This window comes from Streptomyces sp. NPDC033229, assembly GCF_055576875.1.
This window is the reverse complement of sequence record NZ_JBVIQR010000009.1, coordinates 1-55,177: the sequence shown is the minus strand read 5'-3', so window position 1 is coordinate 55,177 and position 55,177 is coordinate 1. Positions and strand designations below refer to the sequence as shown.

General features: G+C 72.9%; 52 protein-coding genes and 1 riboswitch (1 of these 53 cut by a window edge). Of the genes, 24 read left to right on the top strand and 28 right to left on the bottom strand.

Annotation, left to right across the window (positions count from 1 at the left end):
- From ACZ53N_RS10870 to ACZ53N_RS10860, 3 genes are all read right to left on the bottom strand, one after another.
- Positions 1-929, bottom strand: partial view of a phosphotransferase family protein gene (locus ACZ53N_RS10870; protein WP_469140576.1) — the 5' portion only. 94 nt of this gene lie to the left of the window's left edge; 929 of the gene's 1,023 nt are visible here — the first part of the coding sequence; the start codon lies at positions 927-929; its stop codon lies beyond the left edge, outside the window.
- 168 nt (positions 930-1,097) lie between these two features.
- Complete coding sequence (locus tag ACZ53N_RS10865) at positions 1,098-2,039, bottom strand: MBL fold metallo-hydrolase (RefSeq protein ID WP_469140575.1); 942 nt, start codon at positions 2,037-2,039, stop codon at positions 1,098-1,100.
- Positions 2,040-2,124: 85 nt separating this feature from the next.
- Positions 2,125-2,562 (bottom strand): MarR family winged helix-turn-helix transcriptional regulator, encoded by a 438-nt coding sequence (locus ACZ53N_RS10860; protein ID WP_130881281.1) that lies wholly within the window; start codon positions 2,560-2,562, stop codon positions 2,125-2,127.
- Positions 2,563-2,701: 139 nt separating this feature from the next.
- On the opposite strand from ACZ53N_RS10860, the gene ACZ53N_RS10855 reads away from it, so the two are divergent.
- Positions 2,702-4,231 (top strand): MFS transporter, encoded by a 1,530-nt coding sequence (locus ACZ53N_RS10855; protein WP_469140574.1) that lies wholly within the window; start codon positions 2,702-2,704, stop codon positions 4,229-4,231.
- Positions 4,232-4,242: 11 nt separating this feature from the next.
- On the top strand, positions 4,243-5,163 hold the full coding sequence (locus ACZ53N_RS10850; RefSeq protein ID WP_469140573.1) for an NADP-dependent oxidoreductase: 921 nt from the start codon (positions 4,243-4,245) through the stop codon (positions 5,161-5,163).
- A 181-nt stretch (positions 5,164-5,344) separates the two neighbouring features.
- Here the strand turns inward: ACZ53N_RS10850 and ACZ53N_RS10845 are convergent, their stop codons facing one another.
- Entirely contained in the window at positions 5,345-5,869 is a 525-nt protein-coding gene (locus ACZ53N_RS10845) for an NUDIX hydrolase (RefSeq protein ID WP_365375598.1), read from the bottom strand.
- A 34-nt stretch (positions 5,870-5,903) separates the two neighbouring features.
- Positions 5,904-6,791 carry a DMT family transporter gene (locus tag ACZ53N_RS10840; RefSeq protein WP_469140572.1) on the bottom strand — a complete coding sequence of 296 codons (888 nt, stop codon included), beginning with the start codon at positions 6,789-6,791 and terminating at the stop codon, positions 5,904-5,906.
- A gap of 346 nt (positions 6,792-7,137) precedes the next feature.
- Between ACZ53N_RS10840 and ACZ53N_RS10835 the strand changes: the two genes are divergently transcribed.
- The gene (locus ACZ53N_RS10835; protein WP_356457002.1) at positions 7,138-8,103 is read left to right on the top strand and encodes a hypothetical protein; all 966 of its coding nucleotides are present in this window, start codon (positions 7,138-7,140) and stop codon (positions 8,101-8,103) included.
- 50 nt (positions 8,104-8,153) lie between these two features.
- Positions 8,154-9,770, top strand: coding sequence for an APC family permease (locus ACZ53N_RS10830; protein ID WP_469140571.1), 1,617 nt, complete (start codon positions 8,154-8,156; stop codon positions 9,768-9,770).
- Here ACZ53N_RS10830 and ACZ53N_RS10825 read toward each other — a convergent pair.
- Positions 9,721-10,131: a (2Fe-2S) ferredoxin domain-containing protein gene (locus tag ACZ53N_RS10825; protein ID WP_469140684.1), complete on the bottom strand. Its 411-nt coding sequence runs from the start codon at positions 10,129-10,131 to the stop codon at positions 9,721-9,723. The genes ACZ53N_RS10830 and ACZ53N_RS10825 overlap by 50 nt on opposite strands.
- Before the next feature lie 58 nt (positions 10,132-10,189).
- Between ACZ53N_RS10825 and ddaH the strand changes: the two genes are divergently transcribed.
- The 4 genes from ddaH to ACZ53N_RS10805 all read left to right on the top strand — a co-directional run bounded on the left by ddaH (position 10,190) and on the right by ACZ53N_RS10805 (position 15,332).
- On the top strand, positions 10,190-10,963 hold the full coding sequence (gene ddaH / locus ACZ53N_RS10820; RefSeq protein ID WP_469140570.1) for a dimethylargininase: 774 nt from the start codon (positions 10,190-10,192) through the stop codon (positions 10,961-10,963).
- Between the two features lie 449 nt (positions 10,964-11,412).
- On the top strand, positions 11,413-12,066 hold the full coding sequence (locus ACZ53N_RS10815; protein ID WP_469140569.1) for a DUF4360 domain-containing protein: 654 nt from the start codon (positions 11,413-11,415) through the stop codon (positions 12,064-12,066).
- Positions 12,067-12,554: 488 nt separating this feature from the next.
- Positions 12,555-13,001, top strand: a complete 447-nt coding sequence (locus ACZ53N_RS10810) for an ATP-binding protein (RefSeq protein ID WP_469140568.1) — start codon at positions 12,555-12,557, stop codon at positions 12,999-13,001.
- A gap of 192 nt (positions 13,002-13,193) precedes the next feature.
- On the top strand, positions 13,194-15,332 hold the full coding sequence (locus ACZ53N_RS10805; protein ID WP_469140567.1) for a SpoIIE family protein phosphatase: 2,139 nt from the start codon (positions 13,194-13,196) through the stop codon (positions 15,330-15,332).
- Here the strand turns inward: ACZ53N_RS10805 and ACZ53N_RS10800 are convergent.
- The 4 genes from ACZ53N_RS10800 to ACZ53N_RS10785 form a co-directional block, all read right to left on the bottom strand.
- On the bottom strand, positions 15,256-16,533 hold the full coding sequence (locus ACZ53N_RS10800; RefSeq protein ID WP_469140566.1) for a cytochrome P450 family protein: 1,278 nt from the start codon (positions 16,531-16,533) through the stop codon (positions 15,256-15,258). The genes ACZ53N_RS10805 and ACZ53N_RS10800 overlap by 77 nt on opposite strands.
- On the bottom strand, positions 16,530-17,735 hold the full coding sequence (locus ACZ53N_RS10795; protein WP_469140565.1) for an MAB_1171c family putative transporter: 1,206 nt from the start codon (positions 17,733-17,735) through the stop codon (positions 16,530-16,532). Before ACZ53N_RS10795 ends, ACZ53N_RS10800 begins: the two co-directional genes overlap by 4 nt.
- Positions 17,732-18,205 (bottom strand): ImmA/IrrE family metallo-endopeptidase, encoded by a 474-nt coding sequence (locus ACZ53N_RS10790; RefSeq protein ID WP_469140564.1) that lies wholly within the window; start codon positions 18,203-18,205, stop codon positions 17,732-17,734. Before ACZ53N_RS10790 ends, ACZ53N_RS10795 begins: the two co-directional genes overlap by 4 nt.
- Before the next feature lie 104 nt (positions 18,206-18,309).
- The gene (locus tag ACZ53N_RS10785; protein WP_469140563.1) at positions 18,310-18,828 is read right to left on the bottom strand and encodes a helix-turn-helix domain-containing protein; all 519 of its coding nucleotides are present in this window, start codon (positions 18,826-18,828) and stop codon (positions 18,310-18,312) included.
- Between the two features lie 397 nt (positions 18,829-19,225).
- Here ACZ53N_RS10785 and panD point away from each other — a divergent pair, with 397 nt between their 5' ends.
- On the top strand, positions 19,226-19,642 hold the full coding sequence (gene panD, locus ACZ53N_RS10780; RefSeq protein WP_469140562.1) for an aspartate 1-decarboxylase: 417 nt from the start codon (positions 19,226-19,228) through the stop codon (positions 19,640-19,642).
- A 66-nt stretch (positions 19,643-19,708) separates the two neighbouring features.
- Here the strand turns inward: panD and ACZ53N_RS10775 are convergent, their stop codons facing one another.
- The 4 genes from ACZ53N_RS10775 to ACZ53N_RS10760 all read right to left on the bottom strand — a co-directional run bounded on the left by ACZ53N_RS10775 (position 19,709) and on the right by ACZ53N_RS10760 (position 22,786).
- The gene (locus ACZ53N_RS10775) at positions 19,709-20,440 is read right to left on the bottom strand and encodes an alpha/beta hydrolase (RefSeq protein ID WP_469140561.1); all 732 of its coding nucleotides are present in this window, start codon (positions 20,438-20,440) and stop codon (positions 19,709-19,711) included.
- A 47-nt stretch (positions 20,441-20,487) separates the two neighbouring features.
- Positions 20,488-21,738, bottom strand: a complete 1,251-nt coding sequence (locus ACZ53N_RS10770; RefSeq protein ID WP_469140560.1) for an MAB_1171c family putative transporter — start codon at positions 21,736-21,738, stop codon at positions 20,488-20,490.
- Positions 21,735-22,265 (bottom strand): ImmA/IrrE family metallo-endopeptidase, encoded by a 531-nt coding sequence (locus tag ACZ53N_RS10765; RefSeq protein WP_469140559.1) that lies wholly within the window; start codon positions 22,263-22,265, stop codon positions 21,735-21,737. Before ACZ53N_RS10765 ends, ACZ53N_RS10770 begins: the two co-directional genes overlap by 4 nt.
- A gap of 77 nt (positions 22,266-22,342) precedes the next feature.
- The gene (locus ACZ53N_RS10760) at positions 22,343-22,786 is read right to left on the bottom strand and encodes a helix-turn-helix domain-containing protein (protein WP_356457029.1); all 444 of its coding nucleotides are present in this window, start codon (positions 22,784-22,786) and stop codon (positions 22,343-22,345) included.
- 285 nt (positions 22,787-23,071) lie between these two features.
- Between ACZ53N_RS10760 and ACZ53N_RS10755 the strand changes: the two genes are divergently transcribed.
- Positions 23,072-24,082, top strand: a complete 1,011-nt coding sequence (locus ACZ53N_RS10755; protein WP_469140558.1) for a ParB/RepB/Spo0J family partition protein — start codon at positions 23,072-23,074, stop codon at positions 24,080-24,082.
- Positions 24,083-24,127: 45 nt separating this feature from the next.
- Here ACZ53N_RS10755 and ACZ53N_RS10750 read toward each other — a convergent pair whose 3' ends face one another.
- From ACZ53N_RS10750 to ACZ53N_RS10740, 3 genes are all read right to left on the bottom strand, one after another.
- A complete protein-coding gene (locus tag ACZ53N_RS10750; RefSeq protein ID WP_469140557.1) occupies positions 24,128-24,640 on the bottom strand; it encodes a hypothetical protein in 513 nt (170 codons plus the stop codon).
- 183 nt (positions 24,641-24,823) lie between these two features.
- The gene (locus ACZ53N_RS10745; RefSeq protein WP_469140683.1) at positions 24,824-25,780 is read right to left on the bottom strand and encodes a ribokinase; all 957 of its coding nucleotides are present in this window, start codon (positions 25,778-25,780) and stop codon (positions 24,824-24,826) included.
- Positions 25,781-25,925: 145 nt separating this feature from the next.
- Positions 25,926-28,331 carry a phosphoketolase family protein gene (locus ACZ53N_RS10740; RefSeq protein WP_469140556.1) on the bottom strand — a complete coding sequence of 802 codons (2,406 nt, stop codon included), beginning with the start codon at positions 28,329-28,331 and terminating at the stop codon, positions 25,926-25,928.
- A 300-nt stretch (positions 28,332-28,631) separates the two neighbouring features.
- Here ACZ53N_RS10740 and ACZ53N_RS10735 point away from each other — a divergent pair, with 300 nt between their 5' ends.
- The 3 genes from ACZ53N_RS10735 (at position 28,632) to ACZ53N_RS10725 (ending at position 29,991) form a co-directional block, all read left to right on the top strand.
- Positions 28,632-29,414, top strand: coding sequence for a sigma-70 family RNA polymerase sigma factor (locus tag ACZ53N_RS10735; RefSeq protein WP_469140555.1), 783 nt, complete (start codon positions 28,632-28,634; stop codon positions 29,412-29,414).
- A gap of 95 nt (positions 29,415-29,509) precedes the next feature.
- Entirely contained in the window at positions 29,510-29,734 is a 225-nt protein-coding gene (locus tag ACZ53N_RS10730; protein ID WP_469140554.1) for a DUF5133 domain-containing protein, read from the top strand.
- An 86-nt stretch (positions 29,735-29,820) separates the two neighbouring features.
- Positions 29,821-29,991 (top strand): hypothetical protein, encoded by a 171-nt coding sequence (locus tag ACZ53N_RS10725; RefSeq protein WP_469140553.1) that lies wholly within the window; start codon positions 29,821-29,823, stop codon positions 29,989-29,991.
- Positions 29,992-30,210: 219 nt separating this feature from the next.
- Here ACZ53N_RS10725 and ACZ53N_RS10720 read toward each other — a convergent pair whose 3' ends face one another.
- Positions 30,211-30,519, bottom strand: a complete 309-nt coding sequence (locus tag ACZ53N_RS10720; RefSeq protein WP_469140552.1) for a chaplin — start codon at positions 30,517-30,519, stop codon at positions 30,211-30,213.
- Between the two features lie 445 nt (positions 30,520-30,964).
- On the opposite strand from ACZ53N_RS10720, the gene ACZ53N_RS10715 reads away from it, so the two are divergent.
- Both ACZ53N_RS10715 and ACZ53N_RS10710 read left to right on the top strand, forming a co-directional pair.
- Complete coding sequence (locus ACZ53N_RS10715; RefSeq protein ID WP_469140551.1) at positions 30,965-32,446, top strand: SDR family NAD(P)-dependent oxidoreductase; 1,482 nt, start codon at positions 30,965-30,967, stop codon at positions 32,444-32,446.
- Positions 32,447-32,543: 97 nt separating this feature from the next.
- Entirely contained in the window at positions 32,544-34,085 is a 1,542-nt protein-coding gene (locus ACZ53N_RS10710; protein ID WP_469140550.1) for an SDR family oxidoreductase, read from the top strand.
- Positions 34,086-34,332: 247 nt separating this feature from the next.
- Here the strand turns inward: ACZ53N_RS10710 and tsaD are convergent, their stop codons facing one another.
- Positions 34,333-35,394 (bottom strand): tRNA (adenosine(37)-N6)-threonylcarbamoyltransferase complex transferase subunit TsaD, encoded by a 1,062-nt coding sequence (gene tsaD, locus ACZ53N_RS10705; protein ID WP_469140549.1) that lies wholly within the window; start codon positions 35,392-35,394, stop codon positions 34,333-34,335.
- Between the two features lie 139 nt (positions 35,395-35,533).
- On the opposite strand from tsaD, the gene cbiE reads away from it, so the two are divergent.
- Both cbiE and cobM read left to right on the top strand, forming a co-directional pair.
- On the top strand, positions 35,534-36,787 hold the full coding sequence (gene cbiE, locus ACZ53N_RS10700) for a precorrin-6y C5,15-methyltransferase (decarboxylating) subunit CbiE (protein WP_469140548.1): 1,254 nt from the start codon (positions 35,534-35,536) through the stop codon (positions 36,785-36,787).
- On the top strand, positions 36,784-37,533 hold the full coding sequence (gene cobM, locus ACZ53N_RS10695; RefSeq protein ID WP_469140547.1) for a precorrin-4 C(11)-methyltransferase: 750 nt from the start codon (positions 36,784-36,786) through the stop codon (positions 37,531-37,533). The genes cbiE and cobM overlap by 4 nt, the downstream gene beginning before the upstream one ends.
- 24 nt (positions 37,534-37,557) lie before the next feature.
- Here cobM and ACZ53N_RS10690 read toward each other — a convergent pair whose 3' ends face one another.
- Complete coding sequence (locus tag ACZ53N_RS10690; RefSeq protein WP_469140546.1) at positions 37,558-38,211, bottom strand: class I SAM-dependent methyltransferase; 654 nt, start codon at positions 38,209-38,211, stop codon at positions 37,558-37,560.
- A gap of 298 nt (positions 38,212-38,509) precedes the next feature.
- Entirely contained in the window at positions 38,510-39,748 is a 1,239-nt protein-coding gene (locus tag ACZ53N_RS10685) for a hypothetical protein (RefSeq protein WP_469140545.1), read from the bottom strand.
- A gap of 168 nt (positions 39,749-39,916) precedes the next feature.
- Here ACZ53N_RS10685 and ACZ53N_RS10680 point away from each other — a divergent pair, with 168 nt between their 5' ends.
- Positions 39,917-40,453, top strand: a complete 537-nt coding sequence (locus ACZ53N_RS10680) for a hypothetical protein (protein ID WP_469140544.1) — start codon at positions 39,917-39,919, stop codon at positions 40,451-40,453.
- Positions 40,454-40,642: 189 nt separating this feature from the next.
- On the opposite strand, the gene ACZ53N_RS10675 is transcribed toward ACZ53N_RS10680, so the two are convergent.
- Positions 40,643-41,398 (bottom strand): dienelactone hydrolase family protein, encoded by a 756-nt coding sequence (locus ACZ53N_RS10675; RefSeq protein ID WP_469140543.1) that lies wholly within the window; start codon positions 41,396-41,398, stop codon positions 40,643-40,645.
- Positions 41,399-41,494: 96 nt separating this feature from the next.
- On the bottom strand, positions 41,495-42,127 hold the full coding sequence (locus tag ACZ53N_RS10670) for a type III effector protein (protein ID WP_469140542.1): 633 nt from the start codon (positions 42,125-42,127) through the stop codon (positions 41,495-41,497).
- A gap of 127 nt (positions 42,128-42,254) precedes the next feature.
- Here ACZ53N_RS10670 and ACZ53N_RS10665 point away from each other — a divergent pair, with 127 nt between their 5' ends.
- From ACZ53N_RS10665 to ACZ53N_RS10650, 4 genes are all read left to right on the top strand, one after another.
- The gene (locus ACZ53N_RS10665) at positions 42,255-42,686 is read left to right on the top strand and encodes an Hsp20/alpha crystallin family protein (protein WP_469140541.1); all 432 of its coding nucleotides are present in this window, start codon (positions 42,255-42,257) and stop codon (positions 42,684-42,686) included.
- Between the two features lie 102 nt (positions 42,687-42,788).
- Positions 42,789-43,184, top strand: a complete 396-nt coding sequence (locus ACZ53N_RS10660; RefSeq protein ID WP_469140540.1) for a DUF2267 domain-containing protein — start codon at positions 42,789-42,791, stop codon at positions 43,182-43,184.
- Between the two features lie 69 nt (positions 43,185-43,253).
- Entirely contained in the window at positions 43,254-43,697 is a 444-nt protein-coding gene (locus tag ACZ53N_RS10655) for a DUF2267 domain-containing protein (RefSeq protein WP_469140539.1), read from the top strand.
- Between the two features lie 395 nt (positions 43,698-44,092).
- Entirely contained in the window at positions 44,093-44,257 is a 165-nt protein-coding gene (locus ACZ53N_RS10650) for a hypothetical protein (protein ID WP_469140538.1), read from the top strand.
- 354 nt (positions 44,258-44,611) lie between these two features.
- Here the strand turns inward: ACZ53N_RS10650 and ACZ53N_RS10645 are convergent, their stop codons facing one another.
- Positions 44,612-45,310 carry a hypothetical protein gene (locus tag ACZ53N_RS10645; protein ID WP_469140537.1) on the bottom strand — a complete coding sequence of 233 codons (699 nt, stop codon included), beginning with the start codon at positions 45,308-45,310 and terminating at the stop codon, positions 44,612-44,614.
- Positions 45,311-45,366: 56 nt separating this feature from the next.
- Positions 45,367-46,518, bottom strand: a complete 1,152-nt coding sequence (locus tag ACZ53N_RS10640; RefSeq protein WP_469140536.1) for a cobalt-precorrin-5B (C(1))-methyltransferase — start codon at positions 46,516-46,518, stop codon at positions 45,367-45,369.
- A gap of 113 nt (positions 46,519-46,631) precedes the next feature.
- Here ACZ53N_RS10640 and ACZ53N_RS10635 point away from each other — a divergent pair, with 113 nt between their 5' ends.
- Positions 46,632-47,384, top strand: coding sequence for a cobalt-precorrin-6A reductase (locus ACZ53N_RS10635; protein WP_469140535.1), 753 nt, complete (start codon positions 46,632-46,634; stop codon positions 47,382-47,384).
- Positions 47,385-47,514: 130 nt separating this feature from the next.
- On the opposite strand, the gene ACZ53N_RS10630 is transcribed toward ACZ53N_RS10635, so the two are convergent.
- Genes ACZ53N_RS10630 through ACZ53N_RS10620 form a run of 3 tightly spaced genes read right to left on the bottom strand, consistent with a single transcriptional unit; the run spans position 47,515 to position 51,102 of the window.
- Positions 47,515-49,026, bottom strand: a complete 1,512-nt coding sequence (locus ACZ53N_RS10630; protein ID WP_469140534.1) for a precorrin-2 C(20)-methyltransferase — start codon at positions 49,024-49,026, stop codon at positions 47,515-47,517.
- On the bottom strand, positions 49,023-49,658 hold the full coding sequence (locus ACZ53N_RS10625; RefSeq protein WP_469140533.1) for a precorrin-8X methylmutase: 636 nt from the start codon (positions 49,656-49,658) through the stop codon (positions 49,023-49,025). The genes ACZ53N_RS10630 and ACZ53N_RS10625 overlap by 4 nt, the downstream gene beginning before the upstream one ends.
- A gap of 43 nt (positions 49,659-49,701) precedes the next feature.
- A complete protein-coding gene (locus tag ACZ53N_RS10620; RefSeq protein WP_469140682.1) occupies positions 49,702-51,102 on the bottom strand; it encodes a cobalamin biosynthesis protein CobG in 1,401 nt (466 codons plus the stop codon).
- A gap of 72 nt (positions 51,103-51,174) precedes the next feature.
- Positions 51,175-51,319: riboswitch (cobalamin riboswitch) on the top strand.
- A gap of 90 nt (positions 51,320-51,409) precedes the next feature.
- Between ACZ53N_RS10620 and cobN the strand changes: the two genes are divergently transcribed.
- Positions 51,410-55,018 carry a cobaltochelatase subunit CobN gene (gene cobN / locus ACZ53N_RS10615; protein ID WP_469140532.1) on the top strand — a complete coding sequence of 1,203 codons (3,609 nt, stop codon included), beginning with the start codon at positions 51,410-51,412 and terminating at the stop codon, positions 55,016-55,018.
- The last annotated feature ends 159 nt before the right edge of the window (positions 55,019-55,177 follow it).

Below are 55,177 nucleotides of genomic sequence, written 5' to 3'. Positions count from 1 at the left end.
GTGTAGCGGTAGTGGATGCCTTCGAGGATGACCGCGAGCTTGAAGTAGGCGAAGGCGGTGTACCAGGGGAGGGCGGAGACGTCGCGGCCCGAACGGGCGGCGTACCGCTCGACGATCTCGGCGGGCTCGGGGTGGCCGGGGGCGTCGCGGGTGGTGGAGATCGGCGAGCCGGGAACGGGCCGCTGCTCGCTGTACATCATCAGCAGCCCGAGGTCGGTGAGCGGATCGCCGAGCGTGGACATCTCCCAGTCCAGGACGGCCTCGACGGTGCCGTCGGCGCCGATCAGAACGTTGTCCAGCCGGTAGTCGCCGTGCACGACCGTGGGGGCGGGGGAGTGCGGGAGCGCCGTGCCCAGCGCCTCGCGCAGCTCGTCGATCCCCGGCAGCTCGCGGTTCCTGGAGGCCTCCAGCTGCTTGCCCCAGCGTCGCAACTGCCGCTCCAGGAACCCCTCCGGCCGCCCGAAGTCCCCGAGCCCCACCTCGTCGGGGTCCACGGCGTGCAGTGCCACGAGCGTGTCGGCGAGGCCGAGGACGACCTCGCGGGTCCGGGCCGGGCCGAGGGCGCCGAGCTGTTCGGCCGTGCGGTACGGCGTGCCGGTCACGAACTCCATGACGTAGAAGGGCGATCCGAGGACGTCCTCGTCCTCACAGAGCAGAATCGCCTCGGGCACCGGCACGGCGGTGTCGCGCAGCGCGCTGATCACCCGGTGCTCGCGCCGCATGTCGTGGGCGGTGGCGAGGACATGCCCGAGCGGCGGGCGGCGCACCACCCAGCGGCCGATGCCGTCCGTGACGGCGTAGGTGAGGTTGGAACGTCCCCCCTCGATCAGCTCCGCGCCCAGCGGCCCGCGCACCAGCCCCGGCCGCTCCCGCTCCAGATACGCGCGCAGCCGTTCCAGGTCGAGCCCTGGGGGGTTGCCCTTGCTCATCGAGTGCTCCTCCACGGGGAGTTGAACGTACGGACGTGCGGTCCCCGATCATGATGCCGACCGGTCGGTATGCCGTCTAGGGGGCACCAGGGGTCAATGTGAACCGTCGGCGTGGCCCCCCGCCCGCGAACCGCCCCCGGGCCGGTCGGCGCCGGGGGCGCGCACGGCTCAGGCGTGGCAGGCCATCGGTTTGCCGCCGTTCATCGTCATCATGTCGCCGAGGACCTGCGGCAGGTTCAGCGGGGCACCCAGGGGCAGCCCCTCCAGCTCGGCGTACGCGCGGTGCAGATTGGCGACCAGGCGCTCGCTCTCGCGCAGCGACGCGAACGCGCCGAGGTCCGCCTCGCGGGCGGCCTCCAGTGGGGTGCGCCCCGCCGCACGGGAGGCGCGGGCCAGCTCGTCGACGTAGCGCAGATAGGCCTCCGTGGCGTCGTACACCCCGGGGTCGGTGACGCGGCCGTGGCCGGGAACGACGACCTGGGCGTCGAGCGAGCGCAGCCGCTCCAGGGCGCGCAGCGATCCCGCGAGGGAGCCCATCATGAGGAAGGGGGTGCCGCCGTTGAAGATCAGGTCGCCGGTGAACACGATGCCCTGCTCCGGCAGCCAGGCGACCGTGTCGCCGACGGTGTGGGCGACACCCGGGTGGATCAGGCGTACCTCGATGTCGCCGACGTGCACCGTGAGCGTGTCGGAGTAGGTGAGTGTGGCGGGGCTGATGGCGACATCGCCGTAGTCGACCCCGGGCCAGATGCCGTGCAGCTGGTGCCCCGCGGCGAGGGTCTCCTCGCGGCAGGCCGTGTGCCCCACGATGGTGGCCTCGGGGAACACACAGTTTCCGTAGGTGTGGTCGCCGTGGTGGTGGGTGTTGACCACGGTGGTGGGCAGCGGGGCGCCGCTGTCGGTGACGGCGGCGCGCAGCAGGCGCGCCCGCCGCTCGGTTGCGGCGGTGTCGATCAGCAGGGTCCGGCCGCCGGCCGTCACGAACCCGGCGTTGTTCAGGCACCAGCCGCCGTCGGGCTGGACGAACGCGCTCACCCCCGGTGCGAGCGGGACCGTGTACGGCTCCGTGTCCGCCGGTTCGACGGCTCGGACGGTGGTCGAGCTGGACATCGCTGGCCTCCCCTTGCGTCCGCGCGGGCGCGCGGATCGGACTGACCGTCAGAATACGGTCGGCCGCCGGCCGGGGGAGGGTCGGTCAGCCACGCCGCTCCAGGCCCGGGCGCAACCGCTCCAGCAGTCCGTAGAGCGCGGTGCGCTCCTCCTCGTCGAGGGCGTCGAGCGCGCTGTGCGTGGCCTGCATCTCGGCCCGGACCCGCTGGATGGTCTCCAGGCCCTCGTCGGTGGCGACCACGTTCTTCACGCGGCGGTCGCGGGGGTCGGGCTCGCGGCGGACCAGGCCGCGCGATTCGAGGCGGTCCACGATGCCGGTGACGTTGGAGGCGTCACAGACCAGCAGGGTGGCGAGCCCGCGCATCGGAACCGGGCCCTTGAGCTGGGCGAGCAGCTTCGCCTGGACGGAGGTGAGCCCGTGCCGGGCGGCGGCGGCCGCGAAGTCCTGCCACTGGGCGGTGCCGAGCGCCGCCACCAGCTCCAGGAGCTGGGCTTTGGTCGGGGGCTGGGGGGTCGCGGTCATGGTGGGAGTGTACTCAAGAGCTTGAGCCCGTAAAACATTAACTTGACTATGTGAACTATTTCGACTTACCGTGCATCGAGTTGCTTGACGATCTCAAGCATCCATGTCGTGAAGTAACTCGAAGGACCCGCCACCCCTCATGAGCACCCAAGCCACTACCGCACCAGGCGGCAAGCAGCGGAACGAGACGGTCATCGTCTTCGCCCTGAGCCTCGCCGCCATGGTCGTCTCGATGATGCAGACGCTGGTCGTGCCGATCCTCGGCCTCATCCAGACCGACCTCGAAACCTCCTCGGCCAATGTCAGCTGGGTCACCACCGCCACCCTGCTCTCCGCCGCGGTCTTCACCCCGCTGCTGGGCCGCTTCGGTGACCAGCACGGCAAGAAGAAGACCCTCGTCGGCGTGCTGATCGTCATGGTCGCGGGCTCCGTCCTCGCGGCCGTCACGCACTCCCTGCTGTGGCTCATCGTCGGCCGGGTGCTCCAGGGCGCCGCCACCGCGATCTTCCCGCTCGCGCTGTCCGTCCTGCGGGAAGAGGTCCGCCCCGCGAAGCTGCCCGGCGCCATGGCCATGGTCAGCGGCACGCTCGCGTTCGGCAGCGGCCTCGCCCTCGTCGCCACCGGTCTGCTGACCTCCGGCGACAACCCCGACTACCGCAGTGCCTTCTGGCTGGCCACCGGCCTCGCCGCGCTCGCCCTGCTCGCCGTCGTCTTCCTCGTCCCCGCCACCCGGCAGACCACCGGCGGCCGCACCGACGTCCTCGGCGCGCTGAGCCTCGCCGCCACCCTCGTCCTGCTCCTGCTGCCCATCACCCAGGGCCACGAGTGGGGCTGGTCCTCCGTCCGTACGATCGGCTGCTTCGCCGGCGCCGCGGTGATGGCCGCAGTCTGGACGATCATCGAGCGCACGGTGCGCGAGCCGCTGGTCGACATGAAGATGTTCTCCCACCGTCCGGTGCTCTTCGCGAACATCGCCGGCCTGCTCGTCGGCTTCGGCTCGTTCGCGCTCTTCATCGGCGTCTCCTACCTCGTGCAGATGCCGTCGAAGATCGCCGACTACGGCTTCGACGCCAGCGTGCTGCGCGCCTCCGTCCAGTTCCTGCTCCCCAGCACGATCGTCTCGCTGCTCGCGGCCCCCGTCGGCGGCCAGCTCGTCCGCCACAAGGGCCCCCGTCTGGTGCTGCTGCTCGCCTCGCTCATCGGCACCGCGGGCTTCGTCTGGATCGCCCTCGACCACGAGCACGCCTTCTCCGTCGTCGCCGCCGGCATGTTCGTCGGCGCGGCCATCAGCTTCGGCTACGCCGCCATGCCCGCGGTGATCGTCGCCAGCGTGCCGCCCCGCCAGACCGGCATCGCCAACGGCATCAACTCCATCTCCCGCTCGACCGGCAGCGCCATCGGCAGCGCGATGATCACCACCGTGCTCGCCTCCAAGAGCCTCGAGCACCTGCCGCCGGGCGCGCCGAAACTGCCCGCCGAGAGCCAGTTCACACTGACCTTCGTGATCGCGGGTACGGCGTTCCTGCTGGTCGCGTTCGTCGCCTGGTGGGGCCTGCGCAAGATCCACGGCCCGCGCCCGGCCGAAGTGGCGGACCACTCCGCCACGGCGGACGCTGGGACCGCATCCGCCCAGCCTGACCCCCTGGCCCCCGCTCACCCTCTCCCGTAAGGAGCACCACCATGAAGGCCATCAGCTACCGCGCCTACGGCGGACCCGAGGTCCTGGAGTTCGGCGAGCTCCCCGAGCCCAAGGTCGGCCCGGACTCGGTCCTGATCAAGGTCAGGGCCGCGGCCGTCAACCCCGTCGACTGGAAGGCCCAGGCGGGCTACCTCGACGGCATGCTCCAGGCCGTCTTCCCGGTCGTCCCGGGCTGGGACGTCTCCGGCGTCGTCGTCGGCCTGGGCGCGGACACCCCCGAGTTCGCGATCGGCGACGAGGTCATGGGCTACGTCCGTGAGGACCTCCTCTCCCGTGGCACCTTCGCCGAGTACGTCGCCGCGCCCGTGCGCACCCTCGCGCGCAAGCCGGCCAACCTCACCTTCGAACAGGCCGCGGGCATCCCGCTGGCCGGTCTGACCGCCTACCAGGCGCTGCGGGCGGCCGGCACCGGCGAGGGGGACACCGTCCTGGTGCACGCCGCCGCCGGCGGGGTCGGCACCATGGCCGTACAGCTCGCCAAGCACCTCGGAGCCCGCGTCATCGGCACGGCGGGGGAGCGCAACCACGACTACCTCCGCGCGCTGGGCGCCGAGCCGGTCACCTACGGGGACGGCCTGGCCGGGCGGGTGCGCGCCCTGGCGCCCGAAGGCGTCGACGTGGTCCTCGACCTGGTCGGCGGCGGAACGATCCACACCTCGCCCGAGGTGACCGCCCCCGGCGCCCGGCTGATCTCCATCGCGGACCCCGACGTGACGGCCCTCGGCGGTCGCCCGCTGTGGGTACGCCCCGACTCCGCCGACCTCACCGCGCTCAGCCACCTGGCGGAGCAGGGCGTGCTGACGGTCGAGGTCGCGGAGGTGTTCCCGCTGGAGAAGACGGCGGACGCGCAGCGGCTGAGCGCGGAGGGGCACACGCGGGGGAAGATCGTCGTAACGATCTGACATTTCGCCTGGGGGTAGGGGCGCACCACCGCTGCGCGGCGGTGTCCTCGAACGCCGGACGAGCTGCTGTGCCTTGTCCTCAAGCGCCGGACGGGCTGAAATCAGCCCGTCCGGCGCTTGAGGACGCGCCCGCAGGGCGCTCGCCGCCGCAGGCGGCCACCACGGACCCGCAGCCGACACGTCAGTGAGCCCGCAAGCCCACCAGCCGGTGATACGCCTCCAGGCCGTCCGGGACCCAGTCCCACTCCGGAAGCCGGGCCGTCAGTTCCTCATCGGTGAGGAAGGCGTGCCAGGCGACCTCCTCGGCCTGGGGCTCGACCGGCAGGTCGCACCGCACCTCGTAGACCGCCGACCACCACGAGTGCTCCGGCGTGCGGTAGAGGAAGCGGAACAGTGGCGTGGGGGCGGGCAGGCCGCTGACGCCCAGTTCCTCCTCGGCCTCGCGCAGCGCCGCCGTGTCGTACGACTCACCGGCCCCGACCACGCCGCCGACGAACATGTCGTAGCGCGAGGGGAAGACGAGCTTCGTGGCCGTGCGGCGGTGTACGAAGATCCGTCCCGCACCGTCCCTGGCCAGGACGAAGACACAGCGGTGGCGCAGCCCGCGTGCGTAGGCCTCGCCGCGGGGCGCCTGTCCCACGACCTCGTCCCGCTCGTCGACGATGTCCAGCAGCTCGTCGGCCGGCAGCCCTTGCTGATCGGTCATGCGACCATCCAACCAGCCGCCCCGCGTGCGCGGCTCAGCGCGGTGGGAGGTCGCCCACCCGAGCCGACTCGCCCACTCCCGCCGGCATCGCCGGGTGGTGGGCGATCAGCGCGATGCCGGCCACGATCGCCGCCAGCCCCGCCGCCTCCCAGGCCAGCGCCCCGGCCGTGGTCCGCACCTGGTCTCCCAGGAACCCCACCCCGCACACGATGCCCGCCAGGGGCTGGGCCGCCGTGAGCGCGGGCAGCGACAGCCGCAGTGGGGCCGTCTCGAACGCGCTCTGCACGAACAGCAGCCCCACCAGGCCGAGGGTCAGTACCGCGTACGGCTGCCAGCTCAGCAGCAGCGCGGTCCAGCCGCCGCTGTGCAGCCGTTGGCCGCTCAGCCGGGTCAGGGCGTCCTGCACGCCGTACAGCAGCCCCGCCGCCGCGCCCAGCAGTGCCGCCTCCACGACCACCCGGACCCGTCTGGAGACCGCCGCCAGCAGTAGTGCCGTGCCCACCATCGGGCCGATGAACAGCCATTGGCGCAGGGGATCGGCGGTGTCGTCCCCGCCGTGCGGGCGGCCCGCGACGATGAACGCCGTCACCCCGCCCGCCAGCAGCCACAGCCCGCCCCAGCCGGCCGGCCCGAGCGGCTGCCCGGTCTGCCACCGGGACAGGGCCATCGCGAACAGCAGGTTCGTCGCCAGCAGCGGCTCCACCAGCGAGATCTCGCCCCGGCCGAGCGCCACCGCGCCGAGGGCCGTGCCGCACACCATCAGCCCGATGCCGGCCAGCCAGCGGGGCATCCGGGCGAGGTCCAGCAGCAGCCGGAAGGAGAGGAAGTCGCTCACCGGGGCGTGCTGGGCCGCGTTCTGCTGGAGCACGAATCCGACACCCAGGCAGCACGCCGCACTCAGGGCGAAGACGAAGACCAACACGCCGCGTACCTCAAGGCCACAGGGCCGTAGGAGACTTGACGGGACGAGGCTAACCGCCGTAGGGCGATGCGACGGCCGGGCAACGGCCTTTCCGCTGGCGGGGCGGGCAAACGGCCGAACGGTCACCCCGTCGCCGCCCTCGCGACCGAACAGTCGTTCGTCGACCGGACGTACTGTCCGGCGGCAGGCTCAGCTGACGCTGCGTCAATTGATGAAACGTCAGCGCAAGATCGGTCTTGACTCGGAGCCGTGACTACCGCTTTGCTGTGCGTGATTGCGACAGCTTGTTTGCGGACGCCTTGACCCGGCGCCCGGAGGGGACGTACGCCGTGGAGGAAGCCCGACGATGACGCCCCCACCCCCCTTGGGCCGCCCCCGGAACAAGGACGGGCTGACCTTCGACCCCGCCCTCGACGACACCGAACTCGCCACCGTCCGCGACGCGCTGGCGAGGGGCCGCTGGGCGGACGCCCGTAAGCTCCTCGCCGGAACCGGCGACGACTGGGACCGCCGCGGCCACCGTCTCACCGTCCTCGGTGAAGGCGCCACCAGCGTCGCCTGGGCCCGGGAGTGGCAGCTCGCGGAGCCCGACAGCCCCGACGCCGCCGCCCTCCTCGCCTGCGCCACCGTCTTCAAGGCCGTGCGCGGCAAGGGCAGCCCCGAGGCGGCCCGCGCGTGCGCGCTGACTGCGGCCAGGATGGCCCCGGCCGATCCGACCCCCTGGCTCGCCATCCTCGTCCTCGCCCGCCGGACCGGCACCGACGACGAGCGCGTCCGCGCCTTCGACCAGGTGCGTGCCCGCCACCGCGACCACCACCACGCGCACCATCTGATGGCCGCCTGCCTGGCCGAACACCAGCGGGACGACCGGGACGACCCGCTGCACGAGGTCTACGACTTCGCCTCCTGGGCCGCCGAGCAGGCACCCGCCGACTCGCCCCTGGCCGTCCTGCCCGTGGTGGCCCACGCCGAGCGCTACCGGGTGCTCGCCCGGGCCGGTCTCGAACCCCGCGACCCCGCCCGCTCCGGGCACTGGACCACCCGGCGGGCCCGGCAGGTGATGAAGGCGGCCTTCGACTGGTGGCTCGAATGGGACGTCGACGAGGACGCCGCCGCCACCGCCCACCCCCGGCGCAAGGTCGACCTCAACTACCTCGCCCACGCCAAGCTCCACGAGGGCCGGATGGCCGAGGCCGCGGCCCTGCTCACCCGCATCGGCCCGCACGCCGTCCGCGCCCCCTGGTCCTACCCCGACCGGGACCCGGCGAAGGCATTCCACGCCGCTCGCCGCGCCGCGCTCGGCGCGGCGTGACCCGCGCGGCCCCGCCGGCCGCGTGCGCACCCCCAACCCCGCTCACCCCCATGGGAAGGACGACCCCCGCCATGTCGACGGGCACCACGAGCGAGATCAGCACCTTCAAGGGCCAGGACAGACGGCTGCGCGCCGACCGAATAGGCCTGGCCGGACTGTTGCTGTCGGTGGTCGCCGCCAGCGCACCCCTGATGGTCACGGCCGGCGTCATGCCCACCACCTACGGAACGATGGGCATCGTCGGGCAGCCCCTCCTCTACGTCATCCTCGGCGTGGTGCTGACCCTGTTCAGCTTCGGCTACGCCGAGATGAGCCGCCACGTCCACAACGCCGGGGCCTTCTACGCCTACATCGCCCGCGGCCTCGGCGGCACCGCGGGCGCCGCCGCATCCGTCGTCGCGCTGGTCGCCTACAGCGCCATGCAGTTCGCGATCTACGGCATCTTCGGCTACGAGGTCTCCGGCCTGCTCGCCAGGTATCTGCACCTCGACGTCGCCTGGTGGCTGCCCGCACTCGGCGCCGTAGTGATCGTCGGGGCACTCGGCTGGCTCAAGATCGACCTCAACGCCAAGGTCCTCGGCGTGCTGCTGCTCGTCGAGTGCGCCATGGTCGCCCTCTTCGACGTCGTCGGGGTCGCGAGCCCCGGCAAGGACGGCTTCTCGCTGCACGCGTTCAACCCCGAGACCCTCGGCGGCGCCGGGCTGGGCACCGCGCTCTGCTTCACCATCGCCTCCTTCGTCGGCTTCGAGCAGGCCGCCGTCTACGCCGAGGAGACCAGCCGCCCGCAGGAGGTCGTCGCCCGGGTGACCTTCCTCGCCGTCGGCTTCGTCGCCCTCTTCTACGCCGTCAGCTCCTGGGCGCTGAGCGTCGCCGCCGGGCCCTCGCAGATCGTCGGCGAGTCCCGGAAGGAGGGCCCGAACCTGCTGTTCGCCCTCACCACTGACCGCTTCGGCAGCACGTTCGCCGATGTGATGCACGTCTTCTACGTGACCGGCATGTTCGCCGCGATGCTCAGCTTCCACAACGTCGTCGCCCGCTACGCCTTCGCCATGGGCCGCGAGGGCCTGCTGCCCGCCGCGTTCGGCCGTACCTCCAAGGCCAGTGGCGCGCCCGCCCACGGCTCGCTGCTCCAGAGCGTCGTGTCGCTGCTCGCCGTCCTGCTCTTCGCGGTCACCGACGACAAGCCGCACGGCGACCCGACGGCGCCCGTCCAGCGGCTGTTCACCTGGATGGGCAACGTCGGCGCGCTCGGCGTCATCGTCCTGATGGCCGCCGCGAGCGCCGCCGTCATCGTCTTCTTCGTCCGGCGCGGCGCGGCCCGTGCCCAGGCCCCGCGGCTCGTGGCCTCCGGCGTCGCCGGGCTCGCGCTGCTCGCCATCGTCGTCTACGCGGTCAAGGACTTCGACGTGCTGATCGGCGCCGACCCCGGCCCGGCCCTGCGCTGGGCGCTGCCGGGCATCGTCGCCGCGGCCGTCGTCCTCGGCGTGGTCTACGGGCTGGTGCTGAAGTCCGCGCGGCCGGAGCGGCACGCCCGGATCGGGCTGGGCAATGAGGCGTTCCTGCTGGAGAAGGCGGCGGACGCTCCCCTGTCCCGAGCCGTCGAGCCGCTGACCGGTTTCAGGCTCCCGAGCCGCCCAGCCCCTGGCTCACCCGCCGTGAGACGGTGAACGCGTAGAGGTCGAGCACCCCGGGCGGCTCCGCGAGCCCGGGGCCGCCGGCCCGCACCCACGCGGCGATGTCCGCCAGGGCGTCGTCGTCGTTGACCAGCCCCAGCCACACGGGCCGCCCCCCGGCGGCCCGGCCCGCCGCCGACGGCTGAACCACCATCACATTCGCCTGGTCGCAGACGTCGAGGCACTCCGACGCGCGCACCTGCGCGGCCCCGCCGACGGCGCCGCGCAGCCTCGCTATCTGTCCGGCGTGGTCGACCCCGGGGACCTTGGCCGGGTCGCCGCAGCAGCAGCCGCGACAGACCGTGATCCGGCAGGGGGCGGGAGCGGAAGGGGCGCGACGGGCGCTGTTCGAGATCACCGGCCCGATGATACGCAGACTGCCACTGCCCGTCCGTTGACGAGAGGATGACTGTATGTCCGGGAATATCGCCCTGGTCCGCCGCCCGGGCCCCCGCCTCGCCGAGGGTCTCGTGACCCACATCGCGCGCACCCCCGTCGATACCGCGCTCGCCCTGCGCCAGTGGCACGACTATGTGGGAGCGCTGCGCGCGCACGGCTGGCACACCGTCGAGGCCGCCCCCGCCGACGACTGCCCGGACGGGGTCTTCGTCGAGGACACCATGGTGGTTCACCGGAACGTCGCCCTCATCGCCCGTTCCGGTGCGGCCGGCCGCCGGGCCGAGACGCCGGGGGCCGAGGACGCGGTCGCGGCGCTCGGCTGCTTTCTCCATCGGCTCCGTGAGCCCGGCACGCTCGACGGCGGCGACGTCCTCAAGGTCGGTGACACCCTCTACGTAGGCCGGGGCGGACGCACGAACGCGGACGGCGTACGGCAGTTGCGCGAGGTCTTCGGTCCGCTGGGCGCCCGGGTGGTCGCCGTGCCCCTCGCCGGCAAGGTGCTGCACCTGAAGTCCGCGGTGACCGCGCTCCCCGACGGCACGGTCGTCGGCCACCCGTCGCTGGTCGACGACCCGTCCCTCTTCGCGCGCTTCCTGCCGGTGCCCGAGGAGTCGGGCGCGCACGTCGTGCTGCTGGGCGACGACCGGCTGTTGATGGCCGCCAGTGCGCCGAGGACGGCCGCGCTCTACACCGGTCTCGGATATCGGCCGGTAGTGGTGGACATCGGCGAGTTCGAGAAACTCGAGGGCTGCGTGACCTGTCTGTCGGTGCGGTTGCGCGCGTTGTAGGCCGGTTGTGGTGCGGTGCGGAAAACTCCCGGGCGGCACTGCTTGAACCGGGAAGGAAACGCTGGGGAAGCAGCGTTCGGGCCCATTCCTTTTGAGCCAAAGAGCCGAAACGGATCAGCGGCGCGAACTCTAGCCAACGCGCGTGCCGCTCCCTATTATTCGAACGCTCCCAGTCCCACGGACCGCAGGAGGGCAGCACAGCGGCTTGGCATGTGCATGCTCGTACGAACCGTGTGTGCAGGACAATGCCGTGGTCCATGGCTCTTTCGTCGGTCCGGAACCACTGACTCCTGATGCTCCCGCAGCCGAGTCGGCACCCCATCGACCCACCCCTACCGCTCAGGGGAAAGCGTGAATTCACAGCCGTGATTCCCGCGGTGCGGGCACTTCAGGATCCTTTCGTCTTCCCCTCGCGCCGTATGGCGCGAAGACAATCGACAGGAGAACCCATGCCCGGCGGCCTTTTCATCGGCAGCGCGATCGCGGCGTTACTCGCCGCGCCGCTCGCCACGCACAACCCCGCGGCCCTCATCACCCCGCCGCCCGACAAAATCGTGATCGAGGTGGCGACCGTCAACGGGTCGGGATGTCCCGCGGGAACGGCGGCCGTGGCCGTCGCCCCCGACAACACGGCCTTCACCGTCACCTACAGCGACTACCTCGCCCAGGTGGGCGTCGGTTCCAAGCCGACCGACTTCCGCAAGAACTGCCAGCTGAACCTCATCGTGCACGTGCCGCAGGGCTTCACCTACGCGATCGCCAGTGCCGACTACCGCGGCTTCGCGTCCCTGGAGTCCGGGGCCGTCGGCACCCAGAAGGCGTCGTACTACTTCCAGGGGTCGTCCGCGACCACGCCGAGCAGCCACGGCTTCAGAGGCCCGTACAAGGACAACTGGCAGGCGAGCGACCGGGTCCCGGTCGGCGCGCTGGTCTGGGCGCCCTGCGGTGAGAAGCGGAACTTCAACATCAACACCGAACTCCGCGTCGGCGCCGGCAGCTCGGATCCGGCCAGGACGACGAGCTTCATGACGATGGACTCGACGGACGGCGACATCAACACCATTTATCACCTGGCCTGGAAGGAATGCCCGAGGACGGCCTAGCCGCCACGCCCCGCGGACCCGCCGGAGGCACTCCGGCGGGTCCGTCGGCCGTCCCCGGGCGCCGCGCTGTGCGGGCCCTTCGACCTTTGCCCGCCTTTTGCATACCGGGACTTTATGCCCTTGCGAACCGCCCTACCTGCGGCGATAGCGCTCCGCACGCCCATCGTCACCCATAGGGTATAGACCTCTGGCGGAAATCGAGCGAATGTGGGAGATCCCCATGCGAAGACGAGCGGTCCGCCCCCAGCCCGAGGTCCGCCCAAGGCGTCGGAGACGAGTCCTCGTTCAGCGCCCTTCGCGCTAGTCGATTGCCAGAGCCCCCTATGCCTCCCAGTAGCCACATCCTGAGCTCCTCGCATACGGCCCACGCTTTCCCCGGAGCCTTCCCCGCCCTTCCCGGGGGCCCCGGTGCCCCCGACCCCCTCCGTACCCGGGCGGCGCATCCGCAGCGACTCCTCGGCCACTGGGGCCGCGGCATGCCGCTGTGCATGCACAGCCCGCCCTCACGCTGGGCGCCGCACTACCTGCCGCCCGGTCTGCCGTCGCACACCATCTCGCTGCCCCCCTCGACCCGGTCCGTCGCGGCCGCGCGGCGCTTCAGCGAGCGCCTGCTGAGCGAGTGGGGACTCGCCGAGCTCGCGGCGGACACCACGCTCCTGCTCTCCGAGCTCGTCACCAACGCCATCGTGCACGTCCCGATGGCGGCCGGCGACGTCCGCCTCGTCCTCACCCGCTCCCGTGACCATCTGGTCGCCCAGGTCACCGATGCCGGCGGGCTGCTGCCCCGCTGCGGCGAGGCCGGGCCGGACAGCGAGAACGGCCGGGGCATGTGGCTCGTCGAGCAGATCGCCACCCAGTGGGGCCACCACGCGTGCGACGAGGGAAAGACCGTCTGGTTCACGCTGCGCATCCCGGCGGGCACACCCGGGGCCTGACCGGGGTGCGGGCTCCCACGGACCGCGGCCCGACCGCCGCCGGTGGCGTTTCCCCGGCGCCGCGGGCTGCGAGGTGGGCCGGTTCGGAGAGACCATGGAAGTCGCTGCGGCGCACGGGACGAGAAACGAGGGACGGACCAGAAGGCACGAGGCCGCCGCACCACCCCTGAGCGGGCGGAGGGAGGACCTCGCATGGGCAGTGCCGAGATATTCCGGCCCGAGCCCGGCCGGATCCCGGCCGGGCGCACCGCCCGGCACGAGCCGGGCAGCCTGCTGGACGTCCTGAGCGTCGCCGCGGTGGTCCTGGACGAGGACGGCCGCATCGTGCTGTGGAGCCCCCAGGCCGAGGAGCTGTTCGGCTGGACCGCGGCGGAGGCGCTCGGGTCGTTCGCCGCCCGGCTGCTGGTCGCCGAGGAGGACTTCGAGACGGTCCTCGCGGAGTTCGCCCGGGTGGTCCGCGAGGGCGGCGGCTGGGCCGGTGTCTTCCCCGCCCGGCACAAGAGCGGCGGCTCCCGGTGGATCGAGCTGCGCACCATGCGGCTGGAGGACGAGGACGGCAGGCTGTACGGCCTCGGCATGGCCACCGACCAGGCGGTCCTGCGGGACGTCGAACGGGACCTGGCACTGTCGCTCCGGCTGGTGGCCCAGTCCCCGATCGGGCTCGCCGTACTGGACACCGAGCTGCGGTACGTGCTCGTCAACCCCGCACTGGAGCGCATCAACGACCTGCCCGCCGAGCGGCACGTCGGCCGGCACATCCGGGAGGCGCTGCCGTACGCGGACACCGAGCAGATCGAGTCCGCGATGCGCCGGGTCATGGAGACCGGCATCCCACTGCTGGACGAGTTCTCGGTCGGCCGCCCCGTGGGCAGCGGCGTCGGCCCCGACCGGGCGCTGCTGGTTTCCTACTACCGGCTGGAGGACCCCGGCGGCCGCCCGCTCGGCCTCGCCACCTCTGTCGTGGACGTCACCGACCGGCACCGCGCGGCCGCCGAGGCCCGTCGCAGGCTGTCCCTCGTCGCCGACGCCTCCGTACTGATCGGTACCACCCTCGACCTCGACCAGACCGCCCGGGAGCTCGCCGAGGTCGTCGTGCCCGATCTCGCGGACGTGGCCGCCGTCGACGTCCTCGACACCGTCCTGGGCGGCACCCGCTCCGGTTCCGTACCGGACGGACAGGCGGCCGTCTTCCGCGCGCTGGCCGTGGCGGCGGGTGACACGGCCGCGGCCGCCGAGGCCGTCCGCGCGGCCGACCCCCCGGGGCAGATCGCGAAGTACGACGCCGACCGGCTGGTCACCCAGTGCGTCAGCACCGGCCGCCCCGTCCACATCGCCCATGTCACCGCCGCCGACCTGCCGCGCATCGCCCGCGACGAGGACGCCGTCCGCCTGCTGGCCGACGCCGGGCTGCACTCGTACATGGCGGTGCCGCTGATCGCCCGCGGCGAGGTGCTCGGCGCCCTGGACCTCAAACGCATCGGCAACCCGGCGCCCTTCGGCGAGGACGACGTCGTCCTCGCCGGTGAACTGGCCGCCCGCGCCGCGGTCTGCATCGACAACGCCCGCTGGTACCAGCGCGAACGCGCCACCGCCCTCACCCTCCAGCGCGACCTGTTGCCGCACCGGCCCCCGCGGCTGACGGGCCTGGACATCGCCTACCGCTACCAGCCCGCCGGGCTCGCCACCAATGTCGGCGGCGACTGGTTCGACGCCATCCCGCAATCCGACGGCAAGAGCGCCCTCGTCGTCGGAGACGTGATGGGCAGCGGCATCAACGCCGCCGCGGCGATGGGACAGCTGCGCACCGCCGCCCGTACCCTCACCGGCCTCGGTCTTGACCCGGCACAGGTGCTGCGCCACCTCGACGACACCGCCTCCGGGCTCGACCAGATGATCGCCACCTGCGTCTACGCGGTCTACGACCCCGAGCAGGGGCGGGCCCACGTGGCCAACGCCGGGCATCTGCCGCCCGTCGTCCTCCGCCCCGGCCACCGCCCCGAACTGGTCGAACTCCCCACCGGGGCCCCGCTCGGCGTCGGCGGGATCCCCTTCGAGAGCGTCGCCGTGGAGCTGGCCCCCGGCGACCAGCTGATCCTCTACACCGACGGCCTGGTGGAGACCCGCGACGAGGCCATCGACTCCCGCCTGGAGGCCCTGCTGGCCCTGCTCGACGGCCCGCCCCGGGAGCCGGAGGCCACCTGCGACCTGCTGCTGAGGGACCTGCCCGAGGGCAACGACGACGACGTCGCCCTGCTCATCGCGCGGGTCCGCCCCGAGCGGGCTCCGGCCGGTGAGCCGACTGCCCCTTCTCCGGAGTCGCCCGCACCGTGACGGGCAGCTCCCTGAGGGCGTGCGAGCGGAACGAGGTGCGCCAGCGCAGCCGGTCCGCGGGGACGGCGAGCTCCAGGCGGGGGAAACGGCGCAGCAGCGTCCCCAGGGCGATCTGGATCTCCATCCGGGCCAGCGGCGCCCCGAGACAGTAGTGGATGCCCTGGCCGAGCGCGAGGTGCGCCTTGTCCGCCCGGTGGATGTCGAAGCGGTCCGGGTCCGGGTAGCGGGCGGGGTCGCGGTGGGCGGAGGCCAGGCAGAGCAGCACCGTGTCGCCGACCGGGATCCGGACCCCGCCGAACTCGACGGGCTCGGTGGGGAAGCGGCGGATGGCCATCTGGTTGGGGTGCGCGTAGCGCAGCAGCTCCTCGACGGCCTCGGGCAGCAGCGCCGGATCGGCCCGGACCTCGGCGAGCTGGTCGGGGTGGTTCAGCAGGGTCAGCAGACCGCCGCTGATCAGGTGCTGGGCGTTCTCGCTGCCGGCCATGAGGATCAGGAAGGCGAGGGAGACCAGCTCGTCCTCACTGAGCCGGTCGCCGTCGTCGCGGGCGGCGATGAGCGCCGAGAGGAGGTCGTCGCCGGGCGCCGCCCGGCGGGCCGCGACGAGGTCCACGAGGAAGCGGTGGATGTGGTTTACGGCCTCCACGATCTGCCCCGGGTGTTCGGGGGCGAGCATGGTCGCGACCCGCTCCGAGAAGGGCCGGCGGTCCGCCTCCGGTACCCCGAGCAGATCCCCGATGACGACCAGCGGCAGTGGATTGGCGAACACGGCGACGATGTCGACGGGATCCTCACCGGCGGCGAGCCTGGCGGCGAGGTCGTCGGCGAGCCGGTCCGCCGCGGCCTGTACGCGCCCCCGCAGGTCCTCGACGCGCCGCGGGGTGAAGCCCTTCGAGACCAGGCGGCGCAGCCGCAAGTGGTCCTCGGGGTCGATGTTGAGGAGATTGGCGTCCAGCGCCGGGGGCAGGGAGAAGCCCTTGTAGCCCACACCGGAGCGGTCCTTGTTGACCGACAGGCGGTGATCGGTGATGCCGGCGCGCACATCGGCCTCCCGGGTCACGAGCCAGACCGGCGAGCCGTCCGGCAGCGCGACGCGGTGCACGGGCGCGGCCTCGCGCAGCCGCGCGTAGGCGGGGTAGCGGTCGGCGAAGAAGGACTCCGTGAAGGGCTGGGGGAGAGCGGGGGTCTCGGTCCGGTCTGTCATGCGGTCTGCTCCGACGAGGCGTGGCTGAGCGGGGTACGGGCAAGGGTGTCCGCCACGACCGGGGACGTGGCGAAGGCGCGGGCCAGCGTGCGCTGGAAGGACAGTTCGGCGGCCAGGTCCTGGGGTTCGGCGGCGAGCGGGGTGCTCGCGTGCTCGGCGGGCCGCGAGGCCTGCTCCTTCGCCCGCAGGGCGGCGGCGAGCAGCGCGGCCTCGACGGTCGCGGCGAGGTCGTCGCCGGTCAACCCGGCGTCCGCGGCCCGGGACCTCGCGGTCTCGGCGACGGCGGGGTCCATCCAGGTCCGCAGGGCCCACTGGGCGTCCCGGATCTCGATCACCGTGCGGTACACCCGGGTGCGGCGGTCCGCGTCCGGCTCCAGTTCGAGCACCGGCTCGGGCACCTGGGCGGTCAGGACCCGGTGCAGGGGCCGCAGTTCGGCGTGAGCCCGGCGCAGGTCGATCCGCGCCCACAGGGCGCTGAGGGAGCGCCCCCAGTCGGGCATCGTCCAGCCCGCCGTCTTCCCGATCGTGTTGACCGTGACGGCGAACGGCACGATCGGCTCCCAGGCGTGGCCCGTCGTGCCGAACTGCCCGGCGACGATGTCGGCGGCCCGGCAGCCCGCGTAGAGCAGGCCGGCGGGCAGCGTGAGGGCCACGAGCCGCAGACCGCGACGCAGCCACGGGGTGGGTGCGATGTTGGCGTAGCGCCAGCACAGGATGCACACGTCGATCTGATTCCAGGCGTAGGCGATCAGATAGACGGTGAGATACGCGGGGTAGAACTGCGCCCTGCTCAGCGCGAAGTCGGTGGGGCGCTCGTGGAGCTCGGTGGCCACGGAGAACAGCGTCACCATGACGAGGACGGTGGTGCCGATGCCGATGAGGCGCGGCGTCGCCTTGCGCCAGGCGACCTTCCGCTCGTAGGTGAGGTGCAGCAGGACCAACTGCTGGCAGGCGGTCAGGAGCATGACACAGCTCTGGGTGAACAGGCCCGAGAAGTTACGGATGCCCACCGCCTCGCTGGTCGCCACCCAGACCGCAGGGGTCGACACGGTGAAGATCAGGAAGGGTATGAAGAAGTTGCCGGCCAGGGCCCATTGCGCGGGGGACCGGTCGACGCGCAGGACTCTGGCCTTGTAGAGGAATGCCAGGAGGTTCACCGCGGCGCACGTCGGATACATGACGCTGTTCAGGGTGTTGTTCATTCGTTCCGTTCGTCTCGCTCACGGGCCGGGCGCTCCAGCGCGGACAGCCGGGCCGCGAGTTCCGCGGCCTCCGGTGGCACCTCCCACACGCGTCGCGTGGTCCAGGTACCGATCCGCCGGCCGAGGAGGGAGCCGATGAACTCGGCCTCGCGCTCGGCCGGCGAGTGCGCGTGCTCCCGGCCCAGGACCCGCTGCACCAGCTCCGGGTCGAGGGAGGGCAGCAGCAACCGGGTCGCCTCGGGAGTCATCACCGGGGCCGCCTCGTGGTCGCAGACGAAATGCCCGATCTCATGGAGAATGACCTGGCGTTGGTGAATGGGTGCGAGCCGCGCCTCGAACGCGATGAAGTCCCGCTCCTCCGCCGACACCCACATCCCGTCGGGACTGCCGGGCGGAAGCGCGAGCGGCACCAGATGAATGGGTCGGCCGAACCGCTCGCCGAGATGGTCGCAGAGCGACTGAATGCTCAACTCGCCGGGGGGAAGCCGGAGCGCGCGCACGCGATCCTCACACTCGAGCCGGAACGAGGTGAATTCATGGTCCGGCTCTTTCCGGCGCCAGCGCATCACCATCATCAACGGTCGTCGTTCAGTACCGGCGGCCCGGGCGGCGCCGGAAGGTCCCGTAACTCGTTCTGCGCCTTTGCCGCGGAGGCGAGGATCTCCTCGAGCAGCCCCGACAGCCGGTCCACCGGCGGCGCGTGGCCGACCCCGGGTGAGCCATGGGAGACGGTGCGCAGGGCCACGCCCTCCACGCGCCGGGTCCGCAGCACGCGCAGGGTCTCCAGCTCCTCGTTCACCTGATGGAAGACCTGCTCGTCCAGGAAGTACGCGTCGCGGGAAATGCCCAGGCTGTAGGAGACCTTGAGGAGGGTCTCCAGGGTGAGGTTCGAACCGTCCGCGGATTCCGCGTGGGACAGCGTGCGCTTGGAGACGCCCGCGCGCTCGGCCAAACCGGCCAGGGTGAAGGGGCCTTCGGGGTGGTGTCGGCGCACGTACCGCAGCCGACGGGCGATTTCGGCCTTCGCCGCCTGGATCCGCTGCTCCAGGGAGGGCCGTGCCGACGCCTCCGGAGCCCCTCCCCCCTGATTCATCCTTCAACCTCTCGGATGTCGACGCGTGGCACCGTGGGCGCCGCGGCGCGGCGGTGTGCCAACCGGAGGACTCTAACTTCCTGGTGAAGCCCCTAGCCAGTCACCGGCCGGCCGTTCCGCCGCCGAGGACGGGCCGCTCGGACGGTGTCGGCACCGGCGTGAGGATCGAATGCCCGGCTTACTGGCGGTGCATACACATTCGAGGTCGAGCGCGAGTGCAATATGTTGCAACTTCGATGCAGCAAGTTGCGATGACCGGATCCGGATGACTAACGTCCCCGGTGTTGCGTGCGGCGGTCACTCAGAGCCACGGGGGTGCATTGAGTGACGCCGCCGTTCCTTTTTCTCGCGGAGCTCGAAACTTTGTGCGCGTAAAAGCGCGTAAAATACGGACACCATGTACCGCACCATGATGAAGTCCAAGATCCATCGCGCCACCGTGACCCAGGCGGACCTGCACTATGTGGGTTCCCTGACGATCGACGCCGATCTGATGGAAGCCGCCGACCTGCTGCCCGGCGAGAAGGTCGACATCGTCGACATCGACAACGGCGCCCGGCTGTCGACCTATGTCATCGAGGGGCCCCGCGGCTCCGGAGTGATCGGTATCAACGGTGCCGCCGCGCGTCTGATCAGCCCCGGTGACCTGGTCATCATCATCGCCTACGGCTCGATGGACATGGCGGAGGCCGCCGCCTTCGAGCCCCGGGTCGTCTTCGTCGACGAGCGCAACGCCGTCGTCGACCTGGGCAGCGACCCGGCCGCCGTCCCGGACGGGTCCGGCCTGCGCCGGGGCGACCTCGTGGAGAGCTGATAGCTGATCCGAGCCGGGTACGCCCTGCGGGCGCGTCCTCGATCGCCGCGCAGCGGAGGCGCAGGCCTACGCACGCGCCGCCTCCGCCACGGCGCGAGCCGTCAGCTGCCCGGCCCGGCGGACGCGCTCGTCCTCGCTCGGCCGGCAGCGGCCCAGCTCCGGGTCGTACGTCGCCATGATGGCGCCCGCGTGGTCGGCCCCCACCTCGTCGAGGCGGGCCGCCCAGCCGTGCGTCTCCAGGGCCGCCACCAGGTCGCGGGAGTACGCGACGTCGATCTGTTCGTCCGCCGTGCCGTGCACCAGACGGACCGGTACCGGCGACGCGGCGGGGCCGGCGGCCAGATCGACCAGGGGGGCGTGCCCCGTCGTCCGCGCCGGACGGTCGTACCGCGAGGCGATGCCCACGACCGCCCGGGGGCGCCAGCCGTCGGCCACCTCCGGGTGCAGTGCGACCCCCAGCGCGGCGGGAGCCCCCGCCGACCAGCCGGCCAGCACGATCCGGTCCGTGTCCCCGCCGTGCTCGGCGGCCCGCGCGCGGACGAACTCCAGCGAGCCGAGCAGATCCGCGCGCCCGCCGTCGGCCGCGTCGGAGCGCCAGTCCGGCGCGAAGACGAGCACCCCGAGGGCGGCGACCTCCCGTGCGAGCGGGCTGAGGATGTCCCGCTCGTCGGGGCCTATCCCGTGCCATAGCAACACCGTCGGCAACGGCGCCGGGGCGCTCTCCGGCCGGTAGATGTCGATGGACTTGCCGTTGGGTGTCAGGGCGAGCCGCTGCTCGACACCACTGCGTACGGTCATGCCGGACCTTCCGATCGGGGACGGAAACCTCACAAGTCGTCACGCTATCAACCGACTTCCGGCGCGCCGCCGTCCCCCGGGGCGGCCGCACGGGCCGCGGCCTCGGCCCGGTCGGCGGCCTCGGCCGGCAGGGCCGCGAAGACGACCGCCACCCGCACCAGCCAGGCGGTCTCCGCGCCGAGGTCGGTGAACGCCGGCCCCTCGGCCCCGACCCGGGCGCGGTCGGCGTCGGCCACCGTCCGGCCCCGCGCCCGCGCCCGCAGGGCCGAGGCGATCCGCAGGGCCTCGACCCTCGCCCGCAACTCGTCCCCCGACAGCCCCGCCTCCCGGCACGCGCGGGTCACCTCCGCCATGGTCTCGGGGTCGGCGTGGGCCCGCAGGGCGAGCTGCCCGTCCCTGATCTCGATGACCCGGCGGTAGAGCCGGAACTCCAGCTGCCGTACCGCCAGCCGGTCGGCCAGTTCGCTGCGCGCCGGGGCGAGCGCGATGGTGGGGACGGCCTCGTGGAGCGCCGCCCACAGTGGATAGAGCCGGCGGTGCCGCCGGTACGCAGTCACCCACCGGCCCGCCGCGGCCACCCGTGGACCCCACCCCGGCAGCGTCCAGCCCACCAGGGTGAGCGCGGAGCCGAAATCCCCGCACAGCCAGGCGACGGTCTCCAGGTGGCGCAGATCGAAGCCGAAGGCGATGCCGAGGATGTTGCCGGCCCGGATGGCGCCGTAGCCGAGGGTGATGAACGCCCCGACGGCCGTTACCCGCAGGCCCCGCCGCAGCCAGGTCCGCCCCGCCACCGCGGAGTAGCCCCAGCAGACACGGACGACGATGATCTCGCCGATCAGATACGTACCGATGTAGAGGGACAAATAGGCGATGTAGTACGGGTCGTGCACGTAGTAGAGGGTGAAGTCCCTCGGCCGCTGCGCGGTCGGGGTGAGCAGCCAGAAGAGGGTGACCAGCGAGGCGACGGCCGCGACCCCGAAGGACAGTTGCAGGCGGACCAGCACGCGGGCCCGCTCGGGCGGGCGCGCCCAGTACGTCAGCACGATCTGCTGGCCCACGAGGAGCGCCATCACACAGCTCTGGGCGAGCAGTGCCGCGATGTTCGGCACCCCCAGGAGACCGTCGACGCGGACCCACACCACGGGCAGCGAGATGAAGAAGCTCAGGCCCGACAGGGCGAAGACGGCACACAGGGCGAGCAGGGCGGGGTCGGCCGGATTCTGCCGCAGGGAACGGCATTTGTAGAACATGCCGGCCCAGGCGGCGAAGGCGCCGAACGCGTGGAGGGAGGTGATCACGTCTCGTCCAGGGTGGAGCTGCGCAGCGACCGGTCCAGCCGCTCGACGCTTTCGGCTGCCTCGGAGGGCACGGTCCAGTTGCGCTCCAGGGGGCGCCGGTTGGCCACCTGGAGGATCAGGGAGGCGATCATCTCGGCTTCCTGTTCCTCGGCCGAGGTGTAGTACGTGCGCTGCAGCACGCTCTGAATCATCCGCGGGTCGAGCGTCGGCAGCACCAGGCGCGAGGTCTCCTCGCCGAGCACCGCGTTCTCCTTGTGACCGCAGATCACATGGCCCAGCTCGTGGGCGATGATGTGCTCCTGATGGAGCGGGCTGGTGTCGGATTCGTAGAAGATGTAGTCGACTTCGGGCCCGGAGATCCACAGCCCGCAGGGCCCGTCCACGGGCAGGTGGATGGGCTCCAGCCGAATCGGCCGGCCGTGGCGCCGGGCGACCCTGTCGCACAGCTCCCAGACGTCGAACGGTGTGGGTATGTCCAGGCTGCGAACCCGTTCCAGGCTTCGCCGGTGCAGCCTCTTGAAGTTCACTGCGCAATTCCCCCCGTGGCGTTGTCGCGCCGTGCTCCGGGCGCTGCGCGGGCAGGGCGAGATCTGAGAGACAGGCCCTAGGGGTGGTGCTTCTCGGGCCGGTTGGCCGGAAGGCCCTCCAGCTCGCGGACGCGCTCGATCACTTCATTGATCGAATGCAGACTCTTGGGGGACAGCCCGGCCGCCCGCAGTGCGACCCGCTGCACCTGGGTGTCACGGAAGGCGACGAGCAGCCGCAGGTCGGCGTTGACGGCCTCGGTCACCCGGTCGTCGAAGAAGTAGGCCGGCGGCACGCCGAAGAACTTCGCCAGTGCCTCCAGGTGCCGCAGCGTCGGATTGTCGCGCTGCCCCTTGCGCAGCAGCCAGATGTAGCTCCCGGAGATCGACACACCCCCGGCGGTGATCGAGCGCGCCACTTCCTCGGTGCTGTACGGCTCACGGCCGGCCGGCACCACCGTGTCGAACAAGTGGTTGAGCTTGTCGGCGAGCGTGTGCTCGGCAGGGGCGTCGGGCTCGTTCATGATCACACCTCCCTCCAGCGGGTCAATCTAGCTTAGAGGTCACCAGCAACCCCATGAGGCGCACCTGGCAATGCGGTTGACAGCTGTACCGGTCGCTGCTTAGCGTCCCTGCTGTCGGTGGGATCAACTGGTGTTGGATCGCCCGCTCCGGCGGTCGACTGCCAGTTGGCGAGGCGGGGGCCCCGGAAAACTGTCTTCGTCGCGTGCGTGATCTCCACCGCGGTCCGTCGGAGGAGTTCCTGGAAGGGTGTCGTGACGACTTCGGAATGTGCTCGATCGGGAGAGTTGGCAACGGACGCCCGGGCCGCGGAGTTCGCGGAGCGCGAGGCGGGTGGGCACAGTGAGAGCGGAGCGGACCGCTGTCTGACGGCAGTGGTCCCGCTCGACGCGTTATTGCCCGCCGACTCCCCCCGTGTGGCCGGCGAGGACCCTCGCCATGTCCACGCGCTCGCCCAACTCGACGCCCGACTTCCGCCGATCATCGTGCACCGCTCGACGATGCGCGTCGTCGACGGCATGCACCGGCTGCGGGCCGCGCGGCTGCGCGGCGAGGACCGCATCACGGTCCGCTTCTTCGAGGGCAGCGAGGCGGACGCCTTCGTCTACGGCGTCCGGCTCAACACCCTCCAGGGGCTGCCGCTCAGCCCGGCCGACCGCACCGCCGCCGCCGAGCGCATCATCGGCACCCACCCGCAGTGGTCGGACCGGCTGATCGCCTCGGCGACCGGTCTCGCCGCGAGCACGGTCGCCTCGCTGCGCAGACGATGTGCGGGCAGCGTGCAGGTGAACGCCAGGACCGGCCGCGACGGGCGGGTCCGCCCGCTCAACGCGGCGGAGGGGCGCCGGCGGGCGGTCGCGCTGATCGCCGCCAAGCCGCACGCCAGTCTGCGGGAGATCGCCGATGTCGCCGGGATAGCCGTCGGCACCGCGCGGGACGTGCGGCAGCGGCTGCGCCTGGGCGAGGACCCGGTGCCGAAGAAGCTGCGGGAGGCGGAGAGCCGCACCGCCGCGGACGGCTCCATGGCGCTGCGCACCACCCCCGTGGCCCCCCCGCCGGCGAGCACGGGCGAGGAGCAGCCGCTGCCCAATCTGCGCCGGGACCCCTCCCTCCGCTTCACCGAGGGCGGCCGGGCGCTGCTCCAACTGCTCAGTGCCCACGCCATGGGCGGCGAGCGCTGGCAGCGGCTCGTCGAGAGCGTGCCCGCGCACCGCACCGCGATGGTGGCCCAGGCCGCCCGTAACTGTGCGGAGGCGTGGCAGCGCTTCGCCCTGGAGCTGGAGCGCAGGGGCGCCTGAGCCCCGCCGCGCCCGAGGGCGGCGGCAGACGGGAGATGACGGGGGTCAGTCCCGCAGCCGGATGCGGAAGGAACCCTGCTTGTCGGTCTGGGTGAGCGAGGCCTCGCCCCGCGCCTTGGCGTACGCGCCGGTACCGCCGGTCACGGCGGCGGTACCGGTGTGCGGGCCGCGGCCGAAGCGGTCGGTCATGGACGTCAGCACCAGCGTGCCGTTCTCGGTGCGCAGCACCCGCTGGCACTGCGTGACCACGCCTTCGTACCGGGCGAGGACCACGTCGCAGCGGTCGCTCCCGTCGCCCACCCGGCGACCGGCCCGCTCCTTGCCGTCCCTGCCGGTCTCGGTGGTGTGCACGTCGAAGTAACTCACCCAGTGGTCCCCGGCCTTGGGGTACTCGGTCCGGGTGTCGGACTTCTCCACGGTGGTCAGCCGCAGCTCGGTGTCCTCCTGGGCGGCGGAGGCGGTGTGCGGGGACGTCAGGCCGAAGGCCACGGCACCGAGGGCCGCCGCGGCGGCGACGGCGGCGGCAGCGACGGTACGGCGGGGACGGTCACGGAACATCGGTTCCTCCAGATCGGGTCGGGGGCGGTCCGCCGGACCACCGGGCTCCCCCCACCCGCCTCGTCCGACGCCGCGTTCACCTCGATTCCCGACCGTATCGTCCGGTCGGCGCCGCCGACAGGACATCACCCGCCAGAGAAAGACGTTCGTCCGGTGGGACGACAACAGCCGATATCCCGTTCGCTATGCGGACAATCCCGGCGCCGTCGGCAGCTCCGCGAGGGTCGGATACGACGGCTGCGCACCGGCCTTGGTGACGGACGCGGCACCGACCCGCACCGCGAACCGCGCGGCCGCGGCCAGCGGGGTGCCGGCCGCGAGCCGCACCGCCAGGGCCCCGGTGAACGCGTCCCCCGCGCCCGTGGTGTCCACGGGCTCGACCGCGGCCCCCGGCACCGTCACCGGCTCCACGTCCGCGTGGTCCAGGGCGAGCGCGCCGTCGCCGCCCAGAGTGACCACGACCGACCGGGCGCCGTGGTCCCGCAGGGCGCGGGCCCACTCGGCGGGGGTGCCGTCCGCGATCCCGGACAGCTGCCGGGCCTCGTGCTCGTTGACCACCAACGGGTCGGCCGTGGCCAGGAGTTCGGGGTCCAGCCGGTCCGGCGTGGGGGAGGGGTTGAGCACCACCCGGGTGCCGGTCTCCCGCGCGACGGCGGCGGCCGCCCGGACGGTCGCGGGCGGGATCTCCAGCTGGAGCGAGAGAACCGCCGACGCCGCGACCGTCTCCCGGGCCGAGGTGACGTCCTCCGGCGTGAGACGGTCGTTGGCGCCGGGGGAGACCACGATGGAGTTGTCCCCGTCCGGGCCCACCACGATCAGCGCGGTACCCGTCCGCGCGCCCGCCTCGACCAGCACGTGCCGCACCTCGGTGCTGGCCTCCCGCTGGGCGGCCAGCAGCAGTTCGCCGTAGGCATCGTCACCGACCCTCGCCAGCAACGCCGTCCGGGCGCCGAGCCGGGCCGCCGCCGCGGCCTGATTGGCCCCCTTGCCGCCCGCCGACTCGACCAGATCCGTGCCGTGCACGGTCTCGCCCGCCCCCGGCCGCCGGTCCACCCGGACCGTCAGGTCCGCGTTGGCCGAACCGATCACCAGCACGTCGTACGTCCGCGTGCCGCCGGACTCCGTAGCGCTCACCGACATCCTCCTGCCGTCCTTGTTGTCGCACACCGTCTCCTCCATGGTCTCCCGCGGGCGCGACGACCACGGCGGGCCCGCGCCTGCGGGGCGTCCCGGCCCCGGTGCCGGATCCGACCATCAGCCCCGTCGAGCCGCGCGGGGACCGGCCTCAGCGGGACCAGGACCAGTCGGTGACCTCCGGCAGGTCCACCCCGTGTTCGCGGATCCAGGCGTGGTGGCGGGTGCGGACGTCGGCCATGGTCTGCCGGACGGACGCCGCGCGGACGCCCAGACCGGGGGCCCGGTCGATGACGTCCATGACGAGGCGGTAGCGGTCGAGGTCGTTGCGCACGAGCATGTCGAAGGGCGTGGTCGTCGCGCCCCTCTCCTTGTAGCCGCGCACGTGCAGATGGGCGTGGCCGGTGCGGCGGTAGGTGAGGCGGTGGATCAGCCACGGGTAGCCGTGGTACGCGAAGATGACCGGTTTGTCGGGGGTGAACAGCGCGTCGTACTCCGCGTCGGTCATGCCGTGCGGGTGCTCCTCGTGCGGCAGCAGCCGGGTCATGTCGACGACGTTGACGACGCGTACGGTCAGCTCGGGCAGATGGCGGCGGATCAGGTCGGCGGCGGCCAGTGTCTCCTGCGTGGGGACGTCGCCCGCGCACCCGAGCACGACGTCCGGTTCCCGCTCGCCGGTCTCCGTGCCCGCCCAGTCCCACACCCCGGCACCCCGCGCGCAGTGCGCGCGGGCCTCCTCCATGCCGAGCCAGTCGAAGCAGGGCTGCTTGCCCGCGACGATGACGTTGACGTAGTCGCGGCTGCGCAGGGCGTGATCGGCCACGGACAGCAGGGTGTTGGCGTCCGGCGGCAGATACACCCGCACGACCTCGGGGGACTTGTTGAGGACGTGGTCGACGAAGCCGGGGTCCTGGTGGGAGAAGCCGTTGTGGTCCTGCCGCCAGACGTGCGAGGTGAGCAGGTAGTTCAGGGAGGCCACCGGGCGGCGCCAGGGCAGCGCGCGGGAGGTCCGCAGCCACTTGATGTGCTGGTTGACCATGGAGTCGACGATGTGGACGAACGCCTCGTAGCACGAGAACACCCCGTGCCGGCCCGTCAGCAGATACCCCTCCAGCCAGCCCTGGCAGAGGTGCTCGGAGAGCACCTCCATCACCCGTCCGTCATGGGCCAGGTGCTCGTCGGTGTCGAGGGTGAGGGCCTGCCACGCCTTGCCGGTGGCGGAGTAGAGCGCCTCCAGCCGGTTGGAGTCGGTCTCGTCCGGCCCGACCACCCGGAAGTTCCGGCTCCCGGCGGTGTCGGCCATGATCTGGGCGAGGAACCGGCCGAGGACGCGGGTGGGTTCGTGGAGCGCCGAGCCGGGCTTGTCGACGGGGACGGCGAAGTGCTCCAGCGGCGGCATCGGCAGGGACCGCAGCAACAGGCCGCCGTTGGCGTGCGGATTGGCCCCCAGCCGGCGGTCGCCCTCCGGCACCCAGGCCAGCACCTCCGGGCGGGGCCCGCCGTGCTCGTCGAAGAGTTCCTCCGGCCGGTACGAGCGCAGCCAGTCCTCGAGTTGGCGCAGGTGCTCGGGGTTGTCGCGGACCCCGGAGAGGGGGACCTGGTGGGAGCGCCAGGTGCCCTCTACGGGCAGGCCGTCGACCTCGGCCGGTCCGGTCCAGCCCTTGGGGGTGCGCAGCACGATCATCGGCCAGTGCGGCCGGTCGGTGACGCCCTCCTCGCGGGCGACGCGCTGGGCGGTGGCGATGTGGTCCAGCGCCCGGTCCATGGCGTGCGCCATCGCCCGGTGCACCTGCCCCGGGTCGTCGCCGGTCACGTAGAGGGGCTCGTGGCCGTAGCCGCGCAGCAGCCTGTCCAGCTCCTCGTCGGGGAGCCGGGCCAGGAGGGTGGGATTGGCGATCTTGTAGCCGTTGAGGTGCAGGATCGGCAGGACCGCCCCGTCGTGGACGGGGTCGAGGAACTTGTTCGCGTGCCAGGACGTGGCGAGCGGCCCGGTCTCGGCCTCGCCGTCGCCGACGACGCAGGCGACCAGCAGGCCGGGGTTGTCCAGGGCGGCGCCGTAGGCGTGGGCGAGGGAGTAGCCCAGCTCGCCGCCCTCGTGGATCGAACCGGGCGTCTCCGGGGCCACATGGCTGGGGACCCCGCCGGGGAAGGAGAACTGCCGGAAGAGCTGCTCCATGCCCGCCGCGTCCCGGCTCACGTCCGGGTAGACCTCGCGGTAGCTGCCCTCCAGCCAGGAGTTGGCGAGCACGGCGGGCCCACCGTGCCCCGGGCCCCAGACACACATCGCGTCGAGGCCCCGTGCCTTGATGACACGGTTGAGGTGGGTGTGCACGAGATTGAGGCCCGGTGAGGTCCCCCAGTGCCCCAGCAGCCTGGGCTTGATGTGCTCCGGCTCCAGCGGTACCGCCAGCAGAGGGTTGCTCAGCAGATAGATCTGGCCGACCGACAGGTAGTTGGCCGCCCGCCAGTGGGCGTCCAGGGCCGCGACGTCGCGGTCGGTGAGGTCGTGGCCACCCGGCTCGGGGGAGTGGGCGAAGGGCTGGGGGTGCGGGGCCACGGGGGTCTCCTCGGTGATGGCCGGACGGAGCTGCTGCCGCTGCCGCGAGTACCCCGTCCGGGACCGGGGAAACGGCGGTACGGCCGCGGGGCCGGGACCTTTCCCTGTGCTCACTCCAGGTGACGGGTCGCTTGCGTCGAGTCGCGCGTTCGGTCCCTGCGCGGCATGCTGAGAGCCGTGGCCGACTCCGGCCGCCCCGGCCCCGGCGCCGATCCGTTCACGGGTACGCGAGGGTGGCGGCCGGGCGGACGGCGTTCCGGCCGGCACTCCTGTCGCACGAGCGAGGGGATCACTGTGACCATGGCCGAGACGACGTCCCCCCGGTGTGGGCGCGACGCACCCGACACAGCAGCCCTCTTCCTGCGGATGGCCGCCCTTCCCGACGGGCCCGAGCGTGACCGGCTGCGGCAGGACGTGATCGCCGCGTGGCTGCCGATGGCCGAGCGCATCAGCCGGCGGTTCCGCGCCAGCGGGGAGAGTCCGGCGGACCTCCGACAGGTGGCGGCCCTGGCGCTGGTCAACGCCGTGGACCGGTTCGATCCGGAGCTGGGGTTCGCGTTTGAGTCCTTTGCCGTCCCCACCATCAACGGCGAACTCAAACGGCACGTCCGTGACCATGTGTGGTCCCTGCGCATCCCGCGCAGGGACCAGGAACTCCGCTCCGCCGTCCGCTCCGCCCAAGGGCGGCTGGAACAGCGCGGTGCCGGGGGCCGGTTCACCCTCGCCGAGCTGGCCGTGGAGGCCGGGCTGACGGAGGAGGAGGTGCGACGCGGCCTCGATGCCGACGGTGTGCACCGCACGCTGTCGCTGGACCAGCCGTCGGTCGGGCTGGGGGAGCTGCCGCTCGCCGACACCCTCGGCCGTGCCGACCGCACCCTGGACCTGGTCATCGACCGCCAGTCGCTCAGGCCCCTGCTGGACGCGCTGCCCGAACGGGAGAAGACCGTCCTGTACTGGCGCTTCTTCGCGGGCCTCACCCAGAAGCAGATCGGCGCGCGGCTGGGCGTCTCCCAGATGCAGATCTCCCGCATCCTCAGCCGTACCTGCGCCCGGCTGCGCGAGCAACTGCTCGCGCCGGTGTGAGGTCCGCGCCGGCGGTCGCCCGGTAGTCACCCGGCCGTCGGTGTCACCCGGCCGTCACGGGCCCGTCCCGTCCACCGCCCGAAGGGATCCCCCTCATGCTGATGGCTCACCCGGCGGTTCTGCGTGACCTGCTCGACCGGTACGAAAGGCTGCGGGCCGTCGCGGGCGAGCGGGTCGTCCGTGCCCAGGTCTACCGGCAGCTCCAGGACACCGCCTACACCTTGTGCGTCACCACCGGCACCCGCGACATAGGCACCGCCCTGCGTGCCGCGCGGTCGCGCGTGGCGCAGCACCCGGCGGCCGAGGCCGTCGCCGTCTGATCGCCCGATCCACCGACGACTCCTCCGACGATTCCTCCCCCTCCGACGACTCCTTCCCCCTACAACGACAGGCAAGGCGCATCATCATGACGTCACGCCATACGCATCTGACCCCCGACCTGCCCCCGACCGTCGAGGTGCCGGATCTCCCCGGCGCCCAGCATCCCCATGACCCCCTCACCGACCACGGCGAACGGGAGCCGCACCGCGAGGAGCCGCCCGACGGCTCGCCCGGGCGGCGCGTGCCCGTGGACTGAAAAGACCCGCCGGGCACCGGCCGTCCGCCGGACGGCGGCATCCGGAGACGTGGTGACGTCCGGACGCGCGGTGGCGTCCGGACATGGCAGTGGCGTCCACCATGAAGAACATGGTGGACGCCACGGACGCGCGAGTAAGGGCTCCGGCGGCTGACTGTGGCTCCCTGCCCCACGCGGGCTGCACGGACGCGGTCTGCTGCCCGCGTCTTAGATCAGGGCTCAGTGGCGGCCGTTGTGCCCGTCGTGGCCGTTGTGCCCGTCGTGACCCTTGTGGTCCCCGTGGTCGCCATCGGCGTTGACGCAGGTGTTGCCGAAGGTCGGGTTCAGCAGACCGACGATGTCAATGGTGTTGCCGCAGAGGTTGATCGGGATGTGCAGCGGCACCTGAATGACGTTGCCGGAGATGATGCCGGGCGAACCCACGGCCGCACCCTTGGCGCCGGAGTCGGCGACGGCGATGCCCGCCGCACCCGAGAGGGCGGTGCCGGCGGCGACGGTCAGGATGGCTGCCTTGGCGATACGCGACATGACTAAACCTTTCTAAGGGGCGTTGAGCGGCAATTGTTACCGCCGGAATGGGCGCAGTTGAGCCAATTTGGGTTCCTGGGGGCAGGATTAACCCGGAAAGGCCAATAAGTCGTATGAAATGCGAGGGTGCGGCATTTCTTCGCATTCCCTCGCTGTTCCGCCGTTGTCGCGGCGCGCTTTCCGCGTCGTTCCGCCTTATTCCTCGGCGTCCCGCCGGTATTCCCTCGCCCCGGGGCGGCGCCCCCGGGATGATCATTGATCCTTCTCTGCCCCGCGTGGATCTGTGACCTGTGTCACCAGCAGTGGGGGCCGACCCTTTGGGCGCACCCCCCTGCCGCTCCGCCGGAGCCATGCTCTAAGGTGCGCGTTTGGCGTCGCCGCCCCTGTCTACGTACAGTTCTTCGAAGCTTCAATTGATCAGACGAACTGGGAAACGACAGCGCCGATGACGGTCACAGAAGAAAGCCGCGACGGTGCGGGTCGCCAGTCCGGTGAATCCGGTATCGATCCGGAGCGCATGGCGATGTGCCTGAGCGTGCTCGAGGAGCTCGACGCACTGCCGGTCGACCACCCCGACGCGATCGAGATCCGACGGGCCACCGCGGGCATCTACCGGACCGTCAAGCAGCGCCGCCGCCAGGAGCGCCGCGCGGCCAAGACCGCGAACGACCGGGCCGTGACCGAGGCCACCGCCACCGGTGCCGCCGACCGCATCGACGACGAGACGCGCGGCATACCCCTGGCCGCCACGTCCAGCGCCCAGATCGTCGGCATCCTGGAGCGCCCCCGCTCCTGCTACATCTGCAAGACCCGGTACACCGAGGTCGACGCCTTCTACCACCAGCTGTGCCAGCCCTGCGCCGCGGAGAACCGCGCCCGCCGGGACGCCCGCACGGACCTGACCGGCAAGCGCGCGCTGCTCACCGGCGGCCGGGCGAAGATCGGCATGTACATCGCGCTGCGGCTGCTGCGCGACGGTGCGCACACCACCATCACCACACGCTTCCCCAACGACGCCATCCGGCGCTTCAAGGCCATGCCGGACAGCGCGGACTGGCTGCACCGCCTCAAGATCGTCGGCATCGACCTGCGCGACCCCGCCCAGGTCGTCGCCCTGGCCGACTCCGTCGCCGCCGAGGGCCCGCTGGACATCCTGATCAACAACGCGGCCCAGACCGTGCGCCGCAGCCCCTCCGCCTACCGCGAGCTGGTCAGCGCCGAGGCCGCGCCGCTGCCCGCCGGCGAACTGCCCGCCTCGGTCGTCTTCGGTGCCTTCGGCAGCGGCGCCCAGGCCGCCCTGCCCGCCCCGGCCGGCAGCCGGCACGACGAGCTGACCCCCCAGGCCCTCACCGACCTGGCCCTGACCAGCGGCTCCGCCTCCCTGGCCCGGGTCGAGGCGGGCACCGCGATCGACGCGGGCGGGCTCGTACCCGACCTGGACGCCACGAACACCTGGGTCCAGACGGTGAGCGAGGTCGACCCCGTCGAGCTCCTCGAAGTGCAGCTGTGCAATGTGACCGCCCCGTTCGTGCTGGTCAGCCGACTGCGCCCGGCCATGGCCGCGTCCGCCGCCCGCCGTAAGTACGTGGTGAACGTCTCCGCCATGGAGGGCGTGTTCAGCCGCGGCTACAAGGGCGCCGGCCACCCGCACACCAACATGGCCAAGGCCGCCCTGAACATGCTCACCCGCACCAGCGCCCAGGAGATGCTGGAGGCCGACGGCATCCTGATGACCGCCGTCGACACCGGCTGGATCACCGACGAGCGCCCGCACCCCGACAAGGTGCGCCTCGCCGAGGAGGGCTTCCACGCCCCCCTCGACCTCGTCGACGGCGCGGCCCGGGTCTACGACCCGATCGTCCGCGGCGAGCAGGGCGAGGACCTCTACGGCTGCTTCCTCAAGGACTACGCCCCCGCCAACTGGTGACGGACGCCGCGGCGGCACCCGTACGGGAGCCGCCGCACCCCCTAAAGGACCAGCCCCGCCTGGCGCGAGGTGCGCCGGGCGGGAGACCGTGGACCCCATGGGCACCACAGGGAACGACCAGGACCGGATCCGGGGCGACCGGGGGAGCACGGAGAAGCCGGCGCCCCGCGCCCTCGTCGCAGGGGCCACGGGCTACATCGGGGGGCGGCTCGTCCCCGGACTGCTCGACGCCGGCTACCGGGTGCGCTGCCTGGCGCGCGACCCGCGAAGGCTGCGCGACCAGCCCTGGGCCGGCCGGGTCGAGACCGTCAAGGCCGATGTGACCCGCCCGGACACCCTCCCCGACGCCTTCGCCGACGTGGACGTCCTCTACTACCTCGTGCACGCGCTGGGCACCGGCGCGGACTTCGAGGAGACCGACCGGCGGGCGGCGCTCGCCGTCGGGCGCGCCGCGAAGGCCGCCGGGGTGCGACGCATCGTCTACCTCGGCGGACTCTCCCCCCGCCAGGTGCCCGAACGGCTGCTCTCACCCCACCTGCGCTCCCGCGCCGAGGTCGGACGGATCCTCCTCGACAGCGGGGTCCCCACGGCACAGTTGCGCGCCGCGGTGATCATCGGATCCGGTTCGGCCTCCTTCGAGATGCTCCGGTACCTCACCGAGCGGCTCCCGGTGATGGTCACCCCGAGCTGGGTGAACACCCGCATCCAGCCCATCGCCGTCCGCGACGTGCTGCGCTGCCTGCTGGCGGCGGCATGGCTGCCCGACGACGTCAGCCGCAGCTTCGACATCGGCGGCCCCGACGTCCTCACCTACCGCCGGATGATGGACCGCTACGCTGCCGTCGCCCGGCTCCCCCGGCGGCTCGTCCTGCCCGTGCCGGTGCTCACCCCCGGCCTGTCCAGCCTCTGGGTCGGCCTGGTCACCCCCGTCCCCAGCGGCATCGCGCGTCCCCTGGTGGAGTCCCTGCGCTACGAGGTGGTCTGCCGCGAGCACGACATCGCACGCTACGCACCGGACCCGCCCGAGGGCCTGATCGGCTTCGACGAGGCCGTGCGCCTGGCCCTCGCACGCGTCCGGGACGCCGACGTCGCCACCCGCTGGTCCTCCGCGTCCCTGCCCGGCGCCCCCAGCGACCCGCTGCCCTCCGACCCCGACTGGTCGGGCGGCAGCCTCTACGAGGACCGCCGGGAGGTGTCCGTCGACGCCGGGCCGAAGGCCCTCTGGCGGGTCGTCGAGGGCATCGGCGGGGAGAACGGCTGGTACTCCTTCCCCCTCGCCTGGTCCCTGCGCGGCCTCCTCGACCGCCTCGTCGGCGGCGTCGGCCTGCGGCGCGGCCGACGGGACCCGCACGCGCTGCGCGTCGGCGACTCCCTCGACTTCTGGCGCGTCGAGGAGATCGAACCGGGCCGGCTGCTGCGGCTGCGCGCCGAGATGCGGCTGCCCGGCCGGGCCTGGCTGGAGCTGACCGTCACCCCCGACGGGGCGTCCCGCGCGACGTACCGCCAGCGGGCGCTGTTCCGCCCGCACGGGCTGGCCGGCCACGCCTACTGGTGGTCCGTGGCCCCGTTCCACGCGATCGTGTTCGGCGGCATGGCCCGCAACATCGCGCACCGAGCCCGGTCGTACCGCGGTTCGTAGGCCGCGGGCCGGCTTTGCCGCCTCTCGCCTGGCCGGCGGTCTCTGCGGCTGCGGGCCGTCCGTTGCCGCCTGGCGGCGAGCGCCCTGCGGGCGCGTCCTCAAGCGCCGGACGGGCTTGATTTGGCCGGGCTGATGGGGACAGCTCAGCCAAGCCAGCCCGTCCGGCGTTTGAGGACAACCGCCGCGCAGCGGTGGTACGGGCGACGCGGGCCCGCGCGGCCCGCACGTGAGCCGCCCCGGACACGGCTCAGGCGGCGTCGGCCACCGGGTGGAGCGCCGCGTACTCCAGGGGCGCCGACGGGTCGATGGACACCTCCAGCGGCGCGGGCGCCGCCCCCGCGAGCACCAGCAGATCGCCGACAGCCGCGATCATCGCGCCGTTGTCGGTGCACAGCCGCAACGGCGGCACCCGCAGCTCGACGCCCGCCGCCGCGCAGCGGTCCTGGGCCAGGGCCCGCACCCGGGAGTTGGCGGCCACCCCGCCGACCACGACGAGGGTGCCCACGCCGTGCTCGACGCACGCCGCGACGGCCTTGCGGGTCAGGACGTCGGCCACGGCCTCCTGGAGGGACGCGGCGCCGTCCGCGACGGGCACCGGCCGCCCGGCCTGCCGGTGCCGCTCCGCCCAGCGGGCGGCGGCCGTCTTCAGACCGGAGAAGGAGAAGGCGTACGGATCGTCGCGCGGCCCGGTCAGCGGCCGGGGGAACGCCACCGCGCGCGGATCGCCCTCGCGGGCCGCCCGGTCGACGGCGGGACCACCGGGGTAGGGCAGACCGAGAACCCGGGCCACCTTGTCGAAGCACTCGCCCGCCGCGTCGTCCAGGGTGTCGCCGAGGTGGACGATCGGGTCGCGCGCCAGATCCCGCACGAGCAGCAGCGAGGTGTGCCCGCCGGAGACGATCAGCACCATGGACGGGTTCGGCAGCGGCCCGTGCTCCAGGGTGTCGGCGGCCACGTGCCCGGCGAGGTGGTGCACCCCGTACAGCGGCACGCCCAGCGAGTAGGCGAAGCCCTTCGCCGCGGCGACACCGACCTGGAGCGCGCCCGACAGGCCGGGGCCGGTCGTCACGGCGACCGCCCCGATGTCGCGCGTCGTCAGGCCCGCGTCGGCCAGCGCGGCACGGACGACGGGCGCCGCCGCGTGCACATGCGCGCGGGCCGCGATCTCCGGCACGACGCCGCCGAAGCGCGCGTGCTCGTCCATGCTGGAGGCCACCGCGTGACCCAGCAGCTTCCCGTCCCGGACGAGACCGGCGCCGGTCTCGTCGCAGGACGACTCGATCCCCAGCACCACCGGTGAACGCCTCACGAGCGGACCTCCTGCCTTGAGTATGTAATTGCGCATTCTATGCAACTGGAGGTGAGCGAGGTCCCGGTCGTGGTGCCGTCGTCGCAGGTCAGTAGAGTTCCGATGCCCCTGTACACCGCGAATCCCGAGGTGCGCCCACGTGAGCCAAGCCCCCGTGACGGTCGTAGGCATCGGCGCCGACGGCTGGCCGGGCCTCGCCCCCGGCTCCCAGGAGGCCCTGCGCCGGGCCGAGGTGATCGTCGGCGGCCCCCGCCAGCTCGATCTGCTGCCCCCCGACTGCGCGGGCGAGCGCGTCGCCTGGCCCTCGCCGCTGCGCCCGGCCGTCCCCGAACTGCTGGCCGCGCACGCCGGACGCCGGGTGTGCGTACTCGCCAGCGGCGACCCCATGTTCTTCGGCATCGGCCGCACGCTCGTGGACGCCCTCGGCACCGCCGACGGGCTGCGGGTCCTGCCCCACCCCTCCTCCGTGTCGTACGCCTGCGCCCGGCTCGGCTGGCCGCTCGACGACATCGAGGTGCGCAGCCTCGTCGGCCGCCCGCTCGGCGCGCTGTCCGCCGCCCTGCACCCCGGCCGTCGGCTGCTGGTGCTCAGCGCCGGCGCGGACACCCCCGCCGAGGTCGCCGCCCTGCTGCGCGACCGCGGCTTCGGACCGAGCCCGCTGACCGTGCTGGAACAGCTCGGCGGCGCCTCCGAGCGCCGCGTCGAGGGCACAGCCGACGACTGGCGGCACGCCCCCGGCGACGCGCTGAACGTCATCGCCGTCGACTGCCGGCGTGCCGACGACGCCCTCCGGCTGCCGCTCACGCCCGGACTGCCGGACGAGGCCTTCGAGCACGACGGGCAGTTGACGAAGCGTCATGTGCGGGCGGCTTCCCTCGCCGCGCTCGCCCCCGCCCCCGGCGAGCTGCTCTGGGACATCGGCGGCGGCTCCGGCTCCATCGGCATCGAATGGATGCGCGCCCACCGCTCCTGCCGCGCCGTCACCGTCGAACGCGACCCCGTACGGGCCGCGCGCGTCGCCCGCAACGCCGAGACCCTCGGTGTGCCCGCACTGCGGGTCGTCACCGGCGCCGCCCCCGCCGCGCTCGTCGGACTGCCCACCCCCGACGCCGTGTTCATCGGCGGCGGGCTCACCGCCCCCGGCCTGCTCGCCGCGTGCTGGGACGCGCTCCCCGCCGGCGGCAGGCTCGTCGCCAACACGGTCACCCTCGAGTCCGAGGCGCTGCTCACCGACCAATACCGCCGCCACGGCGGCGAACTGACCCGTCTCTCCGTCGCGCACGCCGTGCCCGTCGGCGGCTTCACCGGCTGGCGGCAGGCCATGCCGGTCACCCAGTGGTCCGTGGTCAAACCCGCGGAATCCGTGGTCACAGAAGGAGAAACCGACGCATGACCGTGTACTTCATCGGCGCCGGCCCCGGCGCCGCCGACCTCATCACGGTGCGCGGCGCGCGGACGCTGGCCCGGTGCGGGGTCTGTCTCTACGCCGGCAGCCTCGTCCCCCGCGAACTCCTCGCCGAGTGCCCGCCGGACGCCCGTCTCGTCGACACCGCACAGCTCAACCTGGACCAGATCACCGCCGAGTTCGTCGCCGCCCACGAGGCGGGTCTCGACGTCGCCCGGCTGCACTCCGGCGACCCGGCCGTCTTCAGCGCCGTCGCGGAACAGATGCGCCGCCTCGACGCGGCCGGGATCCCGTACGAGATCGTCCCCGGTGTCCCCGCCTTCGCCGCCGCCGCGGCGGCCCTCGGCCGTGAGCTGACCGTGCCGACCGTCGGCCAGACCGTCATCCTCACCCGCATCGCCCAGCAGGCCACCCCGATGCCCCCCGGCGAGGACCTCGCCACCCTCGGCCGCAGCGGCGCCCTCATCGTCCTGCACCTCGCGGCCCGCTACGCCGACCGCGTCGTCGCCGAACTGCTCCCGCACTACGGCCCCGACTGCCCCGCCGCCGTCGTCGCCATGGCCAGCCGCCCCGACGAACTCGTCCTGCGCGGCACCCTCGCCGACATCGCCGACCAGGTGAAGGCGGCGGGCGTGGTCCGGACGGCGGTCATCGTCGTGGGCCGCACCCTGGGCGCGGAGCAGTTCCCGGACAGCCACCTGTACTCGACGACGCGGGACCGCTGCGCGGGCTGATCCGCAGAGGCAACCGGCGGAGGGTCAGATCCGTGCGATCAGGGCGTAGCGTTCGTCGGTCACCGGGCCGCCCCACAGAACGGCATCGGCGGTGAGAGGTTCGATGCGCAGGTCGCTGACAAGGGGGCGCACTGCCTCCGCCAGTTCTTCGGCGGCAATGCCCCGGTGCCAGGGCAGGGCCTCGGCACCGGCGACGTACGGCACTCCGCTCTGCCCGGCCTCACGCCAGCGGCCCTCGACGAGGACCAGGAGGCCGCCGGGGCGGATGCGGCCGGTCCACTCGGTCAAGGCGGCGTGCGGGTCGGGCAGGGTCCACACCAGATGGCGGGAGAGCAGGACGTCGAACTTCGCCTGTCCGGTGGGCGGCACGGCGGCATCGCCGACGAGGAACCGGCCCTGAAGGCCGGCGGCCGTCAGCTTGGCCCGGGCCTGCTCGACCATCCGCGGCGCCAGGTCCACCCCCGTCACCCGGTGCCCGGCTTCGGCGATCAGCTCGGAGAGCGACCCGGTGCCACAGCCGACGTCCAGCACGTCGGCCGGGGCGGACGGCAGCCAGGCGGACAGCAGGTCGGCCCACGCGGCGCGGGTGTCCGCGGCCTTGAGGCCGTGGTCCGGCTCGTCGTCGAAGTCCGGGGCGGCGGCGTCCCAGTAGGCGGTGATGGCAGCAGAGTTCGTCATCCGCTGATCCTTTCAGCCGCCACTGACAATGCCCGGGGCCGGTGGCCGTGGTGGGCCGGACCCGCGTTCCTGTCGGGAGGGAACAGGAACGGCCGCGTCCGGCCGAAGCACTCGGCAGGGCTGTCGTGGGACTGGTACGACCACAGCGTGCGCGAGGCGGCGACAGACGCGTTGAGCATGAAGTCGTTCTCTCCGGCCACCTCTCCGGCCTGTCGCCCGTCCTTGCCCGGCCGGAGGAAGCCCTCGGCTCATGTGCCGTTCGGCGCCCTCCCTTGGCGGCTTCCTCGCTGGTCCCGGCTCACCGGTCCTGGCGGTGCCGCCATACATCGTGCAGCGGCCAGTAGTACGGCGACATCTGGTCGACGGTGTCGCCGAGGGCGTCCAGCAGTGCGTCACCGCGGTGGTCGTCGCGCAGGGCCAGCTGCACCGCGGCGGTGACCCGTACGGCCTCCTCAGGGTCGGAGAGGCAGGCGGCCAGGGCGTCGCAAGGGGCCGGGTCGTCGGCCGGGGCCCGGAGGAGGACCCGGCAGGCGCTTTCCCGGACCCGGGCGTCGGTGTCCCGGGTGCGGGCGAGGACGGCGGCCAAGGCGTCGGCGTTCGCCTGCTGGACCTGCCAGTGCAGGCCGCCGACCGCCGAGGACCGGACCTGCGCGTCGGGGTGACGGGTGAGGGCCGACAGCGGCCTCTCGGCGCGGGGATCCAAGGCTCCGGCCAGTCCGGCTGTCAGGGGCCGCATGACGCGGGGGTCCTCCTCCTGCTCCGCCCAGGGGAGGAAGAGGTCGACGAGCGGGGTGTCGAAGGGGGACTCCTCGTCCTCGCCGCTCTCGTCATAGAGGTTGACGCAGCGCAGCACGTCCGCGCCGAAGTAGCGTGCCAGCGGATCGGGGTGGTGGCGAAGAGCGGCTGCGGCGTCCCAGACGGGCGGCAGTGCCGGGCCCTTGCGTCCGGCGGCCGCGACAACGGCCGCTCCCCACACCGGGTGGTCGACCTCGGGCTCGGCCATGGCCCGGTCCAGCAGTTCGGCGAAGGGCGTGGCGATTTCGCAACACGATTCCAGGTGGGTGAGGATCGCGGTGTGGCCGTCGCGGACGGTCTGCTCGCCGATCACCAGCTCGCGGCAGATCTCGCCGTTGCCGTCGCGCACGGTCCGCCGGTGGGCCCCCGCTCCAATGCCGGTCGTGTGCCAGTGGCGGGCCAGTGCGAGCGCGTCGCGACCCTCGCGGTCCGTGACGCGGGGGTCGGCCCCGGCGAAGTGCAGGGCGGTGGCGATGTCGTGGGCGCCGCGGTCGACGGCGCGCAGCAGGGGCGTGCGGCCGTTGGCGTCGACGCCGTCCAGGTCCAGCGCGTCGAGATCGGCCAGCTTCAGCAGGGCATCGAGGACCCGGTGGTCGAGGGCGTCCGTGGCCAGGCGCAGGGCGGCTGCGACGTGCGGGCCGCGCGCGTGGGTGGTGCCGTACTCCTCCCGGAGCAGGGCGGCCACGGCTTTGGTGTCGCCGTTGCGGACAGCCGCCAGGAGCAGGGGTTCGGGGGAGGTCATGCGCACAGGGAGTCGAGAAGCCTTTCAGGGGTGGAGGGGGACGAATATTCCCACGACAACAGGTCACGGGCCCGCGAAGACCGGGTGATGTCATGGGTTCGCCGGCCCCCACCTCATCGGCGGTCTAGGGTACAAGCACGCTGCCGCGGTCGCCCGAGGAGGAATCCTGTGTCATCGCCCTGTGATCCTCAGTACGCTCCCGCTGGTGATGTGGGCGCGGCGCTCATGGTGGTCGACTCCCGGCTCAAGAGCATCCATGCCGGCAAGACCGAGATCGACCCCGAACAGCAGAAGCTGACCGACCAGTACATCGCGTCCCTGGGCCCCGGGGGAGCCGATGACGTACTGGACGGCACGTGCACCCTCGTCTTCATATTCATGGAATGGCTGCGAACGACCCACGAGGACCACGGCAAGGACGTCATCGAGTACGTGGTACCCCCTCTCGTGGCCACCCTGCGGAGGATGCCCAAGAGTGTCCGCCCCGAGACCATCCCCACGATGGTCGGCCTGGTTGTCGCCGCGGGCACCGGTCTGAGTCCCAGCCTGTGGCGCAAGCAGTACGGGGACTGGAATGAGGGCGAGATGAATGCCCTGGAAGCCACCGTCTTCCTGCTCGCGGAGCACATCAACCGCGTCACCGACGACCCCGACTTCGCCACCCGCATGGTCACCGAAGCTTTGTCCAGTGCGGACGAGGACTGACGTGCCGCCCGGTGTGTGCGTCGGTCCTCGTCCGCCACAGCGGTCGGCCACGACGCCGCCGGCACCTGGGCGCCCGGCTGGGTGACTCCGCGCTGAAAGCCGTCGTGTCTTCGGGCCATCGTGGCCGGATCGACGGACGGTGGGGGACGGCAAACGCCAGAAACCTGCCGTGGTATCGGTCAGCGCTGGTCAGCGGGCGGCCGAGCTTGGACTGGTCTGTTCCTCCGTCAAGGGCAGGCACTCGGCGAGCAGGTCGACGACGTCGCGCCAGGCTCGCTGCGCGTGCCGTGGGTGGTAACCGACGCCGGGGACCACGGGGTGGTCGACCGGCGGGTGGTGGAAGGCGTGCAAGGCGCCGCCGTAGACCACGAGGCGCCAGTCGACGCCCGCGGCCTGCATCTCGGCGGCGAACGCGTCCCGTTGCGCGGGCGGCATGATCGGGTCTTCCGATCCGACCCCGGCCCACACCGGGCAGCGGATGCGCGCCGCCTCGCCCGGTCGGCCCGTGGTAGTTGCGTTGACTGTCCCGATCGCGCGCAGGCTGACGCCGTCGCGCCCGAGTTCCAGCCCGATGGCGCCCCCGGTGCCGTAGCCGACGGCGGCGATCCGGTCAGGGTCGGTCCGCGGTTCGGCGCGCAACACATCGAGCGCCGCGTGGCCGATGCCCCGCATCCGGTCGGGGTCGGCGAGCAACGGCATGCAACGGGCCAGCATCTCCTCGGGGTCACCCAAGTAGCGCCCGCCATGAAGGTCGAAGGCCAGCGCTATGTATCCCAGCTCGGCGAGCGCATCGGCCCGGCGGCGCTCGACGTCGCTGAGCCCCATGCCCTCTGGTCCGAGCAGCACCGCGGGCCGTCGGTCGACACCGGCCGGGAGCGCGAGGTGCCCGATCATCGTGAGGCCGTCGGCCGGGTACTCGACCGTCCGCGTGGTAACCGTCGTCATGAGGCAGGACTGTAGCGATCGTCGAGCCCGGTCGGGCAGGTGTTCTGCCGCCGGCTGAACAGCTCGGGCGTGCCACTGCCTTGGGACAACGGTGGTTCAGGGGGGTGTGAGGGTGTCGAGGCGGGCGGCGAGGTCGGGGTGGGCGGTGGCCAGGTAGGGGCGGGCGGCGGCCAGGGGGGCGAGGAGGTCGGCGGGGTCGTCGTGGGCGAGGGCCGCGTGGAGCTTGTCGAGCGGGCGGCGGGCGGCGGCGGGCAGGTCGGTGAGGGCGGTGATCTGGCCCGCGACGCGACGCAGGTCGGCGGCGTTGGCGCGGGCCCAGGCGGCGGTGGTGCGTTCGGCGGCCCGGGCCTGGCGGGTGGCCGTCACGCGCTGCTCGCCGGTGGTCCCGGCGGGGCCGGGGCGGCCGCGTAGATAGCGGCGTTCGGCTGCCTGGCGGCTGGCGACGCCGAGGGTGTGGGCGAGGTCGGCCCAGCTGGCGCCCGCGTCGCGGGCGGTTTCGATCAGGCCGGTCTCCCAGCCGGCGAGCTGCTCGCGCACCTGCCGCAACAGCATCAGGGAGGCCAGCGCCTGCTCCGGCCCGGGACCGGGACCGTCGGGCATGTCCGGAGGGTCTCGCTGGGCGTCGCGCAGGGCGTCGTCTATGGCGTTCAGGGCCGCCGCGGCGGCGAGGAACGACGCCGGGCCGTGGGCGTTCATGCTGGTCGTGGCCGGCTGGTCGGCTGCGGTCACGGACACCTCCCTCGAGCTGTCATCACTTTGACGACATCATGCTTGTCATCCATTGGATGACATGTTACAACGGTGTCAGTGAGCGCATTGGCAGCAACTGCCTGAACCTGCTGGAGGTGCTTTCACGATGTTGATGCGCACTGACCCCTTCCGTGAGCTGGACCGGCTGACGCAGCAGCTGATGGGCCCGGGTACCTGGACGAGGCCGTCGGCGATGCCGATGGACGCCTACCGCGAGGGCGACGAGTACGTGGTGGCCTTCGACCTTCCCGGTGTCACCGCGGACGCGATCGACATCGACGTCGAGCGGAACATGCTCACCGTCAAGGCCGAGCGCCGACCGGTGACGAAGGCCGACGACGTGCAGATGGAACTGTCCGAGCGGCCGCTGGGCGTCTTCTCCCGCCAGCTCGTGCTCGCCGACACCCTCGACACCGAGCACATCAAGGCCGACTACGACGCGGGCGTGCTCACCCTGCGCATCCCGATCGCCGAGCGCGCCAAGCCCCGCAAGGTCTCCATCGGCGTCGGCTCCGGCCGCCAGGAGATCTCCGGCTGACACCGGCCGGACCGATGCGGAGGGTGGACAGGCACCTGATCTCCCCCTCACCCCGCCCTCCGCACCCCCTCGGCAGTCCGAAGAAGAAGGGGCGGCGGCAAGATGACTCTGCGATACGAAGCGTTCCTCGACCACGTGAAGGAACGCGGCGAATACGGCACTGCGGAGGAAGCAGAGCGCGCGGCCCGCGTGGTGCTCGCCCTGCTCGGCGCGCACCTGGTCGGCGAAGTCCGCGCCCAGCTCGCGGCGCGCCTGCCGGAGGGCTTCGCCCTGATCCTGCTCAACCCGCTGCAGAGCGCCGAACCGCTACCCCCGGAGCGGTTCGTCCGGGCGACCGCCGCCTGGATCGAGGGCGCCACCGAGGTGACCGCGGCCTGGGACGTCAGCGCCGTGCTGTCCACCGTCGCCGACGCCGCCGGAGATGACCTGCTGGGGCGGATCCTGCTGCAGCTCCCCGCCGGCTACGACCTCCTCTTCGGCCGCCCCCAGCCCACCTGACCATGACGGGTGGTGCCGCACCCCGGCACCACCCCACCCGTCCCAGCTCCACGAAAGGCATGCATTGCAGTGATCTCCGATGCCCGCATACCGCTTGAGCACCGGCAGCCGTACAGGACGGCGTATGAGCAGATGCTGGAGAAGATCCGCTACGACGGCGCCTACCCCACCCGCGAGAAGGCCGACGAAGCCGTCCGCCTGGTCCTCGCGGGGCTCGGACGCCAGCTGACCGGCGATGAACGCGTCGAACTCGCCGCCTGCCTGCCCTTGGAGGCCGCACGCGTGCTGACCGCGCAGATCCCCGACACCCAGCCCCTGACCGGCTGGGCCTTCGTCAAGGACCTCGCCGCCCGCACCGGCGCTTCTCTGGCCACCACCCGCTGGGACACCGGATCCGTCTTCTCCGCCGTCGCCGCCTACGCCGGCCCCGACCTCATCACCCGCATCCTGGGTCGGCTTCCCACCGGCTACGCCCTGCTGTTCGGCCGCGCCGAACTCGCCCCCGCGGCGTAGATGGGGACATGCGTGCCCGGGGCCGGCGCGACGACCGCCGCGTCGCCGTTCGCCGATGCTCTCCCCGCCGCTGCGCGGCATCGACGGGGAGAGGCGGTGGTGCTACTTCAGGGCCGAGTCGGCGGTGGCACCGGCGCCGGAGGTGACTGACTGGGCGGCGGAGTTGACGGTGTCCTTGGCCTTGGTCACCGGGCCCGGCCCGGGCGCCGGGGCGGGGGCACCGGGGGCGGCTGCTCTTCCGAGGAGGAGCCGCCCTTGGCGTCGTCCGGGTGGTGTAGCGGGGCAGGGCGGGCAGGAATGAGGAGCCGTTCGTCTTCCTGGGCTTCGTTGTCAGTGGTGGGCTCTACCGTGGTGGTACGGCGCTTGGCAGGTCGGAAGTTGCTAAGGGGGGCGGCATGCCCGAGTGGGCTCTCGCGATACTCATTCCGGTCGGTCTGCTGGCTGTGGGCCTGGGGACGTTCTTGGTCTGGGCCCGCCTGGGCACGAAGGAACCGTTGAAGCACGACAACCGGATGCCGGAGACCCATTTTCGACAGGGTGATGGTGCCGGCGGCAGCTGACCGGCGGCGTCCGGCTCGGGGGACCGCACGGTCGTGCGCGCGCTGCGGGTCCTCGCGCCCGACTCCGTACCCGCGATGAGCCGTCGGTGAGTGGAGCGCCCGGACGAAGATGTGCCGCTCGCAGTCGTCAGGCCAGTGCTTCGCGGGCTCCCGACGCCCGGCACCGGGGGCACCTCCCGGCGGTAGCTGGGGGAGCTCGCCGCGTTGTCGGGCTCGCCCGAGTACGACCGGTACGAGGGCGACCCTCCGCCTTGCGATCGCACGCACCGGACGCCGCCCGCTGGACCGAGGGACCCGGTCGGGGTCCCCGGGCCACGCCCACGCCCCGACCGCGCGACCGTTGCGCGGGCTGACTCAGCCGGCGGTGAACTTCTCGTACGCCTTCTTCAGGTGCTTGTCGACGAGCCCGGGGGAGCCGCTCAGAAAGAGGGTGATGTTGCCCTTGCGGACGGCGACCTGCTTGACCTCCGACGCGCCCCCGGGGCCGACGAACGTCGAGGTGAAGGCGTACCGCTCGTCACCCAGATCGGGTACGACGGCTTCGGCCATCGTGATCGGGACCGGTGTGGTACCCGACGTCACGGTGTAGGAGGGGCAGGCCCGGTAGGTGTCCCGAATCTCCCGCAGCGTGGCGGACAACTTCGCGGGGGAGTCGCTGTCGAGCTCTTCCCCGAGGATCGAGCCGGAGCTGCCGTACATGAACCGGACCTCCGCCTGGTTCACCGTCTGCAGTGCGGGCATTCTGGCGGCGAGCCGCTCCATCGCCGGGCAGCCGCTCACCGCCTCGTCGTCCTTCGCGTCGTCCTTCGGGGGTTGCGCGGTGTAGTCGCTGCCGAGATCGTCGGTGATCAGCAGCAGGCGCTTGAGCGCGGCGACGTTCGCCGGCTTCGTCGGAGCCGGGGCGGCGGGCTTGTCCGCCGGCGCGGCGGTCCGCTCGCCGGGCCCGGCCGCGGGGGCCGTGCCGGCGGAACCGCTGCCGCAACCGGACGTGGCCACCAGCGCGCCGACGAGTATCGGCAGGGCCCATCTGCTCGTGGTGAGGCGGCGGTGCATGTGCGGAATCCCCCTTGGTGATCTTCGCCGTGACCCTACCGTGCGCACGTCCGGGGTCAGCGCCCGGCCGGACCGCGCGGCTCCGCCCGGCCGACGATCGTGCCCGCGCGGTCGATGCAGATGACATCGACCGTGACGGGCGCCCCGCGCAGCACCGCCAGGGCCTCGTCGCGGGCGGTCGCGGCGACGAGGTCGCCGAGGGGGACACCGCGGGCCGCGCACAGGGTCAGGGCTTCCAGACCGGTGTTGGCGGCGGCGACCGCGGCTGCCAGCTCCGTGTCCGCGCCGCCCCGGCGGGCCAGCTCGGCGAGGAAGCCCTTGTCCACCTGCGAGCGGGCCGAGTGCAGATCGAGATGGCCCGCGGCGAGCTTGGACAGCTTCGCGAAGCCGCCCGCGACGGTGAGCCGGTCGACCGGGTGACGGCGGACGTACTTCAGGACCGCCCCCGCGAAGTCGCCCATGTCCAGCAGGGCGTCCTCGGGCAGCCCGTGCACGGCGACCGCGACCTTCTCCGACGTCGAGCCCGTACAGCCCGCCACATGCGTGCGCCCCGCCGCCCGGGCCACGTCCACGCCGCGCCGGATGCTGTCGATCCAGGCCGAGCAGGAGTAGGGGACGACGATGCCCGTGGTGCCGAGGATGGAGATGCCGCCCAGGATGCCCAGGCGCGGGTTCCAGGTGGAGCGGGCGATCTCCTCGCCGTGATCGACCGACACCTCGATCTCCACGTCCCCGGCGCCCCCGTGCCGGGCGGCGACCTCGGCCACGTGATCGCGCATCATCTGCCGGGGGACGGGGTTGACCGCCGGTTCGCCGACGGCCAGCGGCAACCCCGGCCGGGTGACCGTGCCCACCCCGGGGCCCGCCCGGAAGACCACCCCGGAGCCGGGCGGCAGCGCCCGGACCGTGACCCGGATCAACGCCCCGTGCGTGACGTCCGGGTCGTCGCCCGCGTCCTTGACGATCGCCGCCATGGCCGTCCGGCCGCCGTCGCGCAGTTCCTCGGCGGCGAGGGCGAAGGCGGGGGTCTGCCCCTTCGGCAGGGTGATCGCCACGGGGTCGGGGAAGTCGCCGGTGAGCAGCGCGGTGTACGCGGCGGTGGTCGCCGCCGTCGCGCAGGCACCGGTGGTCCAGCCGTGCCGGAGTCCGGTGTGCGCGAGTTGCGCACCGCGCCCGCTCGGGGTCGGTTCGGCCTTGACGTCAGTCACGGGGGGCTCCGCAGGTCCGGCTAACCTGACGACTCGGTGCCGCGGCGGCACCGGCCGGGCCGTGCGCCCGGCACACCGGCCCGCGCCCGCGGGCCCGACCCGGGAGGCCGGCGGTGCACAGGCCATGCCACGTCCTGATCCTCGGCGGCACCACCGAGGCGCGACGGCTCGCGGCCGAGCTGGCGGCCGATCCCGCGCTGCGCGTCACCAGCTCGCTGGCGGGGCGCGTCGCCGCACCGCGACTGCCCGCGGGGCAGGTGCGGATCGGGGGCTTCGGGGGGCCCGAGGGCCTGGCCCGGTGGCTGCGCGAGCAGCAGGTGGACGCGCTCATCGACGCCACCCATCCTTTCGCCGGCACGATCAGTTGCAACGCGGCACGGGCCGCCGCGGACGTCCATGTTCCCCTGCTGGCCCTCCGCCGTCCCGGCTGGGTCGCGGGGCCGGACGACGACTGGCGCCCGGTCGGCTCGCTGGCCGAGGCGGCGGACACCCTTCCCGCGCTCGGGAAGCGGGCGTTCCTGACCACGGGGAGGATGGGCCTGGCGGCCTTTGCCCACCTGGAGGATATGTGGTTCCTCGTCCGCTCCGTGGACGCCCCGGAACCGCCGATGCCGGTACGCATGGAGGTGCTGCTGGCCCGGGGCCCCTTCACGGTGGAGGGCGAGGCGGAGCTGTTGCGCCGCCACGGCATCGACGTCCTGGTCACGAAGGACAGCGGGGCGGCGGCGACGGCCGCGAAGCTCGTCGCCGCACGCGAGGCGGGCATCCCGGTGGTGGTCGTCCGACGCCCGGAGGTCCCGGAGGGTGTACCGGTCGCCACGGACCCGGCGGGGGCGGTGCGCTGGCTGCGCGCGCACGCGGGCTGACGGTGCCGCCGGTCCGCTCCGGTGCGGAGGCGGGAGCCGATACATCCGCCAGGTTTCCTTCCTCGGCCAGTGACCCGCTCCGGCGGCCCGGCCCGGCGCCGGCCGTGAAGCCGGTGCCGGACCCGTCCGGTCACACCTCCGGATACCGCCGAGGCGTCCAGACGATCTCCTCGCCGTCGCCGGGACCACGCCGTACCGTGCGGGTCTGCGTGGAGCCCACGATGAGGATCGTGCGCATGTCGACCTGTTCGGGGTCCAGTTCGCCGAGCCGGACGATCCGTACGCTCTCCTCCGGGCCGCCCACGTCCCGGCCCAGGACGACCGGGGTGTCGGCCGGGCGGTGCTCCAGGAGGAGGTCGCGGGCCTTGCCGACCTGCCAGACGCGGCTGCGGGAGCCGGGGTTGTACAGGGCGAGGACCAGGTCCGCCGCCGCGGCGGACCGCAGTCGCTCCGCGATGACCTCCCACGGCTTGAGCCGGTCGGACAGCGACACGACCGCGTAGTCGTGGCCGAGCGGCGCGCCCGCCCGGGAGGCGGCGGCGTGGGCCGCCGTCATGCCGGGCAGCACCCGCACGGGCACCTCGCGGTAGGGGTCCTCGGAGGCGACCTCCAGGACGGCCGTCGCCATCGCGAAGACACCCGGGTCCCCGGAGGAGACGACGGCGACCCGCCGCCCCTGCCGGGCGAGGTCAAGGGCGAACTCGGCGCGCTCGGATTCCACCTTGTTGTCGGACGGGTGCCGCCGCTGGCCGGGCCGGACGGGCACCCGGTTCACGTACGTGCTGTAGCCGACGACGTCCTCGGCCGCCGCCAGCTCGCCGCGCGCCTCCGGCGTCAGCCACAGCGGGCCGGCCGGGCCGAGCCCGACGACCACGACCTCGCCCCGGCCCGAGGCGGCCGGAGCAGCGTCGACGCGGCTCGGCAGCACCGCCACCGAGAAGTACGGCACCGACGCGGGGTCCACGTCGGCCAGCAGGCCCGTACGCTCCCCGGGCATCGTGGCGCGCTCGACGTAGCGCGCGTCCGCGAGCCGGCCCGCGCGCTCCAGCGCGCCCCGCACGGCGGGGAACGTCCGGCCGAGCTTCATCACCACGGCCGAGTCGGTCGAGGCCAGACGGGCCGTCAGCTCCTCCTCGGGCAGCGTGCCCGGCAGGATCGTCAGGACCTCCTCGCCCTCCACCAGCGGCTCACCCAGCCGGGCCGCCGCCGCGCTGACGGACGTGACCCCGGGGATCACCTCCGTGGGGTAGCGGTCCGCGAGCCGCTTGTGCATGTGCATGTACGAGCTGTAGAAGAGCGGGTCGCCCTCCGCGAGCACCGCGACGGTGCGCCCGGCGTCCAGATGGACGGCCAGCCGCGCCGCGGCCTCCTCGTAGAACTCCTCCATCGCGCCCCGGTAGCCACCGGGGTGATCGGTGGTCTCCGTGGTGACGGGGTAGACCAGCTGCTCCTCGATGTGGTCGGGGCGCAGATGGCGTTCGGCGATGGTGCGCGCGATGCTGCGGCCGTGCCGGGCGCTGTGGTACGCGACGACATCGGCCCCGGTGATGACCTCGACGGCCCGCACGGTCATCAGCGACGGATCGCCGGGGCCGAGGCCCACTCCGTACAGTCGGCCCGTCGTCGAAGGCTGCTCGTTCACTCTTCCTCGCTCGCTATCGCGTTGATCGCCGCCGCTGCCATGGCGCTGCCGCCGCGACGGCCCCGCACCACCAGATAGTCGAGCCCCAGCGGGCTGTCGGCCAGGGCGTCCTTGGATTCGGCGGCACCGATGAAGCCCACCGGTATGCCGATGACCGCGGCCGGGCGCGGCGCCGCCGCCCCGCCTTCTTGAATCATCTCCAGCAGACGGAACAGCGCCGTCGGCGCGTTGCCGACCGCGACGACCGCGCCGTCCAGCTTCTCGCGCCACAGCTCCAGCGCCGCCGCGCTGCGGGTCGTGCCCATCCGCCGTGCCAGCTCCGGCACCGACGGGTCGGCGAGGGTGCACAGCACCTCGTTGTCCGCGGGCAGCCGCTTGCGGGTCACGCCACTGGCGACCATGTTCGCGTCGCACAGGATCGGCGCCCCGGCGCGCAGCGCCTCGCGGGCCCGCGCCACCACCTCGGGGGAGTACGCGAGGTCCCGTACGAGATCGACCATCCCGCAGGCGTGGATCATGCGCACCGCGACCTGGCTGACGTCCGGCGGCAGCCCGCCGAGGTCGGCCTCGGCCCTGATGGTGGCAAAGGACTGGCGGTAGATGGACGCGCCGTCCTTCTCGTACTCGAACACTGTGCCTCGCTTGCTGGGTTGCGCCTGGTGGTGTCGTGCAGGGTCAGTCCGCGACGGTACGAGCCGCCGCGACCGCGTCGGCCAGTCCCCCCGCTGTGGCTGTTTCCGTATGCGTTTCCGTCTCCCCGTCCCGCACCGCGATCCGGTAGCCGTCACCGGTCGCGAGCACGTCGACCCATCTCCCGCCCGGGTGGCCGCACCGCCGCTCGCAGCCGGACCAGTACACCGGGAGCCCCGCCGGTGGCAGCCCCGGGAGGCAGGCCGCCGCGTCCGCCCGTACGTCACCGAGGGACTTGGCGCAGCCCGGCCGGCCGGCGCACGCGCCCGCCCGGTGCCAGGGGGACGTGGTGGAGGTGACGAGTCCCGCGTCCGCGAGCGCCGTCAGCCGGATGCGGGCCGTACCGGCCGGGAGGCCGGGGACGACGATGCCGCGCCAGGGTGTCACACGCAGCTCGCCCGCCCCGTCCTGGGCGGCCGTGGTGGCCACGAGCCGCCACTGGGCGGCGGTCAGCCGCCCGAGCGGCGCGGTCACCGACAGGGCGCACCGCCCGTCCCGGCCGGTGACCAGGCCGGGCCCGACCGGAGGTCCGTGCGGGAGCCGGGGCCGGGGCAGCGGGGCGCAGGCGATGCCCGCGGCCGTGAGCCGGGCCGCCAACGCTTCGACGCGCGGGCGGCGTTCGGGGGCCAGGTCCCGGACGCGCCAGGCCTTGGCGCCGCTGTCGGCCAGCGCCGCGAGGAACTCGCGCGCGGCCAGCGCGGCCGCGCGCGGCGCGTCACAGGCGGCGATCCGCAGGCCGGGACCGGTGGCGGCGAAGCACAGGGTGGCCTGCCCCACGCCGCTTGCGACCAATGTCACATCGGGGCCGAGGGCCACGATGTCGCCGCGGCCGTCGTCCAGGCCGAAGAGAAAACGACCCGACAAACCTGACAAATCCAGGCCGTCGGAAGGGTCGGGCGCATCGGACGGCGGTCCGGGCAGCGCGGGGGTGCACAGGAGTGCGTCCAGGGCGCGCGCCCAGGCCTGCACATCGGTTGCCCCGGCGCGGGAGGGTTCCGCCTCCCCGTCCAGACCGCACAACGGCGAGGCCGCCACATTGCGTACCCGGTCGTACCGGTCCGAGGGCAGCAGCCCCGCCGCCCGCAACCGCCCGGCCAGTTCGCCGCCGCAGCCGTCGGCCAGCCCGCGCAACTGGACGTTGCCGCGCGAGGTGATGTCGAGATTCCCGTCGCCCAGCTCCTCGGTGACCAGCGCCAATGTCATCGCCTGACGGGCCGTCAACAGCCCGGCGGGCAGCCGGACGCGCGCCAGCGAACCGTCGTCCGCGGTGTGCAGCCGCAGCGCTCCGGGGCACGCGTCGCCGCCCGCGCGGACGGTTCGTCCGCCGGCGGCCGGTTCATCCCGCTCCGGGGGGGATGTGGGGGTGACGGGCATGGCGGCGAGCATACCGACGATCACACGGGGTGCACCGTCCTGTGCCGAACGGCCAGCGCTTACTATGCTCACCGGTGGCCAGAATCTCTTTATTCGTCCTCTGGTCCGCCAAACGCCAGCGACGGCGTCAGGGGAGGAAGCCGGTGAGACTCCGGCACGGTCCCGCCACTGTGAGCCCGGCAGCGATGCCGGGCGAGTCAGGAACTCCCGCCGTCCTCCAACCGCCCGGGGCGCGGACCCCGAGGAAGGCCAGCCGCCGCATGCGCACCATCCGGTCCGGCGTACCCCGGGCGACCCTCGATGCCCTGGGGAGCGCCGCGTGATCCTTCTCCTGTCGACGTCCGACACCGACCTGCTCAGCGCCCGCGCGGCTGCTGCTGCCGGGGGCCCGGTCCCGTACCGCCTCGCCAACCCCGCCCGCCTCGCGATCGACGAGCTTCCGGCTCTGCTGGAGGGCACCGACCTCGTCGTCGTGCGGCTCCTCGGCGGCATCCGCGCCTGGCAGGAGGGGCTCGACCTGCTGCTCGCCGGGGACCGCCCCGTCGTCGTCCTCACCGGCGAACAGGCGCCCGACGCCCAGCTGATGGAGGCCTCCACCGTCCCCATCGGCATCGCCGCCGAGGCCCACGCCTACCTCGCGCACGGCGGCCCCGACAACCTCGAACAGCTCGCGCGCTTCCTCTCCGACACGGTGCTGCTCACCGGACACGGCTTCGAGGCGCCCGCGCCCGCCCCCACCTGGGGCCCGCTGGAGCGCACCGCCAAGCCGGGCGCGAGCGGCCCGCTCATCGCGGTGCTCTACTACCGCGCCCACCACATGAGCGGCAACACCGCCTTCGTGGAGACCCTGTGCGGGGCGATCGAGGACGCGGGCGGCCGCGCCCTGCCGCTGTACGTCGCCTCGCTGCGCGCCCCCGAGCCCGCGCTCGTCGAGGCTCTCGGCAGCGCCGACGCCGTCGTCACCACCGTCCTCGCCGCGGGCGGCACCAAGCCCGCGGCCGCCTCCGCCGGCGGCGACGACGAGTCCTGGGACGCCGGCGCCCTCGCCGCGCTCGACGTACCGATCCTCCAGGCCCTGTGTCTGACCGGCCCCCGCAGCGCCTGGGAGGAGAACGACGAGGGCCTCTCGCCGCTCGACGCCGCCACCCAGGTCGCCGTCCCCGAGTTCGACGGCCGCCTCATCACCGTCCCGTTCTCCTTCAAGGAGGTCGACGAGGACGGGCTGCCGATGTACGTGGCCGACGCCGAGCGCGCCTCCCGCGTCGCCGGCATCGCCGTGCGCCACGCCCGGCTGCGCCACATCCCCGCGGCCGGCAAGCGCCTCGCGCTGGTCCTCTCCGCCTACCCCACCAAGCACTCCCGCATCGGCAACGCCGTCGGGCTCGACACCCCGGCCAGCGCCGTGGCGCTGCTGCGCCGACTGCGCGAGGAGGGCTACGACTTCGGTTCGGAGGAGGTCCCCGGCCTCGCGTCCGGCGACGGCGACGAGCTGATCTACGCCCTCATCGAGGCCGGTGGCCACGACCAGGAGTGGCTCACCGAGGAGCAGCTCGCCCGCAACCCCGTCCGTATCCCGGCCGCCGACTACCGGCGCTGGTTCGCCGAGTTGCCCGCCGAGCTGCGCGAGGCCGTCGAGGAGCACTGGGGCCCGGCGCCCGGCGAGATGTTCGTCGACCGCAGCGCCAACCCCGAGGGCGACATCGTCCTCGCGGCGCTGCGCCGCGGCAACCTCCTCATCCTCATCCAGCCGCCGCGCGGCTTCGGCGAGAACCCCATCGCGATCTACCACGACCCCGACCTGCCGCCCTCGCACCACTACCTCGCCGCCTACCGCTGGATCGCCGCCTCCCGGGCGGACGGCGGCTTCGGCGCCGACGCCATGGTCCACCTCGGCAAGCACGGCAACCTGGAGTGGCTGCCCGGCAAGAACGCCGGCCTGTCCGCCGCCTGCGGCCCGGACGCCGCCCTCGGCGACCTGCCGCTGATCTACCCCTTCCTCGTCAACGACCCCGGCGAGGGCACCCAGGCCAAGCGCCGCGCCCACGCCACCCTCGTCGACCACCTCGTGCCGCCGATGGCCCGCGCCGAGTCCTACGGCGACATCGCCCGCCTGGAACAGCTCCTCGACGAGTACGCGTCCATCTCCGCGATGGACCCGGCCAAGCTGCCCGCCATCCGCGCCCAGATCTGGACGCTCATCCAGGCCGCGAAGCTCGACCACGACCTCGGCCTCGACGACCGTCCGGACGACGACGGCTTCGACGACTTCCTGCTCCACGTCGACGGCTGGCTGTGCGAGGTCAAGGACGCCCAGATCCGTGACGGTCTGCACGTCCTCGGCGGTGCGCCCGTCGGCGAGGCACGCGTCAACCTCGTCCTGTCGATCCTGCGCGCCCGCCAGATCTGGGGCGGCACGGCGGCCCTGCCGGGCCTGCGCGAGGCCCTCGGCCTCGACGAGTCCGCCGCCACCCGCACCACCGCCGACGAGGCGGAGGAGCGGGCCCGCGCGCTCGTCCAGGCGATGGAGGACGCCGACTGGGACCCGGCCGCGGTCGCTTCCGTGGCTCGGGAGCACGGCGAACAGGTCGCCGCGATCCTCGACTTCGCCGCCCGTGAGGTCGTACCCCGCCTGGCCGCCACCACCGACGAGATCGACCACGCGGTGCACGCCCTGAACGGCGGCTTCGTTCCGGCCGGCCCGTCCGGCTCACCCCTCCGCGGCCTCGTCAACGTCCTCCCGACGGGCCGCAACTTCTACTCCGTCGACCCCAAGGCCGTCCCCAGCCGACTCGCCTGGGAGACCGGCCAGGCCCTCGCCGACTCCCTCCTGGAGCGCTACCGCACGGACCACGGCGACTGGCCGAAGTCGGTGGGCCTGTCCCTGTGGGGCACGAGCGCGATGCGCACCTCCGGCGACGACGTCGCCGAGGCCCTCGCCCTGATGGGCGTCCGCCCGCTCTGGGACGACGCCTCACGCCGGGTCAACGGCCTGGAGCCGATCCCCCTGGCGGAGCTGGGCCGCCCCCGCATCGACGTCACCCTGCGCATCAGCGGCTTCTTCCGCGACGCCTTCCCGCACGTCATCGGCCTCCTCGACGACGCGGTCCGGCTCGCCGCCGCCCTCGACGAGAGCGCCGACGACAACTACGTCCGCGCCCACGCCCAGGCCGACCTCGCCGAACACGGCGACGAACGCCGCGCCACCACCCGCATCTTCGGCTCCCGCCCCGGCACCTACGGCGCGGGCCTGCTCCAGCTCATCGACAGCCGCGACTGGCGCACCGACGCCGACCTCGCCGAGGTCTACACCGTCTGGGGCGGCTACGCCTACGGCCGCGAGCTCGAGGGCCGCCCGGCCCGAGAGGAGATGGAGACCGCCTACAAGCGCATCGCGGTCGCGGCGAAGAACACCGACACCCGCGAACACGACATCGCCGACTCCGACGACTACTTCCAGTACCACGGCGGCATGGTCGCCACGGTGAAGGCACTCAAGAGCAAGGCCCCGGAGGCGTACATCGGCGACTCCACCCGCCCGGAGACGGTCCGCACCCGAACCCTGGTCGAGGAGACCTCCCGCGTCTTCCGCGCCCGTGTCGTCAACCCCCGCTGGATCGAGGCGATGCGCCGCCACGGCTACAAGGGCGCCTTCGAACTCGCCGCCACCGTGGACTACCTGTTCGGCTACGACGCCACCACCGGCGTCGTCCCCGACTGGATGTACGACAAGCTCGCCCAGACCTACGTCCTCGACGCGGAGAACCGCGCCTTCCTCCAGGACGCCAACCCCTGGGCGCTGCACGGCATCGCCGAGCGCCTCCTGGAGGCGGAGAGCCGCGGCATGTGGGCCAAGCCGGACGCGGAGACGCTGGAGGGGCTGCGCCAGGCATTCCTGGAGACCGAGGGCAACCTGGAGGGCGAGGACTAGGGTGTGTCCGCAAAGTCGCGCCTGGCCCGCGACGCTCCCCCAGCTACCGCTGGGGGTACCCCCAGGCACGCACGCTCGCTGCGTTGTCGGGCTCGCCCGAGTACGCCCGGTACGAGGGCGACCCTCCGCCTTGCGATCGCACGCACCAGACGCCGCGGG

Excerpts from the sequence above, each read along its gene's own strand:
- ACZ53N_RS10865 (WP_469140575.1), bottom strand. The coding sequence starts at position 2,039 with ATGTCCAGCTCGACCACCGTCCGAGCCGTCGAACCGGCGGACACGGAG.
- ACZ53N_RS10860 (WP_130881281.1), bottom strand. The coding sequence starts at position 2,562 with ATGACCGCGACCCCCCAGCCCCCGACCAAAGCCCAGCTCCTGGAGCTG.
- ACZ53N_RS10855 (WP_469140574.1), top strand. The coding sequence starts at position 2,702 with ATGAGCACCCAAGCCACTACCGCACCAGGCGGCAAGCAGCGGAACGAG.
- ACZ53N_RS10850 (WP_469140573.1), top strand. The coding sequence starts at position 4,243 with ATGAAGGCCATCAGCTACCGCGCCTACGGCGGACCCGAGGTCCTGGAG.
- ACZ53N_RS10845 (WP_365375598.1), bottom strand. The coding sequence starts at position 5,869 with ATGACCGATCAGCAAGGGCTGCCGGCCGACGAGCTGCTGGACATCGTC.
- ACZ53N_RS10835 (WP_356457002.1), top strand. The coding sequence starts at position 7,138 with ATGACGCCCCCACCCCCCTTGGGCCGCCCCCGGAACAAGGACGGGCTG.
- ACZ53N_RS10830 (WP_469140571.1), top strand. The coding sequence starts at position 8,154 with ATGGGAAGGACGACCCCCGCCATGTCGACGGGCACCACGAGCGAGATC.
- ddaH (WP_469140570.1), top strand. The coding sequence starts at position 10,190 with ATGTCCGGGAATATCGCCCTGGTCCGCCGCCCGGGCCCCCGCCTCGCC.
- ACZ53N_RS10815 (WP_469140569.1), top strand. The coding sequence starts at position 11,413 with ATGCCCGGCGGCCTTTTCATCGGCAGCGCGATCGCGGCGTTACTCGCC.
- ACZ53N_RS10810 (WP_469140568.1), top strand. The coding sequence starts at position 12,555 with ATGCACAGCCCGCCCTCACGCTGGGCGCCGCACTACCTGCCGCCCGGT.
- ACZ53N_RS10805 (WP_469140567.1), top strand. The coding sequence starts at position 13,194 with ATGGGCAGTGCCGAGATATTCCGGCCCGAGCCCGGCCGGATCCCGGCC.
- ACZ53N_RS10800 (WP_469140566.1), bottom strand. The coding sequence starts at position 16,533 with ATGACAGACCGGACCGAGACCCCCGCTCTCCCCCAGCCCTTCACGGAG.
- ACZ53N_RS10795 (WP_469140565.1), bottom strand. The coding sequence starts at position 17,735 with ATGAACAACACCCTGAACAGCGTCATGTATCCGACGTGCGCCGCGGTG.
- ACZ53N_RS10785 (WP_469140563.1), bottom strand. The coding sequence starts at position 18,828 with ATGAATCAGGGGGGAGGGGCTCCGGAGGCGTCGGCACGGCCCTCCCTG.
- panD (WP_469140562.1), top strand. The coding sequence starts at position 19,226 with ATGTACCGCACCATGATGAAGTCCAAGATCCATCGCGCCACCGTGACC.
- ACZ53N_RS10775 (WP_469140561.1), bottom strand. The coding sequence starts at position 20,440 with ATGACCGTACGCAGTGGTGTCGAGCAGCGGCTCGCCCTGACACCCAAC.
- ACZ53N_RS10760 (WP_356457029.1), bottom strand. The coding sequence starts at position 22,786 with ATGAACGAGCCCGACGCCCCTGCCGAGCACACGCTCGCCGACAAGCTC.
- ACZ53N_RS10750 (WP_469140557.1), bottom strand. The coding sequence starts at position 24,640 with ATGTTCCGTGACCGTCCCCGCCGTACCGTCGCTGCCGCCGCCGTCGCC.
- ACZ53N_RS10745 (WP_469140683.1), bottom strand. The coding sequence starts at position 25,780 with ATGTCGGTGAGCGCTACGGAGTCCGGCGGCACGCGGACGTACGACGTG.
- ACZ53N_RS10735 (WP_469140555.1), top strand. The coding sequence starts at position 28,632 with ATGGCCGAGACGACGTCCCCCCGGTGTGGGCGCGACGCACCCGACACA.
- ACZ53N_RS10730 (WP_469140554.1), top strand. The coding sequence starts at position 29,510 with ATGCTGATGGCTCACCCGGCGGTTCTGCGTGACCTGCTCGACCGGTAC.
- ACZ53N_RS10725 (WP_469140553.1), top strand. The coding sequence starts at position 29,821 with ATGACGTCACGCCATACGCATCTGACCCCCGACCTGCCCCCGACCGTC.
- ACZ53N_RS10720 (WP_469140552.1), bottom strand. The coding sequence starts at position 30,519 with ATGTCGCGTATCGCCAAGGCAGCCATCCTGACCGTCGCCGCCGGCACC.
- ACZ53N_RS10715 (WP_469140551.1), top strand. The coding sequence starts at position 30,965 with ATGACGGTCACAGAAGAAAGCCGCGACGGTGCGGGTCGCCAGTCCGGT.
- ACZ53N_RS10710 (WP_469140550.1), top strand. The coding sequence starts at position 32,544 with ATGGGCACCACAGGGAACGACCAGGACCGGATCCGGGGCGACCGGGGG.
- cobM (WP_469140547.1), top strand. The coding sequence starts at position 36,784 with ATGACCGTGTACTTCATCGGCGCCGGCCCCGGCGCCGCCGACCTCATC.
- ACZ53N_RS10690 (WP_469140546.1), bottom strand. The coding sequence starts at position 38,211 with ATGACGAACTCTGCTGCCATCACCGCCTACTGGGACGCCGCCGCCCCG.
- ACZ53N_RS10685 (WP_469140545.1), bottom strand. The coding sequence starts at position 39,748 with ATGACCTCCCCCGAACCCCTGCTCCTGGCGGCTGTCCGCAACGGCGAC.
- ACZ53N_RS10675 (WP_469140543.1), bottom strand. The coding sequence starts at position 41,398 with ATGACGACGGTTACCACGCGGACGGTCGAGTACCCGGCCGACGGCCTC.
- ACZ53N_RS10665 (WP_469140541.1), top strand. The coding sequence starts at position 42,255 with ATGTTGATGCGCACTGACCCCTTCCGTGAGCTGGACCGGCTGACGCAG.
- ACZ53N_RS10660 (WP_469140540.1), top strand. The coding sequence starts at position 42,789 with ATGACTCTGCGATACGAAGCGTTCCTCGACCACGTGAAGGAACGCGGC.
- ACZ53N_RS10650 (WP_469140538.1), top strand. The coding sequence starts at position 44,093 with ATGCCCGAGTGGGCTCTCGCGATACTCATTCCGGTCGGTCTGCTGGCT.
- ACZ53N_RS10645 (WP_469140537.1), bottom strand. The coding sequence starts at position 45,310 with ATGCACCGCCGCCTCACCACGAGCAGATGGGCCCTGCCGATACTCGTC.
- ACZ53N_RS10620 (WP_469140682.1), bottom strand. The coding sequence starts at position 51,102 with ATGCTCGCCGCCATGCCCGTCACCCCCACATCCCCCCCGGAGCGGGAT.